The organism is Streptomyces sp. SAS_281, assembly GCF_052542855.1.
In genome coordinates this window covers 1-56649 of record NZ_JBMNDO010000028.1, presented here as the reverse complement: position 1 = coordinate 56649, position 56649 = coordinate 1, and the positions used below count along the sequence as shown (strand labels likewise).

The window sequence follows — 56649 nt, the reverse complement described above, 5'->3', positions numbered from 1 at the left end:
CGGGCCCGGCCTCGCGGGCGCCCTGCTCGTCGGCGTCTCCGCCGCCAAGGCGTACGCGTACGCGCTGAACAAGCCGCTGTACGGGGTCAACCACCTGGCGTCCCACATCTGCGTGGACCAGCTGGAGCACGGCCCGCTGCCCGAGCCCACCATGGCGCTCCTGGTCAGCGGCGGGCACTCCTCGCTGCTGCTCGCGCCGGACATCACCAACGACGTACGGCCGCTCGGCGCGACCATCGACGACGCGGCCGGCGAGGCGTTCGACAAGATCGCCCGGGTCCTGGACCTCGGCTTCCCCGGCGGCCCGGTCATCGACCGGCTCGCCAGGGAGGGCGACCCGGCGGCCATCGCCTTCCCGCGCGGCCTGACCGGCTCGCGCGACCCGGCGTACGACTTCTCGTTCTCCGGCCTGAAGACCTCCGTCGCCCGCTGGATCGAGGCCAAGCGGGCGGCCGGCGAGGAGGTGCCGGTCCGGGACGTGGCCGCGTCCTTCCAGGAGGCCGTGGTGGACGTGCTCACCCGCAAGGCCGTCCGCGCCTGCAAGGACGAGGGCGTCGACCACCTGATGATCGGCGGCGGCGTCGCGGCCAACTCGCGGCTGCGCGCGCTCGCCGAGGAGCGGTGCGAGCGGGCCGGCATCCGGCTGCGGGTGCCCCGCCCCAAGCTGTGCACCGACAACGGGGCCATGGTCGCCGCGCTCGGCGCCGAGATGGTCGCCCGCAACCGGCCCGCCTCCGACCTGGAGCTGTCCGCCGACTCCTCGCTGCCGGTCACCGAGACCCACGTCCCGGGCGCCCACGCGCACGACCACGACCACGTGCACGAGATCAGCAAGGACAACCTCTACTCATGAGCGCCCCGGTCACCGCCCTGATGTGGGAGGCCCGCGCCGCCGAGGGCCGGGGCGGCGAACTGGCGGAGTGGGCCCGCGCCCGCGCCGCCGGCCTGCCTCGCCCCCCGCTCCGCAGCGAGCTGCTGCGCGCCCCGCAGGACCGGGTCCTCGTCATCACCTGGTGGCAGGGCGCGTACGCCGACGAGCTCCCGGAGCTGCCCGAGCCCGGCCCGGACCTCGTCACCCGGCCGGTCCACCGCTGGCGCTTCGAATCGCTGGGAGCCGTCTAGCCACGGCACGTCGATGAGTTCCGGGCGCCCGCGCGGTCTACCCTTCACGACACTTTGCCCCTGTACGTGAGGAGAGGACCATGCAGAAGGTCACCACGTTCCTGTGGTTCGCGAAGGACCTGGTCGAGGAAGCGGCCGACTACTACGTCTCCGTCGTCGGCGGCGACTCGCGCGTCCTGGAGACCACCCGCTGGACCGCCGCGGGCCCCGGCGAGGCCGGGAAGGCGATGACCGTGCGGTTCCAGCTGGACGGCGCGGAGTACATCGCGTTCGACGGCGGGCCGGAGTTCACCTTCACCGAGGCCGTCTCGCTCTCCGTGGAGTGCGACTCGCAGGAGGAGGCGGACCGGCTGTGGAACGAGTTCACCTCCGGCGGCGGGCAGGAGAGCCAGTGCGGCTGGCTCAAGGACAAGTACGGCCTCTCCTGGCAGATCGTCCCGCCGGGCCTCGTCGACGCCCTGACCGACCCCGACCCCGAGAAGGCCGCCCGCGCGATGAAGGCCATGCTCGGCATGAAGCGCCTGGACGTCGAGGCCATCCGCAACGCCTGATCCCCACGCGGGACTTGGGGCGGTGGGCGCTCGATAGGGTCGGCCCATGTCCCCTCGATTCGTACTGCCGCCGCCCCCGCCGCCCGTGGAGGTGCGCGCCTGGCCCGACCGGGACGCGCTGCGCGCCGACCGGTCCTTCCTGCTCGGCGTGCTGGTGAAGGCGCACGTGGGACCCGGCCGGCTCGGGCTGCTGTGGCTGTGGGGGGTGGTCGGCGCGATCGGCTGGTCGTTCATCGGGACGGCGATCGTCACCTTCGAGGAGTCGTACGACGCCGTCAGCGCGATCGTCGGCGTGGTGATGCTCGCGGTGGGCGCCGCCGCCCTCGTCCCGGCGGTGATCCTGGTCGTCGTCGGGCTGCGCCGGGACGCGGCGGTGCGCCGGCTGCTCACGCAGTGGGGCGGGCTGGACCGCGACCCCGCCCGCGACGCCGGACTCCGGCTGCCCGGCACGACGCTGGGGTGGCTGCTGCCCTCCTTCGTGCTCGGCGCGCTGGGGCTGTACCTCTGCTTCGTCGTGCCCGCCGGGGCGGTCCGGGGCGAGGACACGTACGGGCTGATGGTGCTGATCATGGGGCTCGGACTGCTGGCCTGGATCGTCGGGCTCGTCGGCGTCTTCAAGGCGTTCTGGCACCGGCGCTGGATCGTGCGGACGCTGGCCGGGGAGGCCGTGCGGCCCGCGCCGGTCGCGCAGGGCGGCGGCGTCCACCGCTGAAGTCCTTTCGGCCGCCCCGGTGTGAGCCACCCGGGGGACCGTGCGTGCCCGGCGGCGGTGTCGGAGCCGATGCCCCGTCACGTACTGGCAGGATCCGGCGCCATGCAGCCAGTACGACAAAAGGACAAATTGGCCATGAATGGTCGTGAACCGGGCGTGGTGACGGGCGGGCGGCAGCGGGCACGGGGCCGCCTGCGGCGCAGGCCGGGTTACGCGGTCCTCGCCGCGCTTCTGGTCGCCGCCGCCGCGTCCGGCTGCGCGGCCGGGGGCGAGGACGCGGGCGCCGCCCGGAGTGCGAAGCTCCAGGCCGGCCAGGCGGGCGCGGCGGGCCCGCAGGCGGAACCGGCGGCCGGGGCGCTCGGCACCCGCGCGGCGCAGGCGGAGCGGGCCAGGCTCGCCCAGGCCGCCCGCGCGGTCGCCGCCAAGAAGTGGGGCCTGGTGGGCACGCCGCTCGCGGCGCCCGTTCCGCCCGCCGAGAAGCCCCACCTCACCACCCGCAAGGGCTTCGAGGTCGAGGGCCAGGACGACTCGCTCCCACCGGTCTTCACCCGGGTCCCCACCACGGACAAGGTCGTCTTCCTGACGATGGACGACGGGGACGACAAGGACCCCGAGCTGCTGAAGATGATGTCGGAGCTCAACATCCCGTACAGCGCCTTCCTCACCGACTACCTGGTGCGCGACGACTACACGTACTTCAAGGACGCCCAGTCCCGGGGGACCGTGCTCGGCAACCACACGCTCAACCACCGCTATCTGCCGGGCCTCTCCCACGACGAGCAGAAGCGCGAGATCTGCGGCGAGCAGGACATCCTCCAGGAGCAGTTCGGCAAGCGGCCCCGGCTCTTCCGGCCGCCGTACGGCAACTACAACACCGACACGCTGAAGGTCGCCAAGTCCTGCGGCATCACCGCCGTGCCGCTGTGGGCGGCGGAGGCGTTCCCCGACCACATGGAGTGGCGTGAGGAGGACCGGAAGCTGCACCCCGGCGACATCGTCCTCACGCACTTCCGGGGCAAGGCGGACTGGAAGGGGAGCATGCCCGACCTGGTCCGGTCCGTCATGAAGGTCATCACGGACCAGGGGTACGCCGTGGCCCGCCTGGAGGACTACGTATAGGAAGCGGCGTACGCGCGGGCGTCCCCGGGCCCGGAGTGCGCCTCCCTGTCGGCGTCGTGCCAGGCCGTCAGCGTGAGGACCAGCAGCAGGCATGCGCCGATCAGCTGGACGACGCCCGCGATCGGCAGCCCGTGGCGCAGCAGCACCACGCCGATCACACAGGCCACCACCGTGATGGTGGCGAGGGTGAGAGTGCCGGACCAGTCCATCCCGGGCGGTCCGGCCTCCGCCATGTCCGGGTTCGGCGGCCGGGGGTCGGAGCCCGTGTGCACGAAGAAGAAGAACACGCTGATCACCCCCTCCAGTGCGGTGAGCAGCACCCCGAGCACCACGTCGAGGCAGCCGGTCGCCACCGGACCGGGACGCGAGGGGGCCGGGCGGTCCGGGCCGGGGGTTCGTATGCGCATGCCGCCACCGTCCACCGGAACGGTCCGGACGTCCCCCGCGTTGTCCCTACGGTGTCCGGAACGTTGCACAGCCGCAGCCGTACGGCTCCCGCCTACGCCACGAGGGGCGTGAATTGGCACTCCGCTTGACCGAGTGCTAATCGCGGTCATAGTCTCAGTGCTGGCACTCCTCACTGGAGAGTGCCAGCAGTACTGCGCGACCGGCAGGTCCGGCACCCGCGACGACGGGCCCACCTGGTCGCCACCCCAAAGACTGTTAAACCCCGTGAGATCTCCGAAGGGGGAGACCGGATCGTGTCGACCGCCAGCTCCAAGGTTGCGATCAAGCCGCTCGAGGACCGCATTGTGGTCCAGCCGCTCGACGCCGAGCAGACCACGGCCTCCGGCCTGGTTATTCCGGACACCGCCAAGGAGAAGCCCCAGGAGGGCGTCGTCCTGGCCGTGGGCCCGGGCCGCTTCGAGAACGGCGAGCGCCTGCCGCTCGACGTCAAGACCGGCGATGTCGTGCTGTACAGCAAGTACGGCGGCACCGAGGTGAAGTACAACGGCGAGGAGTACCTCGTCCTCTCGGCGCGCGACGTCCTCGCGATCATCGAGAAGTAATTCACCCACGTTTGCTTCTGTTCTGCGCCCCTGGCCCCCTGCGAACCAACAGCCGGGCGGCAGGGGCGCAGTTCGTGTTTTGAGAGGAACAGTTCAGCTCCATGGCGAAGATCCTGAAGTTCGACGAGGACGCCCGTCGCGCCCTTGAGCGCGGCGTCAACAAGCTTGCCGACACGGTGAAGGTGACGATCGGCCCCAAGGGCCGCAACGTCGTCATCGACAAGAAGTTCGGTGCCCCCACCATCACCAACGACGGTGTCACCATCGCGCGCGAGGTCGAGCTGGACGACCCGTACGAGAACCTGGGCGCCCAGCTGGTGAAGGAGGTGGCGACCAAGACCAACGACGTCGCGGGTGACGGCACCACCACCGCCACCGTCCTCGCCCAGGCGCTCGTCCGCGAGGGTCTGCGCAACGTCGCCGCCGGCGCCTCCCCGGCCGCACTGAAGAAGGGCATCGACGCCGCCGTCAAGGCCGTGTCCGAGGAGCTCCTCGCGACCGCCCGCCCGATCGACGACAAGTCCGACATCGCCGCCGTGGCCGCGCTCTCCGCGCAGGACCCGCAGGTCGGCGAGCTCATCGCGGACGCGATGGACAAGGTCGGCAAGGACGGTGTCATCACCGTCGAGGAGTCCAACACCTTCGGTCTGGACCTCGACTTCACCGAGGGCATGGCCTTCGACAAGGGCTACCTGTCCCCGTACATGGTGACCGACCAGGAGCGTATGGAGGCCGTCCTCGACGACCCGTACATCCTGATCCACCAGGGCAAGATCGGCTCGATCCAGGAGCTGCTGCCGCTCCTGGAGAAGGTCATCCAGGCCGGTGGCTCCAAGCCGCTCCTGATCATCGCCGAGGACGTCGAGGGCGAGGCCCTGTCGACCCTGGTCGTCAACAAGATCCGCGGCACGTTCAACGCCGTCGCCGTCAAGGCGCCGGGCTTCGGTGACCGCCGCAAGGCCATGCTCGGCGACATCGCCACCCTCACCGGTGCGACCGTCATCGCCGAGGAGGTCGGCCTCAAGCTCGACCAGGCCGGTCTGGACGTGCTGGGCTCCGCCCGCCGCGTGACCGTCACCAAGGACGACACCACCATCGTCGACGGTGGCGGCAAGGCCGACGAGGTCGCCGGCCGCGTCAACCAGATCAAGGCCGAGATCGAGGCCACGGACTCCGACTGGGACCGCGAGAAGCTCCAGGAGCGCCTGGCGAAGCTGGCCGGCGGGGTCTGCGTGATCCGCGTCGGTGCCGCCACCGAGGTCGAGCTCAAGGAGAAGAAGCACCGTCTGGAGGACGCCATCTCCGCGACCCGCGCCGCGGTCGAGGAGGGCATCGTCTCCGGTGGTGGCTCCGCACTGGTCCACGCCGTCAAGGTCCTCGAGGGCAACCTCGGCAAGACCGGCGACGAGGCCACCGGTGTCGCGGTCGTCCGCCGCGCCGCCGTCGAGCCGCTGCGCTGGATCGCCGAGAACGCCGGCCTCGAGGGCTACGTCATCACCTCGAAGGTCGCCGAGCTCGACAAGGGCCAGGGCTTCAACGCCGGCACCGGCGAGTACGGCGACCTGGTGAAGGCCGGCGTCATCGACCCGGTCAAGGTCACCCGCTCCGCCCTGGAGAACGCCGCGTCCATCGCGTCGCTGCTGCTCACGACCGAGACCCTGGTCGTCGAGAAGCCGGCCGAGGACGAGCCGGAGGCCGGCCACGGTCACGGTCACTCGCACTGACGCGTAGCGCCAAGAGGCCCGGTCCCTTCAGGGGGCCGGGCCTCTTCGCGTTGCGGCGACCGCGAGGGGGCCGCCTCCCGCCGTGCGGTGTCGGTTCAGGCGCAACCTTCGGGTTGCGCCTGAACGCGCGAGGTGCAACCCTGTAGTTGCATCCGATGGTGACGACGAAGGAGCCCTCATGAGCGAGGACCGGATCGAACGCGAAACTCTGATCGCGGCGCCCCTGGAGCGGGTCTGGTCGCTGGTGGCCCAACCCGGGTTCTGGGTGGCCGACAAGGCGAGTCTGCCCGGCACCGTGGCCAAGGAGGGCGAGTCGATGACGGCGAGGAACACCGAGCACGGCGACTTCCCGGTGCGGGTGGAGACGGTCGAGCCGCCCACGTACCTGGCGTACCGCTGGACCAGCGCGTTCCCCGGGGAAGAGCTGCGCGAGGACAACAGCACCCTCGTGGAGTTCACGTTGACCCCGGAGGGCGAGCAGACGCGGCTGCGCGTGGTCGAGAGCGGGTTCGCGGCGCTGGCCGCCTCCGAGGAGCTGCGCAGCCGGAATCTGAAGGACCACGCCGGAGGCTGGCCCCTGGAGCTCGGCGCGCTCAAGGGACGTGCCGAAGCACAGCCCGCCGCGTGACGGAGGGACGTCCCGAGGCCGTCGACGGTGTCCTCGCCGCGCTCGCCGACCCGACGCGGCGCCGACTGCTCGATCTGCTCGCCGCACAGGGCGAGGCCACGGCCACGACGCTCGCCGGACGGCTTCCCGTCTCCCGGCAGGCGGTGGTCAAGCACCTCGCCGTCCTAGAGGCCGCCGGGCTGGTCTCCGGCGGCCGGGTCGGACGCGAGGTGCGGTACGCGGTACGGCCCGCGGCGCTCGACGCGACGGCGCGGTGGATGGCCTCGCTGGCGGCCTCCTGGGACCGGCGGCTGGCGACCATCAAGCGCGTCGCCGAGGCGGCGGAACGGGATTCGAAGCCAACACGCCCCGAGTGAAGGAAGCACGTTATGGACACGAGAGCACTTCGCAGCGCCTACGACAAGCTGCTCGAAGCGGCGGCCCTCCCCGGCCTCGGCGACGCCGACGACGGAGGGTGGAACGCCGACGAGATCCTGGCCCATCTCCTCAGCGTCGACGCCTCGATCGCTGCGGTCGCCCTGGCGGTCGTCGCCGGCTCACGGCCCGCCTTCGACAACCGGGTCTCCCTCGACACCTGGAATCTCGGCCGGATCATCACGGAGCATGCGGGCCGGGCGGATCTGATCGACCATGTCCGGAGTCAGGCCACCGTCCTGTGCGACATCGCCGATCGGCTCGACGAGGAGGCCGCCTCGGTCCTGGTGCCGACGCTCCTCCTCTCCCATGACACAGTCGTGCTGGACCGGCCGATGCCGTTGGCGAGCCTCGTGGGCGGCCTCGCCGAAGACCACGTGCCCGTGCATACGCGACAGCTCCTCGATCTTCGCGCCGCCACCCCCGGGCACACGTGAAGCCAGGGCCTCCGCGCATGCCCCGACGTCACGCCGACCGGTCCAGCACCGACGGGTGCACCGGCTCCGCGAACGGGCGGCCCTGGACGTACCGTTCCAGCTCGTCCAGCGCGTGATCGGTCATCCGGTGCAGCTCGTTGCCGAGGGAGCCCGCCACGTGCGGGGTCAGGAGGACGTTCGGGAGGTCGTACAGCGGGGAGTCGCCGGGCGGCAGTTCGGGGTCCGTCACGTCGAGTACGGCGTGCAGCCGGCCCGGGACCAGTTCGCGCAGGAGGGCCGCCTCGTCGATCAGGGAGCCCCGGGCCGTGTTGATCAGCGTCGAGCCGGTCCGCATCAGCGACAGCTGGCGGGCGCCGATCATGTGGTGGGTCCCGGGGAGCTGGGGGGCGTGCACGGAGACGACGTCGGCGCGGGCGCACAGCTCGTCCAGGGTGGCCGGCTCGACGCCGAGGCGCGCCGCCTCCTCCGGGGTGACGAAGGGGTCGTACAGCAGGACCGCCAGGTCGAACGGGCGGAGCAGCTCGATGACGCGGCGGCCGATGCGGGAGGCGCCGACGATGCCCACCGTGCGGCGGTAGTTGCCGGCCCCGTCCAGCTCGGCGCGCCAGTCGTGGTCGGCGCGGACCTCGCGGTAGACCTGCGCGGAGTGCGGGACGCGCTTGTTGGCGAGCAGGATCGTGGCCAGGGTGTACTCCGCCACCGGCAGCGCGTTGGCCCCGGCCGCCGAGGAGACGGCGAGGCCGCGCGCCCAGCAGGCGTCGGTGATGTGGTGCTTGACGGAGCCGGCCGCGTGGACGACCGCCTTCAGGCGGGGCGCGGCGGCGAGGACCGGTTCGGTGAGCGGGGTGGCGCCCCAGCAGGTGAACAGGACCTCGGCCTCGGCGAGGGCGGTGGCAACGCGGGGGTCCGGGGCGGCCAGGTCGTGGGCGACGAGGGCCGGGTCCGTACGCGCGAGGGCGGCGAGCCGGTCGCGGTGGCGCGGCTCGAAGAGACGCTCGTGGATGTCCGGGGCCATGGCGAGCAGGACCGTGGGGCGGGGGTCCGGGGTGGACTGCATGGTGTGAACGACTCCCTTGGGATGGGGCCTACTTGACGCTGCCGGCGGTGAGTCCCGCCTTCCAGTGCCGTTGCAGGGAGACGAAGGCGACGATCAGGGGGATGACGGCGAGGAGGGACCCGGTGACGACGAGCGGGTAGAAGCCCGGCTCGCTGTGGGTGTTGGTGTTCCAGGAGTACAGGCCGAGGCTCAGCGGGAACAGCTTGCGGTCCGACAGCATCACCAGCGGGAGGAAGAAATTGTTCCAGATCGCGGTGAACTGGAAGAGGAAGACCGTCACGAACCCCGGCATCATCATCGGCAGCCCGATGGAGAAGAAGGTGCGCAGCTCGCCCGCGCCGTCGATGCGCGCGGCCTCCAGCGCCTCGCCCGGGATGTAGCCGGCGGAGAACACCCGGGCGAGATAGACGCCGAAGGGGTTCACCAGGACCGGGATCAGCACCGACCAGTACGTGTTGACGATGCCGAGCTTGCTGGCCAGCAGGTACATCGGCAGGGCCAGAGCCGTCGTGGGTACGAGCACTCCGAGCAGGACCAGCCCGAACAGCTTCTCCTTGCCCCGGAACTCGTACTTGTCGAAGGCGTACCCGGCGGCGACGCAGATCAGCGAGCAGACCGCGGCGCCCACTCCCGCGTACAGCAGGCTGTTCCCGTACCAGCGGAAGTAGACGCCGTCCCCGTACGAGGCGATGTCGGAGAGGTTCTTCGAGAGGTCGAAGCCCTTGAGGGAGAAGGTGTCCCCGGCGAGCAGCGAGCCGGTGTCCTTGGTGGCGGCGGTGACCAGCCAGACGAGCGGGAAGAGCATGTAGAGGACGGCCAGCAGCAGCGCTCCGTTGACGGCCGCCTTGGACAGCCAGGGGTTCTTGCGGGTCGTGGTGCTCATGCGCGCGCGCCCTTCCGGCCGGTCAGGCGGGTGACGACGAAGGACAGCAGGGCGGCGGTGAGCGCCAGGAGTACGGAGGCGGCGGCCGCGAGCCCGAAGTCGTTGCGGGCGAAGGCCGCGGTGTATGCGTACATGTTCGGTGTCCAGGAGGAGGAGACGGCGGACCCGGAGCCGGTGTTGAGGATCAGCGGCTCGGTGAAGAGCTGGAGCGAGCCGATGATCGTGAAGAGCACGACCATCACGACCGAGGACCGGATCAGCGGGAGCTTGATGCTGAACGCGATGCGCCCGCCGCCCGCCCCGTCCACCGTGGCGGCTTCGAGCACCGAGCGGTCGATGGCCTGGAGGGCGGCGTAGAAGATCACCATGTTGTAGCCGAGCCATTCCCACAGCGCGATGTTCACGATCGAGGGCAGCGCGCCGCCCGGCGAGAAGAAGTCGAAGCCGATGCCGCCGGAGTGCATCGCGGAGACGACGGGGCTGAGGCCGGGCGTGTAGAGGTACAGCCAGATCATCGCGGCGATGATGCCCGGCACGGCGTGCGGCAGGAACAGCGCGAGCTGGAAGAAGCGCCGGGCGCGGGCGAGCGCCGAGTCGAGCAGCAGGGCGAGCCCGAGGGCGCCGCCGACCATCAGCGGGATGTAGACGGCGCAGTAGCCGAGGAGGACGAGGAAGCCGTCGCGGAAGACCCGGTCACCCAGCGCCGCCGTGTAGTTGCCGAGTCCGGTGAAGACCGTCTCGGATCCGCCGAAGCCGAGTCCCGACTGCTGTTCGGTGAAGAGGCTGAGCCAGACCGCGTAGCCGATCGGGATCAGCATCACCGCGGTGAACAGGACGAAGAACGGGGTCAGCAGGGCCGCGGCGGCGCGGGTGCGGGCTTTCATCCGGTCAGCCCTCGACCTTCAGGCCGCGCTTCGACAGCTCCGCGACGGTCGCGTCATGGGCGGCCTTCACGGCGTCGGGGATGGTGGTGCCGCCCCCGGCGAGCTTGCCGAAGCGGTCCTTGAGCGTGGTGTTGGTGGTGCCCATCGCGGGGCCCCAGGTCCAGCCCTGCTTGATCGCGGCGCCGCCGTCCTCGAAGACCTGGTAGATGTCCTGGCCGCCGTAGAACGTGGTGTCGAACGCCTTCTTGGCCGCCGGGCGCAGGGCGAGCGCGGCCGGGAAGGCGCTGGAGGTGCCGGAGGAGATACGGGCCTTGATGCCGTCCTCCGTGGTGGTCATCCAGGTCGCGAACTCGACGGCCGCGGCGGCCTTCCCGCTGTTCTTCGGTACGGCGAAGGTCGTCCCGCCGAGCATGCCGCCGGCGGGCTTTCCGTCCCAGGTCGGGATCGGGGCGACGGCCCACTTGTCGCTCTGCTCGGGCAGGGTGCCGCCGAGGACGCCGCCGCCCCAGGAGGCGCCGAGGTAGCCGATGGTGGAGCCGGTCTTGAGGGAGTTCGTCCAAGCGGGCGAGAAGGAGGCGTCGGTGCGGACCAGGCCGTCCTCCACCAGGCCCTGCCAGTAGTCGGCGACCTTGGTGGAGGCGGCGTCGGTGGTGTCGACCTTCCAGGTGTCGCCCTCGGCCTTGAACCACTGGGCGCCGGCCTGCCAGACCATCGCCTCGAAGGTGGTCGGGTCGTCCGGGAAGAAGGTGCCGATGCGGGCCTTGGAGTCGGCCTTCTTCACCTTCTCGGCGGCGGACTTGAACGCGTCCCAGGTCTTGGGGACGTCGATGCCGTACTTGGTGAACAGGTCCTTGCGGTAGAAGAACGCCTGCGGCGCGGCGTCGAAGGGGACGGCCCAGCTCTTGCCGCCGAGCGTCGTCTGCTCGATCGCCTGCGGGAGGAACTTCTTCTTCACGTCGTCGGTGAGGTACGCGCCGATGTCCTGGAACCCGCCCTGGCTGACGTACTCGGGGAGTTGCGGGTACTCGACGGAGACCAGGTCCGGGGCGTTGCCCGCCTTGATCGCGTTGGAGATCTTGGCGTAGCCGCCGGCGTTTCCGGACGGGGTCTCCTCGAACTTCACGCGGATGTTGTCGTGCGAGGCGTTGAACGCGTCCACGACCTCCTTGGTGCCCTTGGCCCAGCCCCAGAAGGTGATGGTCACGGGCTTGGCGGCGGTGCCGGTGCCGCCGCCCCCGGACTCGTCCCCGCTCCCGCCGCAGGCCGTGACGACGGCGAGGGCGGTGACGGCTCCGGCTATGGAAAGAGTCGTTCTGCTCCAACTGCGGTTCACGACGGGCTCCTGAGTCGACGGTGACAGGGACGTTGGGCGTGATCCTTGGTCCACCGATGACCGAAGTCAAGAGCGAAAGATTGATTGATCGAGAAAAGATCAGAAAGTTATCGAGCGGTCGATGCCCGCACCCGCAGCCGCGGCAGCAGCGCCAGATGCCTGCCCGGCTCGTCCTCGTCCCGTCCGGAACCGTCCCGCCCGGAACCGAGCCGGCCGAGCAGCAGCTCCGTCGCGTACCGCCCCACGTGGCGCTTGGGCGGGCTGACCGCGGTGAGCGGGATGTCGCCCAGCGCCGCCACCTCGTCGTCGTACGCGATCACCGCCAGGTCCTCCGGCACCCGCACGCCCAGCTCGGACAGGCGCTGCACCAGGTGGATCGCGTCCACGTCGTTGTGCGCCACCACCGCCGTGGCCCGGCCGGAGACCACCGCGTCGCGCACCTCGCGCACCGCCTCCTCGAAGCGCTCCGGGTCCACCTCGGGCCCGGAGGTCCCGATCATCGCCGGGGCGCCGTCGGCCAGCCCCAGCACCGCCAGGGCGTCCTCGTACCCCGAGCGCACGGCGAGCGCGGTCGGGCTGTCGGCGCGGGCCACCAGGAGCGGGGTGCCGTGGCCGAGGCCGATCAGATGGCGCACCGCGAGCAGCACCCCGTGCCGGTGGTCGGAGCAGACCCGGTCCAGGCCGTCCAGCGGCGACCCGGGCGCCGGGGTGCGCTCCAGGAGCACGGCGGGCACCGGCAGCTCCGCCATCCAGTCCCCGTACGCCGCCTGGTCCTCGGCGCCCCGCCAGGCCGGGGCGATGAGCAGCCCGTCGGCCCCGGAGGCGAGCAGCCCCTCGGCGCGCGCCCGGTCCCCCTCCGGGCGGTAGTCCGAGATCCGCAGCACGAGCCGGCCCCCGGCACGCGCGGCCGCCTCGTGCGCACCCCGGATGACCTCGGCGAAGTAGTACGTCGCCGAGGGGGCGATCAGCCCGAGCACCGGGCCGCCGCCCGGTCCGGGGGCCGCGGGGGCGGACGCGTCCCGGGGCCAGGAGACCGAGCCGTGGACCCGGTCCAGCAGTCCGCGCTCGGCCAGCGCCTCGGCGTCACGTCGTGCCGTGACGGGGGAGACCCCCAGCAGTCCGGCCAGATCGGAGACACGGGCCGAGCCGCGCTCCCGTACCAGGGCCAGAAGTCGGTCATGACGTTCAGCTGCACTCTCGCGCACGGCGGCAGTCCCCTTGCAAATCGCGATGTGGTGGCTCGGCTCGCCAGACCCTAATCCACTGTGATCGATTGACGGAAGTTTCGATCATTCGCTACTCAGTCATTGACGTTCGATCAATCCGCGGTTCAGGATTCCCGGCGACGCCGAAGTCCGCCTCCCCTGGGAGCATCATGCCCACGACGAGTCCGTACACGGGGTACACCCGTGCCGATTGGGAGCGGGCGGCCGACCGATTGCTGCTCGCGGTACGCCCCTACGCCTCGCCCCGCCACGGCCGCATCGACCTCCCCGGCTCCCGGCCGAGCTGGTCCGGACCCCTCTCGGACGGCCTCGAAGGCTACGCCCGCACCTGGCTGCTCGCCGCGCTGCGGACCGCCGGAGCGCGCGGCGACGACCCGCACGGCTTCCTCGGCCGGTACGCCGAAGGGCTCGCCGCCGGCACCTCGGACCCGGCCGGCAGCCCCGACGCCTGGCCCCGCGTCGCGGACGTCCCCCAGGCCGTCGTGGAATCCGCCTCCGTCGCCCTGGGCCTCCGCCTCACCCGGCCCTGGCTCTGGGACACCCTGGACGACGCCACCCGGCAACGCGCCGTCGACTGGCTCCTGCCCGCCCTCGGCCCGTCCCCGGTGAACAACAACTGGTGGTTCTTCGGGCTCACCGTCGCCGGCTTCCTCCAGGACGCGGGCATCGAGACCGACCGGGCCCGGAAGACCATCGACCGCGCGCTGGAACACGTGGAGGACTGGTACCTGGGCGACGGCTGGTACAGCGACGGCCCGAACCGCTCCTTCGACCACTACAACGCCTGGGCGATGCACTTCTACCCGGTCCTGCACGCCCACCTCGCCGGCGACCGGGACCTCCTGGACCGCTACGGCCCCCGCCTGCGCCGCCACCTGGACGACTACAGCCGCATGTTCGGGGCGGACGGCGCCCCCATGCCGTTCGGCCGCTCCCTCGTCTACCGCTTCGCCGCCGCGGCCGCCCCCTGGCTCGGCGCCCTGACCGGCCACACCCCGCTCACCCCGGGCGCGACCCGCCGCCTCGCCTCCGGCACCCTCCGCCACTTCCTGGACCGGGGCGCCACCGACCCGGACGGCCTCCTCACCCTCGGCTGGCACCGCCCGTACGAGCCCATGCTCCAGGCGTACTCCGGGCCCGCCTCCCCGTACTGGGCCTCCAAGGGCTTCCTCGGACTCCTGATGCCCCCTGACCACCCCGTCTGGACGGCCGCCGAGGAGCCGATGCCCGCCGAGCGGGAGGACGCCGTGACCGTCCTCGGCCCGACCGGGATGCTCCTCCAGTCCACCGCCGCGGACGGCCTCGTCCGGCTCCACAACCACGGCTCGAACCACGTGGGCGACGACGAGGACCCCGGCTACGCCCGCTTCGCGTACTCCACCCGGACCGGCCCCACGCACGGCACCGCCGAGCGGGACAACCACTTCGCGCTGCACCCCGGCGGCGAGCCGACCGCCCGCCTCACCGCCGACCCCCTGGGCACCGGCCCGGGGCGGGCCGCCTCCGCGCACACCCCGCGCCCCGGCGTCCGCGTCGTCTCCGCCACCCTCGCCCACGGCCGCGCCGAGGTCCGCGCCCATCTGGTCACGGGCGCGCCCGACGGCACGCCCGTCCGCCAGACGGGGTGGGCGGCCGGGGACGACGGGACGCTCACCGCCCAGCTCCACCCGGTCCACGGCTACGGGGCCGGGGTCCGCGAACTGCCCGGCGGAGACACGCTGTTCGGCGAGACCTCCGGACTCCTGGCCGTCGAGGGCGCCACCGCCGGGCCCCGGTCCCTGTTCGTCGCGCTCGCCTCGCTCACCGGCGAGGCGGACCCGGCGCCCGTCGACACCCTCGCCGGGGTCCGCGTACAGAGCCCCCACGAGATCCATGTGACCTGGCACGACGGCACCACCGCCGTACTCCATCTCCCGGAGGAATCAGAGGAATCATGAGCCGCCGAAGCACCCTTCTCGCGACCGCAGCCCTCACCGCCCTCGCGGCCACCGCACTCGCCGCCCCGGCCCAGGCAGCCCCCCACCGGCCGGGCACCTTCCACGTCGACTGCACGGCCACGGCGCCCGGCGACGGCTCCCGCCACCACCCGTGGACCGGCCTCGCCGACGCCAACGCCCACACCTTCGGCCCCGGCGACCGCCTCCTCTTCCACCGCGGCTCCACCTGCACGGGCACGCTCACGCCCCGGGGCGCGGGCTCGGCCTCGGCGCCCGTCACCATCTCCGACTACGGCAGCCGCCACGCCTCCCGGGCGGTACTCGACGGGGCCGGAGCGCACGACGTGATCCTCCTCGCCGACACCCAGCACTACCGCGTGTCCGACCTGGAGATCACCAACGCCGCAGCCCCCGGCACCGAGCGCAACGGCATCCGGCTGCGCCTCACCGACTACGGCACCGCCCGCGGCTTCGAGCTCGACCACCTCTACATCCACGACGTACGCGGCGGCGACTTCAAGACCCTCACCGGGTCCAGCGCCATCCACATCGCCGTCGAGGGCACGACCCGCGCCAGCAGCTACGACGGCCTCGACATCCACCACAACCTCATCGAGGACGTCGACCGCGAGGGCGTCTACTTCAAGTCGACGTACTCCAGGCGCGACCTGGTCGGCAACCAGCAGGACCCCGCCGCCTACCCGGGTGACTGGACGCCCTCCACGCACGTCCGGATCTCGTACAACACCCTGCGGTCCATCGGCGGCGACGGCATGAAGCTCGACACCACCGCCGGCGCCCGCGTCGACCACAACCGGGTCGACGGCTTCCAGCTGCGCTCGCCCTCCGCCAACGCGGGCATCTGGACCTTCAACACCGACGACACCACCATCGAGTACAACGAGGTGTCGGGCGGCGGGAACACCCACGACGGCATGTCCTTCGACGCCGACGGAGCCTCGCGGCACACGGTCTTCCAGTACAACTACAGCCACGACAACAAGGGCGGCTTCCTGCTCGTCTGCCCGTACAGCGGCGCCAGGACCGTCGACACGGTCGCCCGCTACAACGTGAGCCGCGACGACGGCGAGCGGCTGCTCCAGAACTGCTGGGGCCCCATCCTCAACACGCGGGTCCACAACAACACCTTCGTGAACGCGAAGGACACCGTGCCGAAGTACCTGGTGCAGGACGACAACAGCAGCCCGGCCACCACCGTCCACGAGCAGCACATCACCAACAACCTCTTCGTGAGCGAGGGCACCGGCGGCTACGGCTTCACCAGCCCGACGCCCGGCCTGGCCTTCGACCACAACGCGTTCCACGGCGCGCCGATGACCCGCCCGAACCCGGGCGGCATCACCGCCGACCCGCTGCTGCGCGACGACTTCCGGCTCGGCGCGGGCTCCCCGGCCCTGGCCGCCGGTGCGGCCGTCGAGGACAACGGCGGCCGGGACTACTTCGGCAACCGCCTGAAGCCCGGCGCCCCCAACATCGGTGCCTACGCGGGCCGCGGCGTGAAGTAGCCGCGCCGCCCCCTACTGCGGCCCGTACTTGCGGCCTGTTCGCGAGGTCAGCCCTCCGAGCAGGCCGCGCGGGGCCAGCTTCACCGCGCCCATCAGCACCTTGTAACGCGGGTCCGGGATCGACACCGACTTCCCGCGCGCCAGGTCCGCGAGGGCCGCGCTCACCAGCTTGTCCGCGTCGAGCCACATCCAGCCCGGGATGTTGCCCGTGCCCATGCCGGCCCGCTGGTGGAACTCCGTACGCACGAAGCCCGGGCACAGCGCCATCAGCCGTACCCCGGACCCGGCCAGGTCCTTCGCCGCGCCCTGGCTGAACTGCACGACCCACGCCTTCGAAGCGCCGTACGTGCCACGCGGCACGAACGCCGCGACCGAGGCCACGTTGACGATGCCGCCCCGGCCGCGCTCCCGCATCGAGGCCGCCGCCGCCGAGGTCAGCCGCAGCACCGCCTCGCAGTGCACCTTGAGCATCGCCAGCTCGTCGGCCATCGGGACCTCCAGATAGCGCCCCTTGTTGCCGAAGCCCGCGTTGTTCACCAGCAGGTCGACCGGGCGCCGGGCGTCCCCGAGGCGCTCCTCGACCGCGCGGATGCCCTTGTCCTCGGACAGGTCGGCCCGCAACACCTCCGCCTCGATGCCGTGCCGGTCGTGCAGCTCGGTCGCCTGCTCGCGCAGCCGCTCAGCGTCCCGGGCCACCAGGACCAGGTCGTACCCGTCGGCGGCGAGCCGCCGGGCGAAGGCGGCACCGATACCCGCCGTCGCGCCCGTGATCAGTGCAGTCGTCATACGCGGCACGGTAGAGCATCCCGGAGCGGCACCTCCCGGCGCTCCCGCGCGCTCAGGAAGCGGTGAGCTCCGCCGCGTACGCCCGCGCCTTGCGCAGCGTCGACGGGGTCAGCGCCCCGCCGGCCGGGAGCAGCAGCGGCAGCAGGTCGCGCCGGGTCGTCACGGCCCGGAACTGCAGCTCCACCGTCACCTCGTGGTCCGGCCGGTGCACGACCTCGACCGGGTCGCCCGCCCGGACGGAGCCCGGCGTGATCACCCGCAGGTACGCCCCCGGGGCCGCCGCCCGCGTGAACCGCTTCACCCAGTGGGCCTCGCCGAGATGGCCCTGGAACGTGCGGCACGGGATGCGGCCGGAGGCGACCTCCAGGACCAGCTCCCCGCCGACCCGCCAGCGCTCGCCGATCAGGGCCTCGCCGATCCGCAGCCCCGCCGTGGTCAGGTTCTCGCCGAACGAGCCGTTGGCCAGCGAGCGGCCCAGCTCCCGCTCCCAGGCGTCCAGGTCCTCCCGGGCGAAGGCGTACACCGCCTGGTCCGAGCCGCCGTGGTGGCGCAGGTCGCACACCGCGTCCCCGGCGAGACCGCTGCCGCCCTCACCCCTGGGGCCGGGGTCGGAGACCCGCGCGGGCCCGTCCACGGGCCGCTTGTCGATACCGGTCCTGCCGCCCGGGGCATCGGTGCAGGACGCCGCCGTCGGACGCCCCGCGTTCACGGTCAGCACAGTCATCGCGGTCATACCGGAACGCTATCCAAGGTGTGGCTCAAAGCCGCACGCCGATACTTCGCGATCGCCCCAAGCGTTGCTTATGCTGGAGGGGTGATCGAAGCCCGCCACCTCCGCGTCCTGCGCGCCGTCGCCACCACCGGCTCCTTCTCCGCCGCCGCCCGCGAGCTGGGCTGCACCCAGCCCGCCGTCAGCCAGCAGATGAAGGCCCTGGAGTCCTCCGCGGGGACCCCGCTGCTCATCAGGACCGGCCGCGAGATGCGGCTGACGGAGGCGGGCGAGGCTCTGGTGCGGCACGCCTCCGGCATCCTCGCCGGACTCACCGCCGCCGAGGAGGAGGTCGCCGCGATCGCCGGACTGCGGGCCGGCCGGGTCCGGCTCGTCTCGTTCCCGAGCGGCAGCTCGTCGCTGGTCCCCGGCGCCCTCGCCGCCCTGCGCGCCGCCCACCCCGGCACGCGGGTCTCCCTCGTGGAGGCCGAGCCGCCGCGGTCGGTGGAGATGCTGCGGGACGGCGACTGCGACATCGCGCTCGCCTTCCGGTACGGCGACACGGGCGCCGAGTGGGACGACCTGGTGGTCCGTCCGCTGCTCACGGACCGGCTCACGGGGCTCGTGCCCGAGGGACACGCGCTGGCGGACCGGGACGAGGTCGGCATCGCGGAGCTGGCCGGGGAGTCCTGGATCGCGGGGTGCCCCCGTTGCCGCAGGCAGCTGGTGGAGGTGTGCGAGGAGTCCGGCTTCACCCCCCGCATCGACTTCGCCACCGACGACTACCCGGCGGTGATCGGCCTGGTGGGCGCGGGCCTGGGGGTCGCCGTGCTGCCGGCGCTGGCCATCGAGTCCGTACGCCCCCGAGGGGCCAGGACCGTCACGGTGGTGCCTGCCATCGAACGCGAGATCGTCGCGCTGACCCTGCCCGACCTGGCGCGGGTCCCGGCGGTGGCGGCCACCCTGGACCACCTGGCGCTGGCCTCTTCCAGCCCCGTCGGCGTCTGAGGCGCGGGGTCCGGGGCGGAGCCCCGGCTTCGGAAAGGGGCAGGGCGGCGTGAAGAAACGTTTCTCCCCCGATACGCGCAGCGACGGTCACCCATGCCCCGGCGGGGAAGCCGGCGCCGCCGCGGTGATCAGCCGGTTGCGCGCCCGCCCCATCAGCTCCTCGCGCTCGTCCTCCGTGAGCCCACCCCACACCCCGTAGGGCTCGCGGACGGCCAGCGCGTGCGCCGCGCACTCCGCGCGGACGGGGCACCGCATGCAGACCTCCTTCGCGGAGGTCTCGCGGGCGCTCCGGGCGGCGCCGCGTTCCCCCTCGGGATGGAAGAAGAGCGAGCTGTCGACCCCGCGGCAGGCCGCCAGCAGCTGCCAGTCCCACAGATCGGCGTTGGGTCCGGGAAGTCGGGAGAAATCGGCCATTGCTTGTCCCCTCGAAACCGTGCTGAGTCGGAAGCGTCGTGTGCGTCGTGGGTGGGTGCTCGTCGATGACCGCGTACAAAACCGTACATCTACGGTGTTAGTAGATGTAAATATGACTGATTGCGAATCTAGCCACAGACACCACCAAAAGGGAAGAAATCCCGCTAAATGGGGCACGGTCCCGCCGGAAATTTCGGTTGACGACTGGACGACCTGTGGCGCTCTCCTCCGTGAGCGCTTACTCACGTAGAGTGCCGAACTCGGTCTTCCGACCCGTAACTCTTTCGAGTGACCATCGTTGAGAGTGCGGAGGCGGTTGGCAGAAAGAGCGATCGGGCAAGTGTCCGAGAGCGTCAACCGCACAGGTGACGACTTGTAACAGCCTGGAGGCTCAAGGTGACGCGCATCAGCTGCGGAGGGCGGTCATGACTTCCGTCCTCGTCTGCGACGACTCCCCGCTTGCCCGAGAAGCGCTCCGTCGCGCGGTCGCGACCGTGCCCGGCGTCGAGCGTGTGACGACGGCCGCCAACGGCGAGGAAGTCCTCCGCCGCTGGGGTGCCGACCGTTCGGATCTGATTCTCATGGACGTTCGCATGCCCGGGCTCGGGGGGGTGGAGACGGTCCGCCGGCTGCTCTCCGCCGACCCCGGTGCCCGGATCATCATGCTGACCGTCGCCGAGGACCTGGACGGCGTCGCGCTCGCGGTCGCCGCCGGTGCCCGCGGCTATCTGCACAAGGACGCCTCCCGGGCCGAGCTCCGGGCGACCGTCACCCAGGCGCTGGCCGACCCGACGTGGCGGCTCGCCCCGCGCCGGCTGCGGTCGGCCGAGATGGGTGCGGCGCCCACACTCACGGCGCGCGAGATCCAGGTGCTGGAGGGGATGAGCCACGGCCGCTCCAACGCGGAGATCGGCCGTGAGCTGTTCCTCTCCGAGGACACGGTGAAGACGCACGCCCGGCGGCTCTTCAAGAAACTCGGCGCCTCGGACCGCGCCCACGCGGTGGCCCTGGGCTTCCGGTGGGGTCTGGTGCGCTGACAGTCGGCCCGGGCCCCGCGCGGCCCGGGCGCAGGGGGTGCGGCGCGAGCCGTACCCCGCCGATCCGGCGGTATGTGACGCTTCCCGGCCGATGCCGCATCCTTGAGACGTGGAGTTCCTCGGGAACGATTCGGTCGAGCGGAAGGGGAGGGCGCAGGACATGACTTCCGGCGCACCCGCTCATAACGCTTCGGTGCACAACTACGGACGCGGTGCCGCGGATGAAGCGGGACCGGGGCACCATGGTTCGATGCGCGACGACGGGACGACGGTGATCGGTGCCCTGGTGCACCGCGCCGTCGAGGGCGACGCGCAGGCCACCCACGACCTGCTGGCCCACGTCCACCCGCTCGCCCTGCGCTACTGCCGGTCCCGGCTGAACCGGCTGCCCGGTGACGCCCGCCACTTCACGGAGGACCTGGCGCAGGAGGTGTGCGTCGCCGTGCTCATGGCGCTGCCGCGCTACAAGGACACGGGCAGACCCTTCGAAGCCTTCGTCTTCGCCATCGCCGGTCACAAGGTGGCCGACCTCCAGCGCGCCGCGATGCGGCACCCGGGCTCGACCGCGGTGCCCTCCGACGAGATGCCGGAGCGCCCCGACGACTCGCTCGGGCCCGAGGAGCGCGCGCTGCTCAGCAGCGACGCCGCCTGGGCCAAGAAGCTCCTGGCCAACCTCCCGGAGAACCAGCGCGAACTGCTCGTGCTGCGCGTCGCCGTCGGGCTGACCGCCGAGGAGACGGGGCAGATGCTCGGCATGTCCCCGGGCGCCGTCCGGGTCGCCCAGCACCGCGCGCTGAGCCGGCTGCGGGCCCTCGCCGGACAGTGAGCCGAGCGGTGGGCCGAGGGGCGGGCCCGGCCCTCGGAGACGTACGCCACAGACGTAGAAAGCTACAGAAACTGCGGGTGATCTTGCTCGTGGAATGAGACGCCTCCCGAGCCCGTTAGCATGGACATCCGCACCGATCAAGGCCATTTGGGGAAGGTGTCATGACTGCAAACGTCGACGGAGTGCCCGAGAAATTCGCGACGCTCGGGCTGACATACGACGACGTGCTGCTGCTGCCGGGCGCATCCGAAGTGCTGCCCAACGCGGTCGACACCTCGACGCTCATCTCGCGCAACGTCCGCGTCAACATCCCGCTGCTGTCCGCCGCCATGGACAAGGTCACCGAGGCCCGCATGGCCATCGCGATGGCCCGGCAGGGCGGCGTCGGCGTGCTGCACCGCAACCTCTCGGTCGAGGACCAGGTCAACCAGGTCGACCTGGTCAAGCGGTCCGAGTCCGGCATGGTCAGCGACCCGATCACGGTCGGCCCGGACGCCACGCTCGGCGAGGCGGACGCGCTCTGCGCCAAGTTCCGGATCAGCGGTGTCCCGGTCACCGACCGGGCGGGCAAGCTGCTCGGCATCGTCACCAACCGCGACATGGCGTTCGAGTCGGACCGTTCGCGCCAGGTGCGCGAGGTCATGACGCCGATGCCGCTGGTCACCGGCAAGGTCGGCATCTCCGGCGTGGACGCCATGGAGCTGCTGCGCCGCCACAAGATCGAGAAGCTGCCGCTGGTGGACGAGGCGGGCATCCTCAAGGGCCTCATCACGGTCAAGGACTTCAAGAAGGCCGAGCAGTACCCGAACGCGGCCAAGGACGCCGACGGCCGGCTGCTCGTCGGCGCCGCCGTGGGCGCCAGCCCCGAGGCGCTGGACCGCGCCCAGGCGCTGGCCGAGGCGGGCGTCGACTTCCTGATCGTGGACACCTCGCACGGCCACAACAGCAACGCGCTGAACTGGATGGCCAAGATCAAGTCGGCCGTGAACGTCGACGTGATCGGCGGCAACGTGGCGACCCGCGACGGCGCCCAGGCCTTGATCGACGCCGGTGTGGACGGCGTCAAGGTCGGCGTCGGCCCCGGCTCCATCTGTACGACCCGCGTCGTCGCCGGCATCGGCGTCCCGCAGGTCACCGCGATCTACGAGGCCGCGCTGGCCGCCCGCGCGGCGGGCGTCCCGGTCATCGGCGACGGCGGCCTCCAGTACTCCGGCGACATCGGCAAGGCGCTCGCCGCCGGCGCCGACAGCGTGATGCTGGGCTCGCTCCTCGCGGGCTGCGAGGAGTCCCCGGGCGAGCTGATGTTCATCAACGGCAAGCAGTTCAAGTCGTACCGGGGCATGGGCTCGCTGGGCGCGATGCAGTCCCGCGGCCAGGGCCGCTCCTACTCCAAGGACCGGTACTTCCAGGCCGAGGTCTCCTCGGACGACAAGCTCGTCCCCGAGGGCATCGAGGGCCAGGTGCCCTACCGCGGCCCCCTCGCCAACGTGCTGCACCAGCTCGTCGGCGGTCTCCGCCAGACGATGGGCTACGTGGGCGCCGCGACCGTGGACGAGATGGAGAGCAAGGGCCGCTTCGTGCGGATCACCTCGGCGGGCCTCAAGGAGAGCCACCCGCACGACATCCAGATGACGGTCGAAGCACCGAATTACAGCAGGAAGTAGCGCGACGGCGCAGGTGAGGGGCGGACCGGGGTTCCCGGGACCGCCCCTCACGTGTGTGTCGGGGATACTGGACAGCGCAGACGCAGAGGGAAAGGCCACATCATCGTGACTGAGATCGAGATCGGGCGCGGCAAGCGCGGCCGCCGGGCATACGCATTCGACGACATCGCCGTCGTCCCGAGCCGCCGGACCCGCGACCCGAAGGAGGTCTCGATCGCCTGGCAGATCGACGCCTACCGCTTCGAGCTGCCGTTCCTGGCCGCCCCCATGGACTCCGTGGTGTCCCCGCAGCACGCCATCCGCATCGGTGAACTCGGCGGTCTCGGCGTCCTCAACCTGGAAGGGCTGTGGACCAGGCACGAGGACCCGCAGCCGCTGCTCGACGAGATCGCGGAGATGCCCGTCGAGACCGCGACCCGCCGGCTCCAGGAGATCTACTCCGCGCCGATCCAGGAGGAGCTGATCGGGCAGCGCATCAAGGAGGTGCGCGACTCCGGCGTCGTCACCGCCGCCGCGCTCTCCCCGCAGCGCACCGCCCAGTTCTCCAAGGCCGTGGTCGACGCGGGCGTGGACATCTTCGTCATCCGGGGCACCACGGTCTCCGCCGAGCACGTCTCGGGCGCCGCCGAACCGCTGAACCTGAAGCAGTTCATCTACGAGCTGGACGTCCCGGTGATCGTCGGCGGCTGCGCCACGTACACCGCGGCCCTGCACCTGATGCGTACCGGCGCGGCCGGTGTCCTCGTCGGCTTCGGCGGCGGCGCCGCGCACACCACGCGCAACGTGTTCGGCATCCAGGTCCCGATGGCGACCGCCGTCGCCGACGTGGCCGGTGCCCGCCGCGACTACATGGACGAGTCCGGCGGCCGTTACGTGCACGTCATCGCGGACGGCGGCGTCGGCTGGTCCGGCGACCTGCCGAAGGCCATCGCCTGCGGCGCGGACGCCGTGATGATGGGCTCCCCGCTGGCCCGCGCGACGGACGCGCCGGGCCGCGGCCGGCACTGGGGCATGGAGGCCGTCCACGAGGACGTGCCGCGCGGCAAGCTGGTGGACCTGGGCTCGGTCGGGACGACCGAGGAGGTCCTGACCGGCCCCTCGCACACCCCGGACGGCTCGATGAACATCTTCGGCGCGCTGCGCCGGGCGATGGCCACCACGGGCTACAGCGACCTCAAGGAGTTCCAGCGCGTCGAGGTGACGGTCGCGGACTCCCAGCACCGCCGCTGAGTTTTCCCGTACACACGCCGGAGGGGCCGGACCGCGAATCGCGGTCCGGGCCCTCCGGGTTTTCGTTACGCGCCCTTCCTCGCACCGGCGACGGCGCCGGCGGCGCCGAGGGCCAGGAAGAGGTAGTCCTTGAAGCCGGCCGCCTCGCTGTACGCGTCCGTGAGGACGCCGAAGTGGTCGAAGAAGATGCTGGTCGCCGACTCGTGCGCGAGGTCGGAGAGGGCGATCGAGATGCCCACGAGCTGACCGATGTACACGGCGCCGATGGAGATCAGGGCGCTGACGACGGTCACGGCGGGGTTGGCGCCGCCGAGCTTGCTCGCCGCGAAACCGACGAGGAAGCCGACGCCGACCGCGATGTAGCCGATCTGGTGATCGGACTTGCCCAGGATGAAGCCGTAGATGAGCGCGCCGACGACGGCCGCCACCACGCCCGCGCCGAGGCCGAGCGCGATGTTGTTGCGGGCCGGCGGGGCCGGGGTGAAGGGAGCGGGGCCGCCGCCGAACGGGGCGCCGGGCTGCTGGCCGGCGAACGGGTTGCCGCCCTGGGGCTGGGCGTCGTAGGGCTGGTTCGGCGGTGGTACGGGCTGGCTCATGCTGGGTTCTCCCCCTGGGGACGTCTACGCACTGCTGTGCGAGGAGTGACGCCGCAGGCTAGCAGCCGGTTCCGACATCGGCCCACCGAAATCCTTGGGGGGACTGGGCTGAGGGTCCGTCATCAGAGCCGGTGGGCGGCTCCGGCGGGGGTCGCGCCACGGGTGTCCAGGAGGAGCTGCGCCTTCACGGCGAGGCCCTGGAGGTCGTACGTACGGTGGTGCTGGAGCAGCACCGTGAGGTCCGCGCCGGCGGCTGCCTCGTAGAGCGAGTCGGCGCGGGGGACGGGGAGTTGGCGGACACGCCAGTCCAGGACGTGCGGATCGTGGAAGCCGATCTGGGCGCCCATGTCCATCAGCCGGGTGGCGATCTCGCGGGCGGGGGACGCCTCCTGGTCGGCGAGGTCCGGCTTGTAGGTGACGCCGAGCAGGAGGATGCGCGCGCCGCGCACCGCTTTCCCGTGTTCGTTGAGGAGGGTGGCGCAGCGCTGGATCACGTACTGTGGCATCCGCTCGTTGATCTCCTGCGCCAGCGAGACCATCCGCAGCGGGGGGCCGGGGGTGCGGTGGTGGTACGGGAGATGGCCCGGGTCGACCGGGGCGCCGTGGCCGCCGACGCCGGGGCCCGGGCGGAAGGGCTGGAAGCCGAACGGCTTGGTCTCGGAGCACCGGATGACGTCCCAGAGGTCGACGCCCAGATCGTGGCAGAGGACCGCCATCTCGTTGACCAGGGCGATGTTGACGTACCGGAAGTTGGTCTCCAGGACCTTCGTCATCTCGGCCTCGCGGGTGCCCCGGGCCCGGACCACCTTGTCGGTGAGGCGGCCGTAGAAGGCGGCGGCGGACTCGGTGCAGGCGGGGGTGAGGCCGCCGATGACCTTGGGGGTGTTGGCGTAGACGTGGGTGCGGTTGCCGGGGTCGAGCCGGCTGGGGGAGTGCGCGAGGTGGAAGTCGCGCCCGCCGCGCAGGCCCGAGCCCTCCTCCAGGATCGGGAGCAGGAAGCCCTCCGTGGTGCCGGGGGGCACGGCCGATTCCAGGAGCACGGTGGTGTGCGGGCGCAGCCGGGCGGCCAGGGCGCGGGCCGCGTCGGCGACGGCGCTCAGGTCGAGGGTGCGGTCGGGGCCGAGCGGGGTGGGCGCGCAGATCACGGCGGTGCGGACCCGGCCCAGCTCGGCCTGGTCGGTGGTGGGCCGGAAGCCCAGCGAGAGCATGCGGCGGATGTCGGAGGCCGGCAGCGATCCCTCGACCGGGGTACGGCCCGCGGCGACCTCCGCGAAGGCCCGGGGGTCGGTGTCGTAGCCGATGGTGTGGATACCGGCGTGGACGGCGGCCTGGGCCAGGGGCAGGCCGAGGTGACCGAGTCCGATGACGGCGAGGTCTGCAGGCACTGGGTGGGCCGTCCTTCCCTTAAAGCCAGGAGGCAGAAAGCGCAACCGCTGTGGACAGCGCTATGTCAGGTTAGGCGTAAATATGACCGATATGCCGCATTGTGTGGCCCTTGTCGTCCGGGTGTTGTCCACAGGCGGTGGCTGAAGTCGCGCGGCGCGGACAGAATCGATCTGTGGGCACGGGCGCCGAACGCATGGTCGGGGCCGCGATCCGTGCCGGACCCCGAGCAACCGGGAGGCAGCGGTGAGGACAGCGACACTGGGACCCGCGGAGCGCGCCGAGGCGCTCGCCGCCATGGCCGAGCGCGAACTGGACGTGCTGGTCGTGGGAGCGGGGGTGGTCGGCGCCGGGACGGCGCTCGACGCGGTCACCAGAGGGCTCTCGACCGGTCTGGTCGAGGCGCGCGACTGGGCGTCCGGCACGTCGAGCAGGTCGAGCAAGCTGATCCACGGCGGCCTGCGCTATCTGGAGATGCTCGACTTCGCCCTCGTACGGGAGGCGCTGAAGGAGCGCGGGCTGCTGCTCGAACGGCTCGCACCGCACCTGGTGAAGCCGGTGCCCTTCCTGTACCCCTTGCAGCACAAGGGCTGGGAGCGGCTGTACGCCGGTTCCGGCGTCGCGCTGTACGACGCGATGTCGGTCTCCTCCGGGCACGGCCGGGGCCTGCCCGCGCACCGCCACCTCTCCCGCCGCAGGGCCCTGCGCGTCGCGCCGGCCCTGAAGCGGGACGCGCTGGTGGGGGCCCTCCAGTACTACGACGCCCAGATGGACGACGCCCGCTATGTCGCCACGCTCGTGCGCACCGCGTCCGCGTACGGCGCGCAGGTGGCGAACCGCGCCCGGGTGACCGGCTTCCTCCGGGAGGGGGAACGCGTCGTCGGCGCCCGCGTGGAGGACGTCGAGGCGGGCGGGGCGTACGAGGTCAGGGCCAAACAGGTGGTCAACGCGACCGGGGTCTGGACGGACGACACCCAGTCGCTGATCGGCGAGCGCGGCCAGTTCCACGTACGGGCGTCCAAGGGCATCCACCTGGTCGTCCCCAAGGACCGCATCCACTCCTCGACCGGCCTGATCCTGCGCACCGAGAAGTCCGTGCTCTTCGTCATCCCCTGGGGCAGGCACTGGATCGTCGGCACCACGGACACCGACTGGGACCTGGACAAGGCGCACCCGGCCGCCTCCAGCGCCGACATCGACTACCTGCTGGAACATGTCAACGCGGTCCTGTCGACCCCCCTGACCAGGGACGACGTCGAGGGCGTCTACGCGGGCCTGCGGCCCCTGCTGGCCGGTGAGTCGGACGCCACCAGCAAGCTGTCGCGCGAGCACACGGTCGCCCACCCGGTGCCGGGCCTCGTCGTCGTCGCGGGCGGCAAGTACACGACGTACCGGGTGATGGCCAAGGACGCCGTGGACGAGGCGGTGCACGCTCTCGACCAGCGGGTCGCCGACTGCGTCACCGAGGACATCCCGCTGCTGGGTGCCGAGGGCTACCGCGCCCTGTGGAACGCGCGCGCCAGGATCGCCGCCCGCACCGGCCTCCACGTCGCCCGGGTGGAGCACCTGCTCAACCGGTACGGCTCGATGACCGAGGAGATCCTGGAGCTGATCGTCGCCGACCCCGCGCTGGGTGATCCGCTGCCGGCCGCCGACGACTACCTGAAGGCCGAGATCGTGTACGCCGCCTCGCACGAGGGCGCGCGCCACCTGGACGACGTCCTGACCCGGCGCACCCGGATCTCCATCGAGACCTTCGACCGGGGCACCCGCTCCGCCCGGCTCTGCGCCGAGCTGATGGCGCCGGTCCTCGGCTGGGACGCCGGCCGGATCGACCGGGAGACCGAGCACTACGAGAAGCGGGTGGAGGCGGAACGCGAGTCGCAGCGCCAGCCGGACGACCTGACGGCGGACGCGGCGAGGCTGGGGGCGCCGGACATCGTGCCGCTGCTGTGACGCCGCCTCAGCCCGGCCCCGGCGGAACTGCCCCTCCGGGAGCCCCGGTTCCCGTGTGTCGGGAGCGGCACCAGGACCCGGCACCGGGGCCGGTCCCGGGGTGAGGGACAATGAACGCTCTGCCAGGGCGGGTTGATCGCAGAGGGGACGCATGTCGGAGGCGGAGCAGGCACGGGAGCCCCAAGGGGACAAGGACGGACGTCTCCTGGCGGGGCGGTACCGGCTGGGGAAGGTGCTCGGCCGGGGCGGTATGGGTACGGTCTGGCGCGCCGTCGACGAGACCCTGGGCCGCACGGTGGCGGTCAAGGAACTGCGGTTCCCGTCGGCCATCGACGAGGACGAGAAACGCCGCCTCATCACGCGTACGCTGCGCGAGGCCAAGGCGATCGCGCGCATCCGGAACAACGGCGCGGTCACGGTCTACGACGTGGTGGACGAGGACGACCGGCCGTGGATCGTCATGGAGCTCATCGAGGGCAAGTCGCTGGCCGAGGCGGTCCGCGAGGACGGTGTCCTGGAGCCGAAACGGGCTGCCGAGATCGGCCTCGCCCTCCTCGACGTGCTGCGCTCCGCGCACCGCGAGGGCATCCTGCACCGCGACGTGAAACCGTCCAACGTGCTGATCGCCGAGGACGGCCGGGTCGTGCTGACCGACTTCGGGATCGCCCAGGTCGAGGGCGACCCGTCGGTCACCTCCACCGGCATGCTCGTCGGCGCCCCCTCCTACATCTCGCCGGAGCGGGCACGCGGCCACAAGCCGGGACCGCCCGCCGACCTGTGGTCGCTCGGCGGCCTGCTGTACGCGAGCGTCGAGGGCTCGCCGCCGTACGACAAGGGCTCCGCCATCGCGACCCTGACCGCCGTCATGACCGAGCCGCTGGACCCGCCGAAGAACGCGGGCCCGCTGGAGGAGGTCATCTACGGGCTGCTCACCCGGGACCCCGAACAGCGGCTGGACGACGCCGGGGCGCGCGCCCTGCTCAACGACGTCATCAGCTCCTTCGAACAGCCGGAGCGCCCCGCTCCGGCCCCCGCCGACGCCACCCAGGTCATGGCGCTGCCCAAGGGCGTCGCCGACACCAAGCCCGCGTCCGGTGAAGCGGGCGAGGGCACCCGCGACCGGCTGCGCGGCGCGCTGCGCTCCGTGCGCAACGCCCGGACCACGCCCGCCGCCGGTGCGGCCGCGACCCCCGCCGCCGCTCCCGTCACCGCACCGCCCGTCCCGGCCCGGCCGACCTCCGCCCCCGGCGCCGCGTCCCCCTCCGGGGCCGTACCGCCGCAGCGCCCGGCCTCCTCGCCGGTCACCGCGCCCCGCGCGTCCCTCACGGACGTGGTCCCGCGCCGCACCCTCGCGATCATCGCGGCCGTCATCGTGCTCGCGGTCCTCGGCACCGTGCTGGCCCTCACCCTCGGCGGGGGCGACGACAAGCCCGACGACTCCGGCGGGAAGAACGCCGGCGCCTCCGCCCCCGCCGGGACGCCGAGCCCCGACGCCCCGTCCGGCTCCTCCGACGCCGCACAGGGCGACAGCGGCAAGGAACAGGACGCCGGCCAGGACGAGGACAAGGGCAAGGGCAAGGGACACGACGACGACGCGGAGAAGCAGGGCGAGGACGGGAAGAAGGGCGGCAAGGCCGAGGACGCCGTGCCCGCCGGCTACCGCACGGTGACCAACAAGCGGTTCCACTTCTCCATCGCGATGCCCAAGGGCTTCCGCTTCGACACCGGCTCCGGCCAGGGAGCCGGTGCGATCTACAACGAGGACGGCGGCTTTCCCCGCCTCCAGGTCGACTACACCTCCTCGCCCGGCAACGACGCCGCCGCCTCGTGGAACTCCGCCCGGGGCGGGGTCGCCGCCTCCAGCACGGACTATCACCACCTGGGCATCCAGAAGGTGCAGTACAACGGCTATCCGACCGTCGCGGACTGGCAGTTCGAGCGCACGCAGCACGGACAGCGGGTCCGGGTGCTCAACCGCGGCTTCAAGGCCGACAGCGACCACGGTTACGCGATCATGATCAGCTGCAAGGCCGACGAGTGGGACGGCAAGGAGTGCCGGACGCTGCGGAAGACGGCGTTCGCCTCGTTCAAGCCGGTCGACTGAGCGGCCGACGGCGGGATTCGGCCCGGCCGCGAGGCAGGTTGGGCCGACCCTGCCGCGCGGTCGCCGCTTGCCACGTATGGTGAGAGCCCGGAGACCGTACGCAGCCGAAACGCGCAGTCAATTGCACCGCAGACGACTGTGATCGACCAATTCGGTGCGGTCTCCGTGACCGGGGGACAGCGCGCTCTGGGGAGGCGTCGTGGACGACTACGCGGGTCGGGTGCTCGCCGACCGCTACCGCCTGCCGCTGCCCCCGTCCGACGCGTACGAACTCGCCGAGACACGGGCCTTCGACACCTACAGCGGGCAGGAGGTGCTGGTCCGTCAGGTGCCGCTGCCCGAGGTGGTGGACGCGGAGTTCGTGGAGGGCGACGGCCGGACGTCCGCCGCGCCGCGCACCGTGCGACGGCCCGCCGATCCGGCCGTGCGGCGCGCCATCGAGGCCGCCCAGGCGGCGGCCCAGGTGCCCGACCACCCGCGCCTGGACCAGGTCTTCGACGTGTTCGCGGAGGCGGGCTCGCTCTGGATAGTGAGCGAGCTCGTCGCGTCCCGCCCGCTCGCCGCGCTGCTCGCGGAGCGCCCGCTGAATCCGTACCGGGCCGCTGAGATCGGCTCCGACGTGCTCACCGCGCTGCGCGTGCTGCACGCGCACGGCTGGACCCACCGCAACATCACCGTACGCACGGTGCTCGTCTGCGACGACGGACGCGTCGTCCTGACCGGTCTCGCCGCCGGGGCGGCCGAGGAGGCGCTGTGCGGCTACAGCCCGGTGCCGCGACCCGACGACGAGGAGCCGGACGAGGACGGCTTCGGCGGTCCCGCCGTCGAGACCGGCCCCACCGGCCCGTACGTGCCGCCCGCCGGCCTGCTGCCCGCCTCCCGGGGCCCGGCGGCGATCGAACCGGGCCCGTACGGCTCCGAGGAGGACCCCGCGCCCCGGCCGGTGCCGCCCGCCGGGCTGCCCGTGCCCGCCGCCGGGGCCGACACCGCCGCGCGCGCCCGGGCCGGTGCGATCGCCGCGTACCGCGCGGGCGCCCGCGCCGCCGCCCGCCGGGGCGACGAGGAACGCCGGGGAGCGGCGCTGCCGCCGGGCCGGGACGCATGGGCGCGCGACACCGCGCCGTCGGGCCCCGCCGCACCGGGCCCCGCCGTGGAGGACGCGTACGACGACGACGCGGGCCAGGCGCCCTGGAGCGTCCTGCCGCCGGCCCGGAACGACGCGCACGACGACGCGTATGACGACGACACGTATGACGACGCCGCGTACGACGACGGCCCGGAGGGATCGCGCCCCGGCACCCCGCCGCGCCCCCGGCCCGAACTGCCGCAGCTGCCCGGCGGCTGGGTGCGCGACCCGGACGCGCCGGGGCCGTATGACGGTCGCCTCTACGACGAGGACGAGGAGGACGACGAGGACGAGGACGACGGGCCGCCTCCCCGCCGCCTCCACCTCACCGGCACCTGGGACGACGGGCCCGCCGCCGGGCGCCCCGTCCCCGCGGGCGGCTCCCGCGAGGACGCGCTCCGGGCCGACGCCGCGCGCCGCGGCACGCCCGCCGACCGGGGTCCGTACGGGCCCGAGGCGTCCGGCCACGACGTCCGCGCCCCGTACGACTCCGGCTCTCCGGGGCCCGGCGCCCCCGCCGACCGCTGGGACGACGAGGACCCCGAGGGCCCCGGCGCGGCCGGGTATCGCGGGCCCGCCACCGCGCTCGCCGCCGAGCGGGCGCGGCAGGCGCGGATCGCCGTGGTCGGGGCGGTCACCGAGCGGTGGGCGCCCGAGCAGGCCGGGCCGGTGCACGGCAACTGGCAGCTGGCGCCGCCCATCGGGCCCGCCACCGACCTGTGGGCCCTCGGCGCGCTGCTCTTCCGCGCCGTCCAGGGGCACGCGCCCTACCCCGAGGACAGCGCGGCCGAACTGGTCCAGATGGTGTGCGGCGAACCGCCCGCGTTCGCCGAGGAGTGCGGGCCGCTGCGCCCGGTCGTGGAGTCGCTGCTGCGGCAGGACCCCACCGAGCGCCCCGACGTGGAGGAGCTGAGCGGCTGGCTGCGCTCCCTCGTGCGGTCGGCGCCGGAGCCGGAGGCCGGGTTCGACGTCGTGCCGCTGCCCGCCGAGGACGCCACCCGGCTCCCCGTCGTCCGCCGGCGCGGCGAGCTCGTCCGCAAGCGGCGGTCCCGGCGCGGCGGAGGGACGCACGCCCGCGGCCGCCACCCCCGCGAGGCCGTGGACCGCACCGCCGTCGTACACCGCGAGCCACGCCTGAAGCCGCCCCGCGAGCCCCGCGCGCCACGGGAACCCCGCGCGCCACGGGAACCCCGCGCGCTGCGGGAGGGCGAGCAGCCGCGCCGGCTCGGCCGGACGCTGCTCGTCCTCATCATGCTGGCGCTCGTCGCGGCGATCGCGTACGCGGTGCTGTTCATGCCCGAGTCCGGCGAGGACGGCAAGGAGACCGGCGCCGCTCCGTCCCGTACCGCCTCCGCACCACCCGCGTCCGCGACGCCCGAGCCCACGGCGAGCGCGTCGAAGAAGCCGTCCGGACAGGCCTCGTCCGGGGCGCAGAAACCGCAGACCAGCCGGTCCGCCGCCGCGCTCGCGCCCGGGTACACGCTCCGTGAGGACTCCGAGGGCTTCGAGGTCGGGCTGCCCAAGGGGTGGCAGCGCAGCCCCGCCAACGCGGAGCGTCAGATCCGCTACGGCAGCGACGGGTTCAGCGTGCTCATCGTCCCCGGCCGCGACACCGCGAAGGCCAACGGCAGCGATCCGCTCGACTACCAGCGGGACAAGGAGCCGGAGCTGAAGCCGTTCCGCGACTCCAGCTGGTCGTCGGCGAGCGGCCTGCGGCGTACGGACGTCGGCCGACAGGCCATGGCCGAAGGCCAGTTCACCTGGCAGGACGCCAACGGCCGTGAGGTGTACGTCCGCAACCTCGTCATGCTCGTCGGCGGCCGGTACCACATCCTCCAGGTCATCGGCCCCGAGGACGAGCGCGACCGGATCATCGAGATCTACCAACAGGCCAGCGTTTCCTACCGCGTGACGGATTGAAACACGGGATCTGCGTCACAGTGCGGTCTCGTGGGCGATGCGAGGTTCCGTGGCCATGCGTCCGCTCCGTAACCTGTCTTCCGAACCAACGGGGGCGGGGACACAGGTGGATCGATCACAGGGCACGGAAGCGGGGCTGTTGCTGGCCGGGAGGTACCGGCTGGGCGACGTCCTCGGACGCGGCGGCATGGGGAAGGTGTGGCGCGCCCACGACGAGGTGCTGCACCGCACGGTGGCCGTCAAGGAGCTGACCGCCGGGCTGTACGTGGCCGAGTCGGACCGGGTCGTGCTGCACGCCCGGACCCAGAAGGAGGCCCGCGCGGCCGCCCGGATCACCCACCCCGGCGTCGTCACCGTCCATGACGTGGTCGAGTACGACAACCGGCCGTGGATCGTCATGCAGTACGTGGACGGGCCCTCGCTCGCCGACCGGGCGAAGGAGTCCGGCGGCGAGATAGAGGCCCGCGAGGCCGCCCGCATAGGACTGCACGTGCTGGGCGCGCTGCGCGCCGCGCACGGAGCCGGGGTGCTGCACCGGGACGTGAAGCCGGGCAACGTGCTGCTCGCCCGGGACGGCCGGGTCCTGCTCACCGACTTCGGGATCGCCGCGATCGAGGGCGACTCCACCATCACCAGGACCGGTGAACTCGTCGGCTCCATCGACTATCTGGCGCCCGAGCGGGTACGCGGCGGCGACCCCGGCCCCGCCTCCGACCTGTGGTCCCTCGGTGCCACGCTGTACACGGCCGTCGAGGGGCGTTCGCCGTTCCGCCGGACGTCCCCCATATCGACCATGCAGGCCGTCGTCACCGAGGAGCCGCCGCCGCCCGCCCGGGCCGGGGCGCTCGCCCCGGTCATCACCGCGCTGCTGCGCAAGGAGCCGGCGGACCGCCCGTCGGCGGAGGAGACCGAGCGGATGCTCCTGGAGGCCATGGAGGGCCGCGCGCCCCGGGCCGCCCAGGCGTTCGTCCCGACGCAGCAGGTCTCCGAGGAGATGCTGCGCGGGGGCACCGCCGTGCTGCCCCGGCCGGGGCCCGCCGTGCCGCCCGGGCCCGGGCCTGCCCCCGTCCCGGCCGCCCGCCGCGGCCGGTGGCGTACGACGGTCCTGGTCATCGTCCTGGCCGCGGTGCTCGGCGGCGGTGCGGGGATCGCCGCGATGCTGTACGCGCACCGCACGGAGGCGGCCGACACCGGGGGCGGCTCCACGGCCTCGCACGGCACCCGCACCCCGGGGCCGGTCACGCCGACGCCGACCCCTACCCCGACGCCCACGCCGAGCCCCTCGGGGAGCACCGTGACGCAGGACGTGCCGGACGGCTGGCGGCGCGTCGTGGACCCGTCCGGATTCAGCGTGCTGCTGCCGGAGGGCTGGAAGCGCGTGGTCAACGAGAACAACATCGACTACACCCCCGACGGCGGCGTGCACTACCTCCGGGTCAGCGCCGACCCGGCCCCCGACTTCGACCACCCCTACGACCACATGATCGGGCTGGAGAAGCAGCTGAGCACCCGGCTGCCGGACTACAGGCGGATCGAGCTGAACAGCAACGTCTACCGCGACTTCGTCGGGTCCGTCTGGGAGTTCACCTGGACCGAGAAGAACGGCGAGGCGCGGCACGCGATCGACCAGATGTACCTCGCGGAGGACGGCGGCCCGGAGTACGCGCTGTACATGACGGGCCCGGCGGACGACTGGGACGAGACCCTCGACCGGTTCAACGCGATCCTTCGCAGCTGGAGCCCCCCGGACGAGCAGTAGCGCCGGCCTTCGGGTCGAGCCATAGCACCTGATCAGTGCTTATGTCGCCAGTGATCACTGGCCGGGTCGGCGGGGGTGTGGCGGGACTCCCGGAGAGACGGTGAAAAGGTGTTACCCACGGGTACCCAAAGCCTTCCCGTCGACGTACTCTCGCCCTCATGACGGACTCGCAGGCTGCCCCCACGTCCCCCGCCGCCGCCACGGCCGGCACCAACCCCGTGGCCGCCGCCCCCGCGGGCGTGCGCACGGCCGCCGATGTCGTGACGCCCGAGGTGGTCGCCCGGCTGACGCGGGGCGTCGCCGGCTCCGGCCGCACCGCCAACCACACGCCGTTCACCGGCGAGAAGCTGGCCGACCTGCCGGAGTCCACCCCCGAGGACGTGGCCGCCGCCTTCGAGCGGGCCCGCGCCGCCCAGCCCGCCTGGGCCGCCCTGCCGGTCCGGGACAGGGCCGCCGTGCTCCTGCGCTTCCACGACCTGGTCATCGGCCGGCAGTCCGAGGTCCTCGACCTCATCCAGCTGGAGACCGGCAAGGCCCGGCTGCACGCCCACGAGGAGGTCCAGGCGGTCGCCGTCGCCGCCCGGCACTACGGCCGCGGGGCCGCCGCGTACCTGAAGCCGAAGCGGCACACCGGGGTCGTGCCGACGCTCACCAAGGTCACCGAGCTCCGTCAGCCGCGCGGTGTCGTCGGCCAGATCGCCCCCTGGAACTACCCGCTTGAGCTGTCCGTCGGCGACGCGCTGCCCGCCTTCGTCTCCGGCAACGCCGTGGTGATGAAGCCGGACACCGAGACCGCGCTCACCGCCCTGTGGGCCCGTGACCTGCTGATCGAGGCGGGGCTCCCGGCCGAGGTCTTCCAGGTCGTCCTCGGTGACGGACCGGTCGTCGGCCCGGAGGTCGTCAAGCACGCCGACTACGTCTCGTTCACCGGCTCCACCCGCACCGGCCGCGAGGTCGCCCAGGGCGCGGCGGCCCGGCTCGTCGGGGTCTCCCTGGAGCTCGGCGGCAAGAACGCGATGCTCGTCCTGGCGGACGCCGACGTGGAGAAGGCCGCCGCCGGCGCCGTCCGCGCCTGCTTCTCCTCGGCCGGCCAGCTCTGCATCTCCATCGAGCGGCTGTACGTCCACGAGTCGGTCGCCGACGACTTCGTGGAACGGTTCGCCGCCCGGACGAAGGCGATGCGGCTCGGCAGCGCCCTCGCGTACGGCGCCGACATGGGCTCGCTGGTCGGCGAACGGCAGTTGGAGACCGTCGTCCGGCACGTCGCCGAGGCCGTCGAGAAGGGCGCCAGGCTGGTCGCCGGAGGGGTCGCCCGCCCGGACATCGGCCCGCTCTTCTACGAGCCGACGATCCTGGACGGCGTCGAGGCGCCCATGGCCGTCTGCACCGAGGAGACCTTCGGCCCGGTCGTCTCGGTCTACCGCTTCCGCGACGAGGACGAGGTCGTGGAGCTGGCCAACGCCACCCCGTACGGCCTGAACTCCAGTGTCTGGACCAAGGACTCCAGGCGCGGCCACCGGATCGCCGCCCGGCTGCGCACCGGCACCGTCAACATCAACGAGGGGTACGCCCCCGCGTACGGAAGCGTGCAGTCCCCGATGGGCGGCATGAAGGACTCCGGTCTCGGCCGGCGCCACGGCTCCGAGGGCATCCTCAAGTACACCGAGGCCCAGACCGTCGCCCAGCAGCGGCTGATCCCGCTCGCCCCGTCCTTCGGGATGGACGACGAGAAGTACGCCGCGTTCATGACCCGCAGCCTCAAGGCGATGAAGGCCTTCCGCCTGCGCTGACGCACCCGCGCCCCCGCACCACTTCTGTCCTTTTCGTACCGAGGAGTGCCATGTCCCAGGACAGCCCTGCCCAGAATCAGGACCGGCCGGCCGGTGCGGCCGACGACGACGCCGCGTACGACTACGACGTCATCGTCGTCGGGTCCGGCTTCGGCGGCGCGGTGTCGGCGCTGCGGCTGACCGAGAAGGGGTACCGGGTCGGCGTCCTGGAGGCGGGGCGCCGCTTCACCCCGGGCAGCCTGCCGAAGAACTCCTGGGACCTGAAGAACTACCTCTGGGCGCCCGCGCTCGGCCTCTTCGGCATCCAGCGCGTGCACCTGCTCGGCAAGGTGATGGTGCTGGCCGGTGCCGGGGTGGGCGGGGGCTCCCTGAACTACGCCAACACGCTGTACGTGCCGCCCGCGCCGTTCTTCGAGGACCGGCAGTGGGCGCACATCACGGACTGGCAGGACGAGCTGAAGCCGTACTACGACCAGGCCAAGCGGATGCTCGGGGTGCGGCTCAACCCCACGACGACCCCCTCCGACGTCCACCTCAAGGCGGCCGCCGAGGCCATGGGCGTCGGCGACACCTTCCATCCGGCCCCGGTCGGCGTCTTCTTCGGCGACGGGCAGGACGCGGACGGCACCGCGCGCGCGAAGCCCGGCGGGACGGTCCCGGACCCGTACTTCGGCGGGGCGGGCCCGGCGCGCAAGGCCTGCACCGAGTGCGGCGAGTGCATGACCGGCTGCCGGCACGGCGCGAAGAACACCCTCAACGAGAACTACCTCCACCTCGCCGAGAAGGCCGGCGCGGTCATCCACCCCATGACCTCCGTCGTCGCCGTCACCGAGGACCCCGAGGGCGGCTACCGCGTCGCCACCGTGCCGACCGACCGCCGGAAGAAGGCCGAGCCCACGGCCCTGCGCGCCCGCGAGGTGGTCGTCGCGGCGGGCACGTACGGCACCCAGACCCTGCTGCACACGATGAAGGACAAGGGGCTGCTGCCCCGGCTCTCCGCGCGGCTCGGCGAGCTGACCCGTACCAACTCCGAGGGCCTGGTCGGCGCCCAGACCTCCGACCGGCGCTACCGCAGGAAGCACGGTACGAAGCCCGACTTCTCCAAGGGCGTCGCCATCACCTCGTCCATCCACCCCGACGCCGACACCCACATCGAGCCCGTCCGCTACGGCAAGGGCTCCAACGCCATGGGCGGCATGACCATCGTCCAGGTCCCCTACAGCGCCCACCGGGTCCGCGCCTGGCTCGGCAACCTGGTCAAGCACCCCACGATCGCCGTCCGCTCGCTCTCCAACCGGCGCTGGTCGGAGCGCGTCATCATCGGGCTCGTCATGCAGTCGCTCGACAACTCCCTGACCGCCTACCGCAAGCCGCGCGGCATCGGCAAGGGCCTGCTCACCGCCCGCCAGGGCCACGGCGCACCCAACCCCACGCAGATCGCCGCGGCGACGCAGAGCGCGACCCTGCTCGCCGAGGAGATCAACGGCTTCCCCGGGTCCAACATCGGCGAGCTGATGGGCACCCCGCTCACCGCCCACTTCCTCGGCGGCTGCCCGATCGGCGCCGACGCGGACGAGGGCGTCATCGACCCGTACCACCGGCTGTTCGGGCACCCGGGCATCTCGGTGGTCGACGGCTCGGCGGTCTCCGCGAACCTCGGCGTCAACCCGTCGCTGACGATCACCGCCCAGGCGGAGCGCGCCATGTCGTTCTGGCCTAACAAGGGCGAGCCGGACCCGCGCCCGGCGCAGGGCGAGGCGTACGAGCGGCTGGCGGCGGTCGAACCGCAGGCACCGGCCGTCCCGAAGGAGGCGTTCGGCGCGCTCAGGCTGCCGTTCCTGGGGATACCCGCCGTGCCGCCGAAGAAGCCGGAGACGGCCTGAGGGCAGCAGAAGGGGCTGCACCCCCCTCCCAGTGCAGCCCCTCACGCTGTAACCGGTCCGTCGTAAGACAACCGACAACCGGTGTTCCGCATGCATGACCTGTCGGACGCCCCGATGGTTGTCCCCGCACTGATGAAATCCTTATGTGAGGTGGATCACTCCGGAATCGTTTCGCCGGCCGTGCCCGATCCGTGATCTGGTTCCGGGCAACTTTTCCCCGGCGCCCCCGGTCGTACCCCCTGTCGCCGCCACAGCGGTCACACAGCTCCCGACGACCCCGAGGGCCCGAGATGAGAAGCACGACCCCGTTCCGCCGTGCGGCCGGCATCGTCGCCTCGGCCGGCCTGCTGGCGGGCGGTCTGCTCGCGCTGAGCGGCCCCGCGCAGGCGGCCGACCCCGAGTTCACGATCGGCGGCCCCGCCGAGACCGCCCTGCACCCGTATCCGGCCACGGGCTCCCCGCGGAGGACGAGCCTCGACATCACGGTGACCAACCCGTCCGAGGACGAGGAGAACGGGGACTTCGCGGAGGAGTACACGGTCCGCTTCGACTTCGGGAAGCTGGCGGGCGTCGCGGACGTCTCCTTCGACGAGGGCGGCAGCCTGGACTGCGAGCGGACCGGGACCACCGCCGTCTGCCACGACTACGGGATCTGGCCCGGCCTGAGCACCCTCGCCGAACTCCGGGTCAGCGCCGCCGAGGGCAGCGAGGACGGCGACTCCGGCACCATCGAGGTCACCGCCGAGGCGGAGGGCGCCACCTTCCGGCCGTTCACCGCGCACGTGTCGATCGGCGGGCCCGACCTGTCGATGAAGCGGCTGCCGCTCAAGACGGAGCTGAAGCCCGGCGACAGCCAGCCGGTGCCCCTCACCTTCACCAACAACGGCACCCGCGCCGCCCGGGGCGTCCTGCTCACCCTGCGCAACACGCGCGGCCTGGAGTTCACCGAGCGCTACCAGAACTGCGAGTACAGCGAGGAAGAGCTGGGCATGGGCAGCCCCGGCTCCTGGTCCACCGCGCTCTGCACCTTCCCCGGCAGCTACGAGCCCGGCGCCACGTACACGCTGGAAGTGCCGCCCGTGCTGCGGGCCACCGAGCGCGCGCTCTACGACACCTTCCTCTACCGGATCAACGAGGACGGCACCGACGCCCGCGCGGCGCTGCGCTCCGGAGCACGCTTCAGCCCCGGCAAGGGCGCGATGCTGGCCCTGCGCAAGGCCCCGGCCGTCCGCTCGGCGGACCTGGACCCGTCGGACAACCAGCAGGACGCCGACTTCCGGACCACGAACACCGCCGACTTCGCCGCCTACGGCGACAAGGCCGCCGGGAAGGCGGGCGACACCGTCGACGTGACCCTCGGCTTCCGCAACAAGGGACCCGCCTGGGTCGGGTACATCCGCTCCGGCGAGGACGTCGCCACGGTCGACTTCACCGTGCCCCGCGGCAGCTACGTCGTCTCCAAGCCGGACGCCTGCCGGGGCGTGACCGCCTCCGGCGGGTACCGCGAGAACCAGGAGAGGGCCCCGCGCTACTTCTGCTCCACGCCCATGTCCGTCCTGGAGGACGCCGACTTCGCCCTCCCCTTCCGGCTGAAGCTCGTCTCGGCGGACCCCGGCAGCAACGGTGCGGTCGTCGTCCGCAGCACCCACCTCCAGGCGCCCCCGCTGCCCTTCGACCCGGAGCCCGCCGACAACAAGGCGTGGGTGGAGCTCAACGGCGAGGAAGCGCACGCCACGGCCGGCGGCTCCGACGGCGGCGGCTCGACGGCCACGGGGGGCTCCGGCGACACCGGCGGTTCCGGGACCACCGGTGCCACGGCCGGCTCCGGTTCGTCCTCGTCCGGGACCGACGGCGCGAGCGGCTCCGGCACCACCGGCTCCGGCAACGGGGGCGGCGCGCTCGCCTCCACCGGCACCGTAGCGCTCTCCGCGTCCGGCGCGGCCCTCGTCGCGCTGGTCGCGGGCGGCGTCCTGGTCACCGTGTCGAGGCGGCGGGCCACGCGCTGACCCCGCACACGGAGAAACGGCCGGCCCCGGGCGTCCCCGGAGCCGGCCGTTTCCCCGGAGAGACCTGGCGGTCCCTCCGATGTGACCGGGCTGCTGTCCCCTGCCGACCGGTCACGCACGCCGGTGCGCGGTCCCACGGCGTACACGCGTACGCCACGCACCCCGGCGGAGCCACGTGTGGTTCCCCTGAAGATCCGCCCCTGGCCGACGCGGACACCGGGACCAACGAAGCCGCGCGGGGCCGGGTCACGCGCCGTACGGGTGAGACTCCGCCCGAACGGGGATACGGCGGGGGAGCGCTCAGACCCGGCCCCGGCACAGCTCCAGGAGCGTCATCGCCAGCGAGGTCCCCGGCTTGCCCAGCGCCTCGCGGTAGCGGACCAGGATCTCCGTCTCGCGGGAGAGGTTGACCCGACGGCCGCCCGACGTCATCCGGGCCTCCTGGATCACCGCCGAGACCGCCATCCGCTCCTGGACGAGCCCGATGATCCGGTCATCGAGGGCGTCGATACGGGTGCGGGCGTCGCCGATCAGGGACGCGGCCTCGTCGGTGCGGGCGCCGGTCGCCTCGGCGGGGGTCGTCGCGGCGGGGGTGGTGGTGCTGCTCATGGCGGTCTCCCGGTGGGATGCGGCACCCCGGGGCCGGACGGGCCCGGCACGCAGAACGCCCCGGGCCTGTCGGCCCGGGGCGCCTGGAACGTTGCTTGTCAGTTGCTCAAGCAGCACGACCATGGCAGCCGGCGGGCCGGATGCCATAGGTAAAGACGAAGGTCGTGTGCTGACGCATGTGGCCAGTATGGACCCCGTGCCCGCCGGGCCCACGCCCGGCCCGGATCGTGAGACGCCGCACACCCCCGGGGCGGCGGTCCGGACCGGGGCAGGTCACTTCCGGCCGCCGGTAGAATTGGAGGACCGACCCCTCTCCACCGCCGGAAGGCCGCCCGTGCCAGCAGCACCCCCCGCCGCCCCCGACACCACCACCGACGTGGTCCTGGTTGTCGACTTCGGCGCGCAGTACGCCCAGCTCATCGCCCGCCGTGTCCGTGAGGCCCGGGTCTACAGCGAGATCGTGCCGTCCACGATGCCGGTGGCCGAGATGCTGGCCAAGAACCCCCGCGCGATCATCCTCTCCGGCGGCCCCTCCTCCGTCTACGCCGAGGGCGCGCCCTCGCTGGACCGCGCGCTGTTCGAGGCCGGGGTCCCCGTCTTCGGCATGTGCTACGGCTTCCAGCTGATGGCGACCACGCTCGGCGGCACCGTGGACGACAACGGCGCCCGCGAGTACGGCCGCACCCCCCTCACCGTCTCCAAGTCCGGCTCCACCCTCTTCGAGGGCACCCCGGACGAGCAGTCGGTGTGGATGTCGCACGGCGACGCCTGCTCCGCCGCCCCCGAGGGCTTCACCGTCACCGCGTCCACGGACGTCGTCCCGGTCGCCGCCTTCGAGAACGACGAGAAGAAGCTCTACGGCGTCCAGTACCACCCCGAGGTCATGCACTCCACGCACGGCCAGCAGGTCCTGGAGCACTTCCTGTACCGGGGCGCGGGCATCGAGCCCACCTGGACCACGGGCAACGTGATCGAGGAGCAGGTCGCCGCGATCCGCGCCCAGGTCGGCGACAAGCGCGCCATCTGCGGCCTGTCCGGCGGTGTGGACTCCGCCGTCGCCGCCGCCCTCGTCCAGAAGGCCATCGGCTCCCAGCTCACCTGCGTATACGTCGACCACGGCCTGATGCGCAAGGGCGAGACCGAGCAGGTCGAGAAGGACTTCGTCGCCGCGACCGGCGCGAAGCTCAAGGTGGTCGACGCCGAGAAGCGCTTCCTCGACGCCCTCGCCGGCGTGTCCGACCCGGAGCAGAAGCGAAAGATCATCGGCCGCGAGTTCATCCGCGTCTTCGAGCAGGCCCAGCTGGAGATCCTCCAGGAGGACGGCCCCGAGGTCGCCTTCCTCGTGCAGGGCACGCTCTACCCGGACGTCGTGGAGTCCGGCGGCGGCACCGGCACCGCCAACATCAAGTCCCACCACAACGTGGGCGGGCTCCCCGAGGACATCGAGTTCGAGCTCGTCGAGCCGCTGCGCCAGCTGTTCAAGGACGAGGTCCGGATGGTCGGCCAGGAGCTCGGCCTGCCGGACGAGATCGTCCAGCGCCAGCCCTTCCCCGGCCCGGGCCTCGGCATCCGCATCGTCGGCGAGGTCACCAAGGACCGGCTCGACCTGCTGCGCGAGGCCGACGCCATCGCCCGCGAGGAGCTGACCGCCGCCGGCCTGGACCGCGACATCTGGCAGTGCCCGGTGGTCCTGCTCGCGGACGTCCGCAGCGTCGGCGTCCAGGGCGACGGCCGCACCTACGGCCACCCGATCGTGCTGCGCCCGGTCTCCTCCGAGGACGCCATGACCGCCGACTGGTCCCGGCTGCCGTACGAGACCCTGGCGAAGATCTCCACCCGCATCACCAACGAGGTCGCCGACGTCAACCGCGTGGTGCTCGACGTGACGAGCAAGCCGCCGGGGACCATCGAGTGGGAGTGACCCTCCCCTTGAGCCTCTGACGATGCCGCCGCCCGATGCACCGGGCGGCGGCATCGCCGTATCCGCCGGCAGCGGCCTCGCGGGGGAGCCGAGCCCTGCCGGCGTTTGAGGCGCGGAGCCCGGAAACCCGCCCGCCGCGGAAACCCAGCCCCTCCGGCGCTTGAGGCGCGGGGCCCGGGGCGGAGCCCCGGTTTCGGGAAGGGGCGGGTAGGGGAACAGGCCCGCCGCAGGCGCTCCCCCCGCACCGCACCCACCCCCACCCCCACCCCCGCGCCCCGGAAAACCCGTGGCGCGCGCCGGGCCGCCCGTGACACGCTCCGCCCCCATGTCCGCCGAAAAGATCCGCGCCCTGATGTCCGCCGCCCAAAACGACCACCTGACCTGGAACACCCCGCTCTCCGAGGAGCACGCCGCCCAGCTCGTCGCCGCCTGCGCCCCCGCGCCCGGCGCCCGCGTCGTGGACCTCGGCAGCGGCTGGGGAGAGCTGCTGATGCGCCTCGTGGAGTCCGCCCCCGGGAGCACCGGGGACGGCGTCGAGACCGACCGGGAGGCCGTCGCACGCGGCCGGGCGCTCGCGGGGGAGCGGGGGCTCGCGGAGCGCGTACGGTTCCACGAGACCCCCGCCGCCGAGTGGCCGGAGAAGGACTACGACCTCGCCGTGTCCATCGGCGCCTCGCACGCCTGGCCCGGCGGGACCGCCGAGGCCCTGGCCGCGCTGCGGGCGTCCGTACGGCCCGGCGGACGGATCCTGTTCGGCGAGGGGTTCTGGGAGCGGGAGCCGGACGAGGCGGCGCTGGCCGGACTCGGCGCCGAGCCCGGGGACTTCGGCTCGCTGCTCGACCTGATCCGCCAGGCCGAGGCGGCGGGGCTGCGGGCGCTCCAGGTGACCGCCGCCGACCGGCGCGAATGGGACCTCTTCGAGTCGCACGCCAACGTCGGCCGGGGCGAGCGCTGGGCCCTGGCCCACCCGGACCACCCCCTGCACGACGGGGTCGTCGCCGCCGTGGACGAGCGGCGCACCGGCTACTACGGCGGCTACCGGGGCACGCTCGGCCTGGCCTACCTCGTGCTCAGCGCCTGAGCGGGTATCGAACGCGCTGACGAAGATGCCCCTCCGGTGCGCCCCGATGCGGCAGCCCGCCGCCCCGTACGGCACAATTCGCTGCGTTCACAGACGAGTTGGCCGCCCCGGGGTGGCGACAGGGGCGGGAAAGGGCGGCGTTCTCCGTGGCGTTGGACGAGGCACGACAGGGCGCGCACGGCGGCGGCTGCACCTGCGGGGACTGCCCGCACGGGGCGCGCCAGGGACACCGGCGCGCGGTGGCCGCCTTCCTGGCCAAGCGCGACGGGTTCGCCGCCGGACAGGGGCTGCCCGCCGGGGTCGCCCAGTCGGCGTCCGCGACCCGGCAGTGGGTCTCCGACGAGCTGACCGAGTCCGCGCGCGAGGTGGCCGACCGGGGCCGCGAGGCCGGGGACGCCTGGCTGTACCGGGTGTGGCAGCGCACCCTGGTCGTGGTCTGGGGCGGCCTCGCCGTCCTCGCCCTCGCCGAGGCCGCCACCGCGATCGGTGCGGGCTGGAGCCACGCCCGCACCGCCGGACTCGTCGCCGGACTGGTCACCGCCGCGCTGCTGACCGCCGCCGCCCACGTACACCGGGCCCGCGGCGGCCTCCTCGCCCCGCTGATCGGCGAGGACAACCGGCTCTCCACCTCCCGCGCGGTCGCCGCGTCCTGGGTGCTGCTCGCCGTGTTCTCCGTACTCGTCCTCGCCCTCGAACTGGCCGCCGCGTCCGGACACGCCCGGCGCGACGAGCTGATCGAGGGGCTGGACCTGGCGCGCGGCGCCGGGATCGTAACCGTGCTGGCGCTGGTGTGCGCCGTGGCGGTGGCCGTGCGCCGGGTGGTGAGCGTACGGGTGCTGTCCGGGCGGCTCCAGAAGCTGCGCGCCGACCGGCCGCGCGCGGCGGACCTGCTCACCGACGACTCGGGGCGCGGCGGTTTCACGGACGTGCAGTACGTGCTGGTGTCCACGGTCGCCGTGGTGTTCGCCGCGGTCCGCCTCGCCCGCAGGCCCGAGCAGCTGCCCGACCTGCCGTGGGGCCTCGCCCTTCTGGTCGCGGTGTCGGCGGCCGTCTACTTCACCGGCAAGTACGGCGAGGGCGGCCGGCCCGTCGTGCTCTCCGTCGTCCGGTCCCGGGAGGCGGGCGACCTGGACGCGCCCATCCGGACCGGGGACGACATCGAGATCCGGGGCGCCGGGTTCGTGCCGCCGGGCGCGGGGGCCCCGGACCGGCTGGCCCGGGTCGTGGTGCGGATCGGGAGCGTGCACGTCCATGTCCCGCTGGTGCCGGTCCCCGGGGGCTTCGCGAACCCCTCCGACACGCTGCTGACCGTGCCGGTGCCGGTCGAGGTGGAGCCGGGCGTGGTCGAGGTGCAGGTCGTGACGGCCGCGGGCACGGAGACCGCCCCGGTCGCCATCGACGTCACCGACTGACCCGGCGCCCTTCCCGCGAACCGGGACCGCGCTGAACGCTTTCGCCGCGTTCGTACGTAAGGTCGGGTGACGGGCCGCACGGTCCGGTGGACACGGCACGGCCGCGGAAGGCGGGAGCAGCATGTACGGGTACGGCGGTAACGGGCGGGGCCTGGGACGTGTCCAGGGCGAGGGCAGCAGCCTGCGGGAGCTGGCGCGGGAGCACGCCCTGCTGCCGCTGCGGATCTTCCTCGGCGTCACCTTCGTGTACGCGGGGCTCGACAAGCTCACCGACAGCGCCTTCTTCCACGCCACCGGCCCCGGGTCGATCGGCGAGCAGATGCACGCCGTCCGCGACTCCGCCGCGATCCCCGGCCTGGTCGACCTGGCCCTGAACGGCCCGTCCGGCTTCGGTTACGCGATCGCCATCGGCGAGCTGGCCGTGGGCATCGGCACCCTCCTCGGCCTGTGGACGAGGATCGCCGCGCTCGGCGGCGCCCTCATCTCGCTGAGCCTGTGGCTGACCGTCAGCTGGCAGGTCTCCCCGTACTACCTCGGCAACGACCTGGTCTACCTCATGGCGTGGCTGCCGCTGCTGCTGGGCGGGGCGCCGTCGCTCTCGCTGGACGCGCTCCTCGCGGCGCGCCGGCGGCGGATGCGGTAGCCGATCCACGTCACCCACGCGGCCGTCCACAGCCCGCCGCCGAACAGCGCGACGAAGAACTGCGGCGGGGCGTCCCAGGCGCCCGCCGCGTCCGCCGCGTATCCGGCGGCCAGGGCCAGCATCATCAGGCCCGTGACGGCCCGGCCCGGCCGGAACTCATGACGCGGCACGGTTGACCTCCACCTGTCCGTAGTCCACTTCCAGATCCAGGTCGACCGTGCCGCCCGGGGTGCTGCCCTCGGCCGGCGACAGCGTCTTGCGCTGGTCCTGCGTGGCGCGGATGTCCAGATCGCCCTTGTGCCGCCCGTCCACCACCACGAGCGCGCCGAACCGGGTCCGCGCGTGCACCCGGACGGTGACCTCCGGCGGGACGTGCACCAGAACCCGGCCCGCCCGGGCCTCCACCCGGGTCCGCACCGTCTCGCCCCTGGGCACCGTGATCCGGGTCAGGTCCAGCTCGGCCTGGCCCGCGCCGATCGCGTACGACGGCCGGACGGCGGCGACGGACGCCGGGCGCCACTCCTCGCGCACCCAGTCCGTGCCGATGTCCTTGGGCAGCGACGCCGCGCCCACCAGCAGCCCGGACGTGATCATCGCCAGCAGCAGCGTGCCGAAGCCGGTCCGCCCGACGAACGCGCTGACCAGCATCGCCAGGCCGAACACCCCGAGCGCGGCGGCCAGGCCGACCTCCAGGCTCGTGCCCAGCGGCTGGGACCCCCAGGTCAGCCCCGTACCCAGACCGCCCGCGAGCAGCGCGCCGAGGAACGCCAGGCCGGCGATCGAGCGCGGCCCCCGCACCTCCCGCGACCGGGGCGGCGGCGGGCGGAACGGCGCGTCGGGCGTCGCCCCGCGCGGCTCCCCGGCGACGGCGGCATCGTGCGGCCCCCACAGATAGCCGATCGCCACCTTCCCCGTCGAACCGTCCTTGACTATCGGATCGCGCCACCAGGACGGCCAGGACAGCGTCGGCGGCGCCATGACCTCGGGCGGCGCGTCCGACGCCGCCTGCGCGGCCGCCTGGTGCAGCGGGTCCTGCGGGTCGGCCGTCTTGCGCGCCTGCGTCCACATGGAGAAGCCGAGGACCGCGACCGACAGCATCGCCGAGAACGCCAGCGTGCCGCCGTTCCCCAGCATCGACAGGAAGAGACCGCAGCCGATCAGCGCGCACAGCACCGCGCTCAGCGACGCCAGCTCGACCCGTCCCGACAGCAGCCGGCGCGCCTCGTTCTCGTCCTCGCCCTCCGCCGGGATCAGCAGCCAGGCGAAGCCGTAGAAGATCAGCCCGAAGCCACCGGTCACCGAGAGCACCCCGAGCACGATCCGGAAGATCACCGGATCGACGTCGCAGTACCGGCCCATACCGCCGCACACCCCCGCCACCACCTTGTGCCGCGGGCTGCGGTGCAGGCGCGGAGCGGGCTCGGGAGTCGGCGGTGCGGCGCCGGGCGGCGCGTCCTGGGGAACGGTCATGGCTCCATGGTGACGGCCCCCGGGCCCCACCGGCACCCGCCCCGACCCTGGCCGGTCCCTGATATTGCCCCGCCGGCCTCTCAGGGATGCCGGGCCCCGCCCCGCCCCCGCGTCCCAGCCGTCTCAGGGTCGAACTGGGGGCCGACCCTGATGTCCTCACCCGCGCGGGCATGTGACGATCGGACCATGCCAGCCGCCACCACCCGAGCCGCAAGCTCCCACGCCGCCGACCCGGAGGAGCCCCCGCTGCGCAAGCTGTACCGCAGCGCCGACGGCCGGCTCCTGGGCGGAGTGGCGCGCGGACTCGCCGGACACCTCGGACTCCCGGTCGCCTGGCTCCGGTTCGTCTTCCTCGGCCTGTTCTTCGCGGACGGCCTCGGCGCCCTGCTGTACGCGGTGTTCTGGATCGTGGTCCCGCTCGGCGTCGGCGGCGTGGACGGACCCAGATCCGTCTTCGAGACCGCCCCCGACGGCACCCGCCGCCTCCGCAAACCCGACAGGGGCCAGGTCTTCGCCCTCATCGCGCTGCTCGTCGGGGCCGTCATCTTCGTCGGCAACGTCGACATGGGCAGCAAGGCCGACCGCTACATCTGGCCGAGCCTCCTCATCGGCGCCGGCTCCGTCCTGGTGTGGCGCCAGGCCGACAACGCCCGCCGCGCCCGCTGGATGGAGGTCGGCCGCCGCCGCCGCGTCCTGCAAGTGGCCCGCGCCCTGGCCGGAGTCGCCCTCGTCGGCCTGGGACTCGCCGTCTTCATGGTCGTACGCGGCTCCGCCGCCCAGCTCGGCAACGTCATCACCGCCGCCATCGCCGTGCTCACCGGCATCGCCCTCCTCGCCGGCCCCTACCTCGTCCGCCTGACCCAGGACCTCTCCGAGGAACGCCTCATGCGCATCCGGGCCCAGGAGCGCGCCGAGGTCGCCGCCCACGTCCACGACTCCGTGCTGCACACCCTCACCCTGATCCAGCGCAACGCCGACGACGCCGGCGAGGTCCGCCGGCTGGCCCGCTCCCAGGAACGCGAGCTGCGCAACTGGCTGTACAACCCCGAGGGCACCGGCAAGGACGAGGACGACGAGCCGGAGACGCTGGCCGAGGCCGTCAAACGGGCGGCCGCCGAGGTCGAGGACAAGCACGGTGTCCCGCTGGAGGTCGTCGTCGTCGGCGACTGCCCGCTGGACGAGAAGCTGGCCGCACAGATGCAGGCCGCACGCGAGGCGATGGTCAACGCCGCCAAGTACGGTGGCGAGGGCGGTGCCGTCCAGGTCTACGCGGAGGTCGAGGGCCGCACGGTCTTCGTCTCCGTGCGCGACCGGGGCCCGGGATTCGACCTGGACTCCGTACCGGGGGACAGAATGGGCGTACGAGAATCGATCATCGGCCGGATGCAGCGCAACGGCGGTACGGCCCGGCTGCGTTCGGTGCCCGGCGGGGGCACCGAGGTCGAGCTTGAGATGGAGAGGACGAGCGATGAACGGGACCAGTGAGGCGACCGGGGGCCGGGAGAACCCGGAGCGCCGGGTACGAGTCGTGCTCGTCGACGACCACCGGATGTTCCGCACCGGCGTACAGGCCGAGATCGGCCGCACCGAGGAGACCGGCGTCGAGGTCGTCGGCGAGGCGGCCGACGTCGACCAGGCGGTCACCGTCATCACGGCGACCCGCCCCGAGGTCGTCCTCCTCGACGTCCACCTCCCCGGCGGCGGCGGCGTCGAGGTGCTCCGCCGCTGCGCGCCCCTGATGGGCGCCGCCGAGGACCCGGTGCGCTTCCTCGCGCTCTCCGTGTCGGACGCCGCCGAGGACGTCATCGGCGTCATCCGGGGCGGCGCCCGGGGCTACGTCACCAAGACGATCACCGGCACCGACCTGGTCGACTCGGTCTTCCGGGTCCAGGACGGCGACGCGGTCTTCTCGCCCCGCCTGGCCGGCTTCGTCCTCGACGCCTTCGCCTCCACGGACGCACCCCCGGTCGACGAGGACCTGGACCGCCTGACCCAGCGCGAGCGCGAGGTCCTGCGGCTGATCGCCCGGGGCTACGCGTACAAGGAGATCGCGAAGCAGCTGTTCATCTCGGTGAAGACGGTCGAGTCCCACGTCTCGGCGGTGCTCCGCAAGCTCCAGCTCTCCAACCGCCACGAACTCACCCGCTGGGCGACGGCGCGACGGCTGGTCTAGAGCATGTCCGGGTCGAGCGAGATGTTCAGCTTCTCGCCGACCCGGCGGTAGCCGATCGACGCGTAGATCCGCTCCACGTCGGCGTCGCCCGGCTCCAGCCACACCACCCGGCAGCCCCGCTCGAACGCGGTGCGGGTCAGGTGCGCGGAGAGCGCGGCGCCGATGCCCCGGCGGCGGAACTCCGCGCCGACCGCCAGACCCGCCAGCTCGCTGAGGCCGTCCACCGGGACCGAGCAGCCGCCCGCGCCGGCCGGGGTGCCGTCCACCGTCGCGAGTGCGGCGACCCCGCCGCCCGCCGCCGCGTTGCGCAGCCACTCCGCCGTGCCGTCCTCGGGCTCGCCCTCGCCGCCGTAGCCCAGGTGCTGGACGAGCGCGGCGGCCGCGAACTCCGCCTCGCTGGCGGGCTCGGCCACGACCAGGTCCGCGACCGGCTTCGGCTGCACCAGGCCGCCGGGGGCGCAGGCGAGGATCGGGGCGCGGTTCTCGACGGTGAACCCGGCGGCGAGCAGCGCCGGTTCGACGGCGGGTGCCCAGCCGGGCAGGAACTCCAGGCGGGGCATCCGGTCCCGCTCGCGGAACGCCGCTATGAGCGCGTCGAGTTCACCGGGCGTCGGTTCGGCGCCCTGGTCCGGGATCGCGTAGTTGGCGTACTTCAGCGACCAGTTCGGGTTGTAGCGGATCACGAACGGCCCGACGCGGACATGGTCCGGGGAGCGCAGCGTGAGCGTGCGGGCATGGGTCTGGACGTCGGCGTCCATCGGCATGTTCGGGTGTCCTTCGGGGCGTCGGGGACAAGAGGCCGGAGCCTATGCCACCCGGGTGGCCCCCGCGAAGGGCATTTCGTCAATGGGCGCGACCCGGACCGGGGCCCCGGGGCGGGGCGCGTGGATCATCCGGCCGTTCCCGATGTACAGGCCGACATGGCTGACGCCCGAGTAGAAGAACACCAGGTCCCCGGGGGCCAGCTGGGAGCGCGGGATGCGCTGCCCGGCGTTGATCTGGGTGTACGTGGTCCGGGGCAGCGAGACCCCGGCGGCGCGCCAGGCGGCCTGGGTGAGCCCGGAGCAGTCGAAGGAGTGGGGCCCGGTCGCGCCCCACACGTACGGCTTGCCCAGCGCGCTGTACGCGAAGGCGACCGCCTGGGCGGCACGGGCGTTGGGCGCGGCGACGGCACCGCGCGGTGCGCTCCGGTCCGCGTGACCGGTGCCGCGCCCGGTCTCGGAGGCGTCGTAGGCGGTGCGCTCGGCCGGGGTGAGGCGGGCGAGCAGACGGCGGGCCTCGGCCAGCTTGGCGCGGACGGTCGCCCGGTGCTCCTTCAGGGCGGCCTGCCGGGCGGCCAGCTCGGTGAGCTTCCCGGCCGCCTCGGCGCGTACCTGGGCGATCTCCGCGACCTGGCGGCGCACCGAGCGCACCTCGGCGGCCCGGCGCTCGCCGGCCTGCTCCGCGTAGGTGGCGCGGCGCAGGTACTGGTCGGGGTCGGAGGAGAGCGCCAGCTGCACGGAGGGGTCGATCCCGGCGGAGCGGTACTGCGCGGCGGCGTACGCGCCGAGCACGTCGCGGGCGCTGTTGAGGCGGGCGGTCCTGCGGGCGGCCTCGTCGCGCAGGGCGTCGACCGACTTGGCGGCGGCGGTCGCCTCGGACTTCGCGCCGTTGTACTTCTCGGTGGCGACCTCCGCCTCCCGGTACAGCCGGTCCACCTGGGCCTTGACCTGCCGTGCGGTGGGCGCGGGGTCCGCGTGCGCGGCTCCCGGCAGCACGGCGGCCGTCGCGGCTCCGGCGACGGCGAGGGTCGCCGCGGCGGTTCGGGCCGCGGAGGCGGTGGTGAGGCGCTGCCTGGGTTTGCGATGCGCTGCCACGGGGGCGGGCGTCCTTCCGTGCGACGGCCCGGCGGGGTGTACCGGCGGGGTTCCTCCGGTGGCCGGCGAGGAGGGTCCTGGTCCGCGGCCACCGGGAAGGGACGCTAATCCGAGGTCACGGGAAGGTGTCGTTATGACTGCTATTGCCCGCTCTTGGCGTGGCATTGTCGCCGGATGGCCGTCTTTGAAACATGAATGACCGGAAAAAGGGTCACAGAATCAGGCAAAAAGTGCATTCATCATTCAAGCGGCCCGTAGGCCCCACCCTGCCCGGAGCGATCCGGCGGGAGGGCTCTAGGGTGCGGAACCATGCGCGTACTCATCGATTTCGTCGTCGCCCTGCACATCATCGGCATCGCCGCCCTGCTCGGCGGCTTCCTCGGTCAGATGAAGGCGATGAAGGCCGGCACCGCCCGCTTCGTCCCCGGCATGCTGCACGGCGCGCTGACCATGCTCGTCACCGGCATCGCCCTGGTCGGCCTGGACCAGGCCGACGACCACCCCGTGAACAACGTCAAGATCGGGATCAAGCTGCTGTTCCTGGTCGTGATCCTGGGGCTCGTCTACGTCAAGCGGGACGAGGAGAAGGTCGAGAAGGGGTTCTTCGCGGCGGTCGGCGCGCTGACCCTGGCGAACATCTTCATCGCCACGCTCTGGACCTGAGCGGCGGCGGTACGCGGGAGGGCCGGCCCGCGCGCGGGCCGCCCCTCCTCCCCGGTCAGGCGGGGCGGACACTCCCGTAGATCGGCATGTAGTAGATCGACTCCTCGCGCACGTTCGCCCCGGGCTTCGGCGCGTGGATCATCATCCCGTCGCCCTTGTAGATCCCGACGTGGCTGATGTCGTCGTAGAAGAACACCAGGTCACCGGGTTGCAGGTCGGCCGTGGCGACTCGCGTGCCGACGTTCACCTGGTCCCAGGTGGTGCGCGGGATGTCGACGCCCGCCGCCTTCCAGGCCGCCTGCGTCAGCCCCGAGCAGTCGTACGAGGCGGGGCCGGTCGCCCCCCAGACGTACGGCTTGCCGATCTGGGCGCGGGCGAACGCGAGGACCTTCTCCGCCTTCGTGGACGCGCTGGTGCCGGAGCCGGTGCCGGTGCCGGAGCCGGTGCCGGCGGTGGAACCCGAGCCCGTCTCCGTACCGCTCCCGCCCGACTCCTCGGCCTTCCGCTCGGCCTCCTTCCTGGCGGCGGCCTGCTTCTTCGCCAGCTCCGCCGCCTTCCGCTTCGCCTCCGCCTCTTTCTTGCGTTCCAGCTCCGCCAGGCGCGCCTTCTCCTCGGCGGTCAGCTTCGACAGCAGCGTCCGGGCCTCGGTCAGCTTCGTCTGGACGTTCTGCTTGCTGGTGCGCAGCGCGGCCTGCGACTCGGTCAGCGTCTCCAGGCTCTCCACGGCCGTGGCGCGCTGCTCGGACGCCTTCGTCTGCTGCGTACGGAACTCCGTGACCGCCTGCTGCTGGCGCTCGGCCATGCGGTCCATGAGGTGGGTCTGGTCGAAGAACGACTGCGGGTCGTCGGCCAGGAAGAAGGTGGCGGTCGGCGCGAGGCCGCCGTTGCGGTACTGGGCGGCGGCGTAGTTGCCCAGCGTCCTGCGGGCGGCGTTCAGCTTCTCGGTGCGCTTGGCCACGTCGTCGAGCAGCGTGTCGACCTTGGACTTCTGCTTGTCCGTGGCCTCCTTGGCCTGGTTGTACTTCTGGGTCGCGTTGCCGGCCTGCCGGTAGAGGTCGTCCACCTTCTGCTGGACTTCCTCGATGCTCGGCTTCGGCGTGGGCGCGGCCATCGCGCTCTGCGAGGACAGCAGGGTCACCGAGGCCAGCGCGGCCGAGGTCAGCCCGACGGCGGGGACGGTGGAGCGCACCCGGGTGCGCGGTTTGCGATGCGACGCCAAGGCCGGCATCTCCTTCCGTGGACCGCCTACCGGGTTAGCTGTCGGGTTCGGGCGGAACGGAAGGCTGCCCTACGGTCCGGTGGGGAAGGACCGATTCACCCCGGTACTGCGTGTGGGTCCCCGGTTCCGGGCGGGCCCGGATTCGGCGTGGCGGCCCGCTCGGCGTGGGTCGCCTCTGGGGGTACGGGCCGTCCGAACGTGCACGCTAGCCAACGCATGGGGCCGCTGTGAAGGTTGGTGTTCGATATGCCCGATACATTTCCGTGACCTTTTCGGAGCGGGGCCGGGTGTCAGTCGGGCGCCTTAGACTCGGACAGCGATGAGCAGCCTCTTTGACGACAGTTTCCTGGCCGGCCTCCAGCAGGAGGAGGACGCGCCCCCGCCGCCCCCCGAGGACTCCGCACCCGAAGCGGTGCCGGAGGACCTGTTCGCGGGCGTGTTCGACGGGCCCCCGCCGCCCCGTGACGCGTACTACCGCGACGGCGCGCACCGCCCCGTCATCGACCCGGAGGCGCTGCTCGACGGGCTGAACACCGAGCAGCGCGCCGCCGTCGTGCACGCCGGGTCGCCCCTGCTCATCGTCGCCGGCGCCGGGTCCGGCAAGACCAGGGTGCTCACCCACCGCATCGCCCACCTGCTGGCCGAGCGGGGCGTCCACCCCGGCCAGATCCTGGCGATCACCTTCACCAACAAGGCCGCGGGCGAGATGAAGGAGCGCGTCGAGCAGCTGGTCGGGCCCCGGGCCAACGCGATGTGGGTCATGACCTTCCACAGCGCCTGCGTCCGCATCCTGCGCCGCGAGTCGAAGAAGCTCGGCTTCACCTCCTCGTTCTCGATCTACGACGCGGCCGACTCCAAGCGGCTCATGGCCCTGGTCTGCCGCGACCTGGAGCTGGACCCGAAGCGCTACCCGCCGAAGTCCTTCACCGCCAAGGTCTCCAACCTCAAGAACGAGCTCATCGACGAGGAGACCTTCGCGGGCCAGGCGTCCGACGGCTTCGAGAAGACGCTCGCCCAGGCGTACGCGATGTACCAGGCCCGGCTGCGCGAGGCCAACGCGCTGGACTTCGACGACATCATCATGACGACGGTCCACCTGCTCCAGGCGTTCCCCGACGTCGCCGAGCACTACCGCCGCCGCTTCCGGCACGTCCTCGTGGACGAGTACCAGGACACCAACCACGCCCAGTACACGCTGGTACGCGAGCTGGTCGGCCCGGCCGGCCCCGAGAACGCCCCCGCCGAGCTGTGCGTCGTGGGTGACGCGGACCAGTCGATCTACGCCTTCCGGGGCGCGACCATCCGCAACATCCTCCAGTTCGAGGAGGACTACCCGGACGCGACGACGATCCTTCTCGAGCAGAACTACCGCTCCACCCAGACGATCCTGTCCGCCGCCAACGCGGTCATCGAGCGCAACGAGAGCCGCCGCCCCAAGAACCTCTGGACCAAGGCCGGCAGCGGCGCCCGCATCACGGGCTACGTCGCGGACACCGAGCACGACGAGGCGCAGTTCGTCGCCGAGGAGATCGACCGCCTCACCGACGCGGGCGACGCGAAGGCCGGCGAAGTCGCCGTCTTCTACCGGACGAACGCGCAGTCCCGTGTCTTCGAGGAGATCTTCATCCGCGTCGGCCTGCCCTACAAGGTCGTCGGCGGCGTCCGCTTCTACGAGCGCAAGGAGGTCCGGGACGTCCTGGCCTACCTGCGGGTCCTCGCCAACCCCGAGGACACCGTCCCGCTCCGCCGTATCCTCAACGTCCCCAAGCGCGGCATCGGAGAGCGTGCCGAGGCCATGATCGACGCGCTCTCGCAGCGCGAGAAGATCACCTTCCCGCAGGCGCTGCGCCGGGTGGACGAGGCGTACGGCATGGCCGCCCGCTCCGCCAACGCCGTGAAGCGGTTCAACACGCTGATGGAGGAGCTGCGCACGGTCGTGGAGTCCGGCGCCGGGCCCGCCGTGGTGCTGGAAGCGGTCCTGGAGCGTACGGGCTATCTCGCCGAGCTCCAGGCGTCCACCGACCCGCAGGACGAGACCCGCATCGAGAACCTCCAGGAGCTCGCCGCCGTCGCCCTGGAATTCGAGCAGGACCGGGGCGAGGAGGAGGGCGCGGGCACGCTCGCGGAGTTCCTGGAGAAGGTCGCGCTCGTCGCGGACTCCGACCAGATCCCCGACGAGGACACCGACGGCTCCGGCGTCATCACGCTGATGACCCTGCACACCGCGAAGGGCCTCGAATTCCCGGTCGTCTTCCTGACCGGCATGGAGGACGGCGTCTTCCCGCACATGCGGGCGCTCGGCCAGGTCAAGGAGCTGGAGGAGGAGCGCCGCCTCGCGTACGTCGGCATCACCCGCGCCCGCGAGCGGCTGTATCTGACCCGGGCCGCCATGCGCAGCGCCTGGGGCCAGCCCTCGTACAACCCGCCGTCGCGGTTCCTGGAGGAGATCCCGGACCAGCACCTGGACTGGAGGAGGAAGGGCCCGATGGCCGCCCCGGCGGGCCCGACCTCGGGGATCACCTCGTCGCTCTCCGCCTCCCGGGCCCGCTCCGGCCCCTCCGGCTTCGCGACCCGGCGGACCTCGGACAAGCCGACGATCACGCTGGTCGCGGGCGACCGGGTCACACACGACCAGTTCGGCCTCGGCACGGTGACGGCGGTCGAGGGCGTCGGTGATCAGGCGAAGGCCACGGTCGACTTCGGCGACGACCGCCCCAAGAAGCTGCTCCTGCGGTACGCGCCGGTGCAGAAGCTCTGAGAGACCGGCGGCGGGGGGGGGGGCGCCCTCCCCGGCGGTGGTCATGGCAGCTCCTTGAGGCCGAGGTCGGTCAGGAGGTCGCGG

General features: G+C 72.6%; 49 protein-coding genes and 1 riboswitch (1 of these 50 only partly in view). Of the genes, 32 read left to right on the top strand and 17 right to left on the bottom strand.

What is annotated here, in order from left to right:
- The 5 genes from tsaD to ACN6LM_RS13390 form a co-directional block, all read left to right on the top strand.
- Positions 1-853, top strand: the 3' portion of a protein-coding gene (gene tsaD / locus ACN6LM_RS13410; RefSeq protein ID WP_445065570.1) for a tRNA (adenosine(37)-N6)-threonylcarbamoyltransferase complex transferase subunit TsaD. Its footprint begins 248 nt before the window's first position; 853 of the gene's 1101 nt are visible here — the last part of the coding sequence; its start codon lies off the left edge, out of view; its stop codon occupies positions 851-853.
- On the top strand, positions 850-1122 hold the full coding sequence (locus ACN6LM_RS13405; protein WP_445065569.1) for a hypothetical protein: 273 nt from the start codon (positions 850-852) through the stop codon (positions 1120-1122). The genes tsaD and ACN6LM_RS13405 overlap by 4 nt, the downstream gene beginning before the upstream one ends.
- A gap of 80 nt (positions 1123-1202) precedes the next feature.
- Positions 1203-1673 (top strand): VOC family protein, encoded by a 471-nt coding sequence (locus ACN6LM_RS13400; RefSeq protein WP_445065568.1) that lies wholly within the window; start codon positions 1203-1205, stop codon positions 1671-1673.
- Between the two features lie 46 nt (positions 1674-1719).
- Positions 1720-2385, top strand: a complete 666-nt coding sequence (locus ACN6LM_RS13395) for a hypothetical protein (protein ID WP_445065567.1) — start codon at positions 1720-1722, stop codon at positions 2383-2385.
- Between the two features lie 135 nt (positions 2386-2520).
- A complete protein-coding gene (locus tag ACN6LM_RS13390; RefSeq protein ID WP_445065566.1) occupies positions 2521-3504 on the top strand; it encodes a polysaccharide deacetylase family protein in 984 nt (327 codons plus the stop codon).
- Here the strand turns inward: ACN6LM_RS13390 and ACN6LM_RS13385 are convergent.
- Entirely contained in the window at positions 3495-3911 is a 417-nt protein-coding gene (locus ACN6LM_RS13385) for a DUF6234 family protein (RefSeq protein WP_445065565.1), read from the bottom strand. The two genes, ACN6LM_RS13390 and ACN6LM_RS13385, sit on opposite strands and share 10 nt — an antisense overlap.
- Before the next feature lie 294 nt (positions 3912-4205).
- Between ACN6LM_RS13385 and groES the strand changes: the two genes are divergently transcribed.
- The 5 genes from groES to ACN6LM_RS13360 all read left to right on the top strand — a co-directional run bounded on the left by groES (position 4206) and on the right by ACN6LM_RS13360 (position 7717).
- Positions 4206-4514, top strand: a complete 309-nt coding sequence (gene groES / locus ACN6LM_RS13380) for a co-chaperone GroES (RefSeq protein ID WP_018101172.1) — start codon at positions 4206-4208, stop codon at positions 4512-4514.
- Positions 4515-4615: 101 nt separating this feature from the next.
- Positions 4616-6238: a chaperonin GroEL gene (groL, locus tag ACN6LM_RS13375; RefSeq protein ID WP_445065564.1), complete on the top strand. Its 1623-nt coding sequence runs from the start codon at positions 4616-4618 to the stop codon at positions 6236-6238.
- A gap of 178 nt (positions 6239-6416) precedes the next feature.
- The gene (locus tag ACN6LM_RS13370) at positions 6417-6866 is read left to right on the top strand and encodes an SRPBCC domain-containing protein (protein WP_445065563.1); all 450 of its coding nucleotides are present in this window, start codon (positions 6417-6419) and stop codon (positions 6864-6866) included.
- Positions 6863-7222: an ArsR/SmtB family transcription factor gene (locus ACN6LM_RS13365; RefSeq protein WP_445065562.1), complete on the top strand. Its 360-nt coding sequence runs from the start codon at positions 6863-6865 to the stop codon at positions 7220-7222. The genes ACN6LM_RS13370 and ACN6LM_RS13365 overlap by 4 nt, the downstream gene beginning before the upstream one ends.
- Positions 7223-7234: 12 nt before the next feature.
- Complete coding sequence (locus ACN6LM_RS13360) at positions 7235-7717, top strand: hypothetical protein (RefSeq protein WP_445065561.1); 483 nt, start codon at positions 7235-7237, stop codon at positions 7715-7717.
- Between the two features lie 28 nt (positions 7718-7745).
- Here ACN6LM_RS13360 and ACN6LM_RS13355 read toward each other — a convergent pair whose 3' ends face one another.
- The 5 genes from ACN6LM_RS13355 to ACN6LM_RS13335 all read right to left on the bottom strand — a co-directional run bounded on the left by ACN6LM_RS13355 (position 7746) and on the right by ACN6LM_RS13335 (position 13079).
- Positions 7746-8774 (bottom strand): hydroxyacid dehydrogenase, encoded by a 1029-nt coding sequence (locus ACN6LM_RS13355; protein WP_445065560.1) that lies wholly within the window; start codon positions 8772-8774, stop codon positions 7746-7748.
- 28 nt (positions 8775-8802) lie between these two features.
- The gene (locus ACN6LM_RS13350; RefSeq protein WP_445065559.1) at positions 8803-9657 is read right to left on the bottom strand and encodes a carbohydrate ABC transporter permease; all 855 of its coding nucleotides are present in this window, start codon (positions 9655-9657) and stop codon (positions 8803-8805) included.
- On the bottom strand, positions 9654-10541 hold the full coding sequence (locus tag ACN6LM_RS13345; protein ID WP_445065558.1) for a carbohydrate ABC transporter permease: 888 nt from the start codon (positions 10539-10541) through the stop codon (positions 9654-9656). Before ACN6LM_RS13345 ends, ACN6LM_RS13350 begins: the two co-directional genes overlap by 4 nt.
- A 4-nt stretch (positions 10542-10545) precedes the next feature.
- A complete protein-coding gene (locus ACN6LM_RS13340; RefSeq protein ID WP_445065557.1) occupies positions 10546-11874 on the bottom strand; it encodes an ABC transporter substrate-binding protein in 1329 nt (442 codons plus the stop codon).
- Positions 11875-11981: 107 nt separating this feature from the next.
- The gene (locus ACN6LM_RS13335; RefSeq protein WP_445065556.1) at positions 11982-13079 is read right to left on the bottom strand and encodes a substrate-binding domain-containing protein; all 1098 of its coding nucleotides are present in this window, start codon (positions 13077-13079) and stop codon (positions 11982-11984) included.
- A 170-nt stretch (positions 13080-13249) separates the two neighbouring features.
- Between ACN6LM_RS13335 and ACN6LM_RS13330 the strand changes: the two genes are divergently transcribed.
- The gene (locus ACN6LM_RS13330) at positions 13250-15037 is read left to right on the top strand and encodes a DUF2264 domain-containing protein (protein WP_445065555.1); all 1788 of its coding nucleotides are present in this window, start codon (positions 13250-13252) and stop codon (positions 15035-15037) included.
- Positions 15034-16563 carry a right-handed parallel beta-helix repeat-containing protein gene (locus ACN6LM_RS13325; RefSeq protein WP_445065554.1) on the top strand — a complete coding sequence of 510 codons (1530 nt, stop codon included), beginning with the start codon at positions 15034-15036 and terminating at the stop codon, positions 16561-16563. Before ACN6LM_RS13330 ends, ACN6LM_RS13325 begins: the two co-directional genes overlap by 4 nt.
- Positions 16564-16575: 12 nt before the next feature.
- On the opposite strand, the gene ACN6LM_RS13320 is transcribed toward ACN6LM_RS13325, so the two are convergent.
- Both ACN6LM_RS13320 and ACN6LM_RS13315 read right to left on the bottom strand, forming a co-directional pair.
- Positions 16576-17349: an SDR family NAD(P)-dependent oxidoreductase gene (locus tag ACN6LM_RS13320; RefSeq protein WP_445065553.1), complete on the bottom strand. Its 774-nt coding sequence runs from the start codon at positions 17347-17349 to the stop codon at positions 16576-16578.
- Between the two features lie 52 nt (positions 17350-17401).
- Positions 17402-18073 carry an MOSC domain-containing protein gene (locus ACN6LM_RS13315; RefSeq protein WP_445065590.1) on the bottom strand — a complete coding sequence of 224 codons (672 nt, stop codon included), beginning with the start codon at positions 18071-18073 and terminating at the stop codon, positions 17402-17404.
- A gap of 90 nt (positions 18074-18163) precedes the next feature.
- Between ACN6LM_RS13315 and ACN6LM_RS13310 the strand changes: the two genes are divergently transcribed.
- Positions 18164-19066: a LysR family transcriptional regulator gene (locus ACN6LM_RS13310; RefSeq protein WP_445065552.1), complete on the top strand. Its 903-nt coding sequence runs from the start codon at positions 18164-18166 to the stop codon at positions 19064-19066.
- Positions 19067-19153: 87 nt separating this feature from the next.
- On the opposite strand, the gene ACN6LM_RS13305 is transcribed toward ACN6LM_RS13310, so the two are convergent.
- Positions 19154-19480: a WhiB family transcriptional regulator gene (locus ACN6LM_RS13305; RefSeq protein ID WP_018101161.1), complete on the bottom strand. Its 327-nt coding sequence runs from the start codon at positions 19478-19480 to the stop codon at positions 19154-19156.
- 425 nt (positions 19481-19905) lie between these two features.
- Between ACN6LM_RS13305 and ACN6LM_RS13300 the strand changes: the two genes are divergently transcribed.
- The 4 genes from ACN6LM_RS13300 (at position 19906) to ACN6LM_RS13285 (ending at position 24237) form a co-directional block, all read left to right on the top strand.
- The gene (locus tag ACN6LM_RS13300) at positions 19906-20517 is read left to right on the top strand and encodes a response regulator transcription factor (protein WP_003948568.1); all 612 of its coding nucleotides are present in this window, start codon (positions 19906-19908) and stop codon (positions 20515-20517) included.
- A 250-nt stretch (positions 20518-20767) separates the two neighbouring features.
- Positions 20768-21343 (top strand): sigma-70 family RNA polymerase sigma factor, encoded by a 576-nt coding sequence (locus ACN6LM_RS13295; RefSeq protein ID WP_445065551.1) that lies wholly within the window; start codon positions 20768-20770, stop codon positions 21341-21343.
- A 161-nt stretch (positions 21344-21504) separates the two neighbouring features.
- Positions 21505-23007 carry an IMP dehydrogenase gene (gene guaB / locus ACN6LM_RS13290; RefSeq protein ID WP_445065550.1) on the top strand — a complete coding sequence of 501 codons (1503 nt, stop codon included), beginning with the start codon at positions 21505-21507 and terminating at the stop codon, positions 23005-23007.
- A 105-nt stretch (positions 23008-23112) separates the two neighbouring features.
- Positions 23113-24237, top strand: coding sequence for a GuaB3 family IMP dehydrogenase-related protein (locus ACN6LM_RS13285; protein WP_018101158.1), 1125 nt, complete (start codon positions 23113-23115; stop codon positions 24235-24237).
- Between the two features lie 65 nt (positions 24238-24302).
- On the opposite strand, the gene ACN6LM_RS13280 is transcribed toward ACN6LM_RS13285, so the two are convergent.
- Both ACN6LM_RS13280 and ACN6LM_RS13275 read right to left on the bottom strand, forming a co-directional pair.
- Positions 24303-24833 carry a hypothetical protein gene (locus ACN6LM_RS13280; protein ID WP_445065549.1) on the bottom strand — a complete coding sequence of 177 codons (531 nt, stop codon included), beginning with the start codon at positions 24831-24833 and terminating at the stop codon, positions 24303-24305.
- A 122-nt stretch (positions 24834-24955) separates the two neighbouring features.
- Positions 24956-26218 carry a nucleotide sugar dehydrogenase gene (locus ACN6LM_RS13275; RefSeq protein ID WP_445065548.1) on the bottom strand — a complete coding sequence of 421 codons (1263 nt, stop codon included), beginning with the start codon at positions 26216-26218 and terminating at the stop codon, positions 24956-24958.
- 244 nt (positions 26219-26462) lie between these two features.
- Here ACN6LM_RS13275 and ACN6LM_RS13270 point away from each other — a divergent pair, with 244 nt between their 5' ends.
- The 7 genes from ACN6LM_RS13270 to ACN6LM_RS13240 all read left to right on the top strand — a co-directional run bounded on the left by ACN6LM_RS13270 (position 26463) and on the right by ACN6LM_RS13240 (position 40760).
- Positions 26463-28172, top strand: coding sequence for a glycerol-3-phosphate dehydrogenase/oxidase (locus tag ACN6LM_RS13270; RefSeq protein WP_445065547.1), 1710 nt, complete (start codon positions 26463-26465; stop codon positions 28170-28172).
- Positions 28173-28323: 151 nt separating this feature from the next.
- Positions 28324-30276 (top strand): protein kinase domain-containing protein, encoded by a 1953-nt coding sequence (locus tag ACN6LM_RS13265; RefSeq protein WP_445065546.1) that lies wholly within the window; start codon positions 28324-28326, stop codon positions 30274-30276.
- 199 nt (positions 30277-30475) lie between these two features.
- The gene (locus tag ACN6LM_RS13260; protein ID WP_445065545.1) at positions 30476-33322 is read left to right on the top strand and encodes a protein kinase; all 2847 of its coding nucleotides are present in this window, start codon (positions 30476-30478) and stop codon (positions 33320-33322) included.
- Between the two features lie 106 nt (positions 33323-33428).
- Positions 33429-35081 carry a serine/threonine-protein kinase gene (locus tag ACN6LM_RS13255; RefSeq protein ID WP_445065544.1) on the top strand — a complete coding sequence of 551 codons (1653 nt, stop codon included), beginning with the start codon at positions 33429-33431 and terminating at the stop codon, positions 35079-35081.
- Positions 35082-35239: 158 nt separating this feature from the next.
- On the top strand, positions 35240-36871 hold the full coding sequence (locus tag ACN6LM_RS13250; protein ID WP_445065543.1) for a succinic semialdehyde dehydrogenase: 1632 nt from the start codon (positions 35240-35242) through the stop codon (positions 36869-36871).
- 50 nt (positions 36872-36921) lie between these two features.
- A complete protein-coding gene (locus ACN6LM_RS13245; protein ID WP_445065542.1) occupies positions 36922-38754 on the top strand; it encodes a GMC oxidoreductase in 1833 nt (610 codons plus the stop codon).
- Positions 38755-39044: 290 nt separating this feature from the next.
- On the top strand, positions 39045-40760 hold the full coding sequence (locus tag ACN6LM_RS13240) for a peptidase (RefSeq protein ID WP_445065541.1): 1716 nt from the start codon (positions 39045-39047) through the stop codon (positions 40758-40760).
- Positions 40761-41060: 300 nt separating this feature from the next.
- Here ACN6LM_RS13240 and ACN6LM_RS13235 read toward each other — a convergent pair whose 3' ends face one another.
- The gene (locus ACN6LM_RS13235) at positions 41061-41369 is read right to left on the bottom strand and encodes a chorismate mutase (RefSeq protein ID WP_445065540.1); all 309 of its coding nucleotides are present in this window, start codon (positions 41367-41369) and stop codon (positions 41061-41063) included.
- 334 nt (positions 41370-41703) lie between these two features.
- Between ACN6LM_RS13235 and guaA the strand changes: the two genes are divergently transcribed.
- The 4 genes from guaA to ACN6LM_RS13215 all read left to right on the top strand — a co-directional run bounded on the left by guaA (position 41704) and on the right by ACN6LM_RS13215 (position 46426).
- Entirely contained in the window at positions 41704-43290 is a 1587-nt protein-coding gene (guaA, locus tag ACN6LM_RS13230) for a glutamine-hydrolyzing GMP synthase (RefSeq protein WP_147970504.1), read from the top strand.
- Between the two features lie 325 nt (positions 43291-43615).
- The gene (locus tag ACN6LM_RS13225) at positions 43616-44371 is read left to right on the top strand and encodes an SAM-dependent methyltransferase (protein WP_445065539.1); all 756 of its coding nucleotides are present in this window, start codon (positions 43616-43618) and stop codon (positions 44369-44371) included.
- A 146-nt stretch (positions 44372-44517) separates the two neighbouring features.
- Positions 44518-45783 (top strand): hypothetical protein, encoded by a 1266-nt coding sequence (locus tag ACN6LM_RS13220; RefSeq protein WP_445065538.1) that lies wholly within the window; start codon positions 44518-44520, stop codon positions 45781-45783.
- 121 nt (positions 45784-45904) lie between these two features.
- Positions 45905-46426: a DoxX family protein gene (locus ACN6LM_RS13215; protein ID WP_445065537.1), complete on the top strand. Its 522-nt coding sequence runs from the start codon at positions 45905-45907 to the stop codon at positions 46424-46426.
- Here the strand turns inward: ACN6LM_RS13215 and ACN6LM_RS13210 are convergent.
- Both ACN6LM_RS13210 and ACN6LM_RS13205 read right to left on the bottom strand, forming a co-directional pair.
- Entirely contained in the window at positions 46333-46596 is a 264-nt protein-coding gene (locus tag ACN6LM_RS13210) for a hypothetical protein (protein ID WP_445065536.1), read from the bottom strand. The genes ACN6LM_RS13215 and ACN6LM_RS13210 overlap by 94 nt on opposite strands.
- Positions 46583-47896, bottom strand: a complete 1314-nt coding sequence (locus tag ACN6LM_RS13205) for a PspC domain-containing protein (RefSeq protein ID WP_445065535.1) — start codon at positions 47894-47896, stop codon at positions 46583-46585. The genes ACN6LM_RS13210 and ACN6LM_RS13205 overlap by 14 nt, the downstream gene beginning before the upstream one ends.
- Positions 47897-48082: 186 nt before the next feature.
- Here ACN6LM_RS13205 and ACN6LM_RS13200 point away from each other — a divergent pair, with 186 nt between their 5' ends.
- Both ACN6LM_RS13200 and ACN6LM_RS13195 read left to right on the top strand, forming a co-directional pair.
- A complete protein-coding gene (locus tag ACN6LM_RS13200) occupies positions 48083-49381 on the top strand; it encodes a PspC domain-containing protein (protein WP_445065534.1) in 1299 nt (432 codons plus the stop codon).
- Positions 49365-50069: a LuxR C-terminal-related transcriptional regulator gene (locus ACN6LM_RS13195; RefSeq protein ID WP_445065533.1), complete on the top strand. Its 705-nt coding sequence runs from the start codon at positions 49365-49367 to the stop codon at positions 50067-50069. Before ACN6LM_RS13200 ends, ACN6LM_RS13195 begins: the two co-directional genes overlap by 17 nt.
- Here ACN6LM_RS13195 and ACN6LM_RS13190 read toward each other — a convergent pair.
- Together ACN6LM_RS13190 and ACN6LM_RS13185 are read right to left on the bottom strand one after the other, a co-directional pair.
- Positions 50066-50833 carry a GNAT family N-acetyltransferase gene (locus ACN6LM_RS13190; RefSeq protein WP_445065532.1) on the bottom strand — a complete coding sequence of 256 codons (768 nt, stop codon included), beginning with the start codon at positions 50831-50833 and terminating at the stop codon, positions 50066-50068. The two genes, ACN6LM_RS13195 and ACN6LM_RS13190, sit on opposite strands and share 4 nt — an antisense overlap.
- Positions 50834-50875: 42 nt before the next feature.
- The gene (locus tag ACN6LM_RS13185) at positions 50876-51925 is read right to left on the bottom strand and encodes an NlpC/P60 family protein (protein WP_445065531.1); all 1050 of its coding nucleotides are present in this window, start codon (positions 51923-51925) and stop codon (positions 50876-50878) included.
- Between the two features lie 309 nt (positions 51926-52234).
- Here ACN6LM_RS13185 and ACN6LM_RS13180 point away from each other — a divergent pair, with 309 nt between their 5' ends.
- Positions 52235-52588 (top strand): hypothetical protein, encoded by a 354-nt coding sequence (locus tag ACN6LM_RS13180; RefSeq protein WP_143623587.1) that lies wholly within the window; start codon positions 52235-52237, stop codon positions 52586-52588.
- 55 nt (positions 52589-52643) lie between these two features.
- Here ACN6LM_RS13180 and ACN6LM_RS13175 read toward each other — a convergent pair whose 3' ends face one another.
- Positions 52644-53816, bottom strand: coding sequence for an NlpC/P60 family protein (locus ACN6LM_RS13175; RefSeq protein WP_445065530.1), 1173 nt, complete (start codon positions 53814-53816; stop codon positions 52644-52646).
- A riboswitch (cyclic di-AMP (ydaO/yuaA leader) is annotated at positions 53815-53965 on the bottom strand. It overlaps the preceding gene by 2 nt.
- Before the next feature lie 161 nt (positions 53966-54126).
- Here ACN6LM_RS13175 and pcrA point away from each other — a divergent pair.
- On the top strand, positions 54127-56565 hold the full coding sequence (pcrA, locus tag ACN6LM_RS13170) for a DNA helicase PcrA (RefSeq protein WP_445065529.1): 2439 nt from the start codon (positions 54127-54129) through the stop codon (positions 56563-56565).
- Positions 56566-56649 lie beyond the last annotated feature (84 nt).

Excerpts from the sequence above, each read along its gene's own strand:
- ACN6LM_RS13295 (WP_445065551.1), top strand. The coding sequence starts at position 20,768 with ATGCGCGACGACGGGACGACGGTGATCGGTGCCCTGGTGCACCGCGCC.
- ACN6LM_RS13175 (WP_445065530.1), bottom strand. The coding sequence starts at position 53,816 with ATGCCGGCCTTGGCGTCGCATCGCAAACCGCGCACCCGGGTGCGCTCC.
- ACN6LM_RS13355 (WP_445065560.1), bottom strand. The coding sequence starts at position 8,774 with ATGCAGTCCACCCCGGACCCCCGCCCCACGGTCCTGCTCGCCATGGCC.
- ACN6LM_RS13370 (WP_445065563.1), top strand. The coding sequence starts at position 6,417 with ATGAGCGAGGACCGGATCGAACGCGAAACTCTGATCGCGGCGCCCCTG.
- ACN6LM_RS13325 (WP_445065554.1), top strand. The coding sequence starts at position 15,034 with ATGAGCCGCCGAAGCACCCTTCTCGCGACCGCAGCCCTCACCGCCCTC.
- ACN6LM_RS13405 (WP_445065569.1), top strand. The coding sequence starts at position 850 with ATGAGCGCCCCGGTCACCGCCCTGATGTGGGAGGCCCGCGCCGCCGAG.
- ACN6LM_RS13395 (WP_445065567.1), top strand. The coding sequence starts at position 1,720 with ATGTCCCCTCGATTCGTACTGCCGCCGCCCCCGCCGCCCGTGGAGGTG.
- ACN6LM_RS13385 (WP_445065565.1), bottom strand. The coding sequence starts at position 3,911 with ATGCGCATACGAACCCCCGGCCCGGACCGCCCGGCCCCCTCGCGTCCC.
- ACN6LM_RS13280 (WP_445065549.1), bottom strand. The coding sequence starts at position 24,833 with ATGAGCCAGCCCGTACCACCGCCGAACCAGCCCTACGACGCCCAGCCC.
- ACN6LM_RS13195 (WP_445065533.1), top strand. The coding sequence starts at position 49,365 with ATGAACGGGACCAGTGAGGCGACCGGGGGCCGGGAGAACCCGGAGCGC.
- ACN6LM_RS13345 (WP_445065558.1), bottom strand. The coding sequence starts at position 10,541 with ATGAAAGCCCGCACCCGCGCCGCCGCGGCCCTGCTGACCCCGTTCTTC.
- ACN6LM_RS13315 (WP_445065590.1), bottom strand. The coding sequence starts at position 18,073 with ATGACTGTGCTGACCGTGAACGCGGGGCGTCCGACGGCGGCGTCCTGC.
- ACN6LM_RS13225 (WP_445065539.1), top strand. The coding sequence starts at position 43,616 with ATGTCCGCCGAAAAGATCCGCGCCCTGATGTCCGCCGCCCAAAACGAC.
- guaB (WP_445065550.1), top strand. The coding sequence starts at position 21,505 with ATGACTGCAAACGTCGACGGAGTGCCCGAGAAATTCGCGACGCTCGGG.
- ACN6LM_RS13215 (WP_445065537.1), top strand. The coding sequence starts at position 45,905 with ATGTACGGGTACGGCGGTAACGGGCGGGGCCTGGGACGTGTCCAGGGC.
- ACN6LM_RS13360 (WP_445065561.1), top strand. The coding sequence starts at position 7,235 with ATGGACACGAGAGCACTTCGCAGCGCCTACGACAAGCTGCTCGAAGCG.
- ACN6LM_RS13200 (WP_445065534.1), top strand. The coding sequence starts at position 48,083 with ATGCCAGCCGCCACCACCCGAGCCGCAAGCTCCCACGCCGCCGACCCG.
- ACN6LM_RS13320 (WP_445065553.1), bottom strand. The coding sequence starts at position 17,349 with ATGACGACTGCACTGATCACGGGCGCGACGGCGGGTATCGGTGCCGCC.
- ACN6LM_RS13245 (WP_445065542.1), top strand. The coding sequence starts at position 36,922 with ATGTCCCAGGACAGCCCTGCCCAGAATCAGGACCGGCCGGCCGGTGCG.
- ACN6LM_RS13300 (WP_003948568.1), top strand. The coding sequence starts at position 19,906 with ATGACTTCCGTCCTCGTCTGCGACGACTCCCCGCTTGCCCGAGAAGCG.
- ACN6LM_RS13240 (WP_445065541.1), top strand. The coding sequence starts at position 39,045 with ATGAGAAGCACGACCCCGTTCCGCCGTGCGGCCGGCATCGTCGCCTCG.
- pcrA (WP_445065529.1), top strand. The coding sequence starts at position 54,127 with ATGAGCAGCCTCTTTGACGACAGTTTCCTGGCCGGCCTCCAGCAGGAG.
- ACN6LM_RS13250 (WP_445065543.1), top strand. The coding sequence starts at position 35,240 with ATGACGGACTCGCAGGCTGCCCCCACGTCCCCCGCCGCCGCCACGGCC.
- ACN6LM_RS13265 (WP_445065546.1), top strand. The coding sequence starts at position 28,324 with ATGTCGGAGGCGGAGCAGGCACGGGAGCCCCAAGGGGACAAGGACGGA.
- ACN6LM_RS13390 (WP_445065566.1), top strand. The coding sequence starts at position 2,521 with ATGAATGGTCGTGAACCGGGCGTGGTGACGGGCGGGCGGCAGCGGGCA.
- ACN6LM_RS13305 (WP_018101161.1), bottom strand. The coding sequence starts at position 19,480 with ATGGCCGATTTCTCCCGACTTCCCGGACCCAACGCCGATCTGTGGGAC.
- ACN6LM_RS13400 (WP_445065568.1), top strand. The coding sequence starts at position 1,203 with ATGCAGAAGGTCACCACGTTCCTGTGGTTCGCGAAGGACCTGGTCGAG.
- ACN6LM_RS13190 (WP_445065532.1), bottom strand. The coding sequence starts at position 50,833 with ATGCCGATGGACGCCGACGTCCAGACCCATGCCCGCACGCTCACGCTG.
- ACN6LM_RS13205 (WP_445065535.1), bottom strand. The coding sequence starts at position 47,896 with ATGACCGTTCCCCAGGACGCGCCGCCCGGCGCCGCACCGCCGACTCCC.
- ACN6LM_RS13350 (WP_445065559.1), bottom strand. The coding sequence starts at position 9,657 with ATGAGCACCACGACCCGCAAGAACCCCTGGCTGTCCAAGGCGGCCGTC.
- ACN6LM_RS13180 (WP_143623587.1), top strand. The coding sequence starts at position 52,235 with ATGCGCGTACTCATCGATTTCGTCGTCGCCCTGCACATCATCGGCATC.
- groL (WP_445065564.1), top strand. The coding sequence starts at position 4,616 with ATGGCGAAGATCCTGAAGTTCGACGAGGACGCCCGTCGCGCCCTTGAG.
- ACN6LM_RS13235 (WP_445065540.1), bottom strand. The coding sequence starts at position 41,369 with ATGAGCAGCACCACCACCCCCGCCGCGACGACCCCCGCCGAGGCGACC.
- ACN6LM_RS13330 (WP_445065555.1), top strand. The coding sequence starts at position 13,250 with ATGCCCACGACGAGTCCGTACACGGGGTACACCCGTGCCGATTGGGAG.